Consider the following 57,671-nt stretch of genomic DNA (forward strand, 5'->3'; position numbering starts at 1 on the left):
TGCGATTGGCACTGAAAAACCGGCGCTGGAAAACCAGTCTGCTTAAAACGGTCAGTGTAAAATCACAAGGGGGAGGACTGATGTCCTCCCCTTTTTTTGTCTTTTAACCACTGTGGTATTACTGATTTTCCGCGTGCGCTTTTTCCACTTCTTCCGCCAGAATCTTCACACCGCGCTCGATCTGCTCAGCGTCAGGCACGTAATTCATGCGCATACACTGATGTGTGTGCGGCCACGGATGTTCCAGCCCCGGGAAGAAATAATCGCCCGGCACCATCAGAACGCCGCGCTGCTTAAGGCGCTGATACAGCACTTCGGTCGTGATCGGCAAATCTTTAAACCACAGCCACAGGAAAATTGCGCCTTCCGGTTTATGGATCAGACAACGTTCTTCTGGCAGATAACGGCGCAGCGTGGCAATAGTTTCCTGCACGCGCTGGAAATAAAACGGTTTAATTACCTCGCTGGAAAGACGCAGTAAATCGCCGCGCGCAATCATTTCGTGGGCAATCGCCGGTCCGACACTGCCCGGAGACAGACTGATAATGCCGTTCATGTTACTGATCGCTTTGATGATTTTTTCATCGGCAATCACAATGCCGCAGCGCGAACCGGGCAGGCCGAGTTTCGACAGACTCATGCACAGGATGATATTCGGGTTCCACAGCGGCGTCGCTTCAGTGAACACGATGCCGGGGAAAGGCACGCCATAGGCATTATCGATGAGTAACGGAATATCTTTCTGCTGTGCCAGTGCATCGAGGCGGATCAGCTCTTCATCGGTAATCACGTTGCCGGTCGGGTTCGTCGGGCGGGAAACGCATATCAGGCCGATGTCATCGGTAATGTTCAGATGATCGAAATCGACGTGATACTTGAACTGGCCTTCCGGCAGTAATTCGATGTTAGGCTTGGCCGACACAAACAGATTTTCATCCAGTCCGGCGTCAGCGTAACCGAGGTATTCCGGTGCCAGCGGGAACAATACTTTCGACATGCTGCCGTCGGCGCGACGACCGGCGAACAGATTGAATAAATAGAAGAAGGCACTCTGGCTGCCGTTGGTTAGCGCGATATTTTGTGCATCCAGTTGCCAGCCGAGCTCTTTCTGCAACATCTCTGCCAGCGCGTGGCGCAGAACGTCTTTGCCCTGCGGACCGTCGTAGTTGCACAGCGCTTCAGTCAGCTTGCCGGCGGCCAGCATTTCAGACAGCAGCGTCTGGAAATAATCCTGCATCTCAGGAATTTGAGCCGGATTACCCCCGCCAAGCATCACGGCGCCAGGTGTGCGCAGACCGTCATTCATATCGCCCATCAGGCGTGTTATACCTGAAAAACGGGTAAATTTGTCACCGAAAGCAGAAAACGTCATAGAAAGCTTTGTATGTTATCGAAATGTGTCTTCCACCATAACGCCTGCAGCAAAACAGTGCAATCGGACCACCGGGATTTGACGTGTCATTCCCTTACAGAGTGTGACAACGAATGGCGGGAGAAATCATGAAAGGAATTTATGCTTTATCTTATTAATTTTTTTTACTAATAGAGTTATTAAACCCGCCTGTTTTTTTGATTTTCTCAATGCAATAATCATTTTTTGAAATACATAAACCAGAGTAATGTAATGAAAAAAAGCATAATTATAGTGAATATAGTAATGGCGGGTGGGGGAGATTACGCTTTAGGGAAGAAAATAAAAGACATCGCGCGTAGCACGCAGGCAGATGGGGTGTTATTTACGGTGAGTGTAAAATCAAAAAAATTTAAATCAGAAAGTGAGGAAAGGTTTAACCCGTGCAAAGCAGTTAATTACAATCATCCTGTTATTATTGTGTCGCCCTATAGCATCATGCCCCCCCGCGCTTTATCATCCATTCTGGCTGATTTATTCTATCAGTTGGATATAGTATTCTGCGATACCGTTATTCTGATTGATGAAATGGACATTACTCGTGATTACGGTTCATCTGATCGTGACTACGAAGTTGCTCTCTCTAATTTGGGGTTAAAAAATATTATCTTCCATAGCCTTGGGTTCAGTAAAAAATCTCTTGGCTATTTGCCTATGCCTGATCAAGAGGTCATAAAAATACAAAAATCGGCAAAGCGGGATGTTATTAATCTACTGGATAGTTACAACTTATCCCTGCCGGAAAGTTGTGGTTTATATATTGCGTATTTAAGTTCTGAAACCGTTACTATGGGTTCTCAAATTTTTATAATTAATACACTTATAGAAGAAATGGGTTCACAGAATAACTCGGCCTATGTCCTTGTTTGCAGGGATGTAAATAGAATTTCGGGTTTACTGGAAAATATCAAATCAATTTTTTCGAAACCGCCGTATAATGATTTATTTTCTGAATGTCATTATTCAACAGTGGCTGATGAGATTAAAATCATAAGTCACGGTTATGTGGGGGGGACGGGAAATAAAAAAATCCATATCCTTATTACTACAACGCTTCCTTCCCCGATATTCAAAAGTCTCACCAGTATTAGCAAGACCGGTATGATGTCCGGTGACCAAAGCCTTTCTGACTATTTATCACTGAAACAGCGACTACCTTATTACGATAAACAAATCTGGAAAGAGCCTCTAATCGATGGCCTTAAAGAACGCGCCAGTGAGTTGGGGGGTGAAGAACTGCTTAACAAGTTTCAGTCGATGGTAGCCGGAAGAACGGCTTACGTTTGCACGCTCGCCTTCAAAATTTTGACACCCGATGATGTTCCCACGCCAGCGCTGAATAAGAGCCTTCTTGCGTTTAACAGGGAAGTGTATGCAAGAAAAGCTGACAGGAAAATCAGAGAAATATTAATTAAATACCTCTGACTTTCATCACACGGACAGACCGGCCGCCGGGCTGCACCCGGACGAGAATATTGCCAATAGAATGTCGAGCGGGTTGACGAAAACCAATATCTTACCCTTGCGGCAGAGTAAGGCAATCCGACCAAAGGGGGTTGAAGCGGCATTTCTATTCAGTGTGTTACAAGGAATGCGGGATAAGTTGAAAAAGGAGTGCTTAATTATACTTTGCTTTATTAAGTTCTGCTTACTGAAAGAGTAATAAAACTCACCTGTGTTTTATATTTTCTGAATGGCATAATTATTTTTTAAAATATATACATCAGGCTGATGAAATGAAAAGAAGTATAATTGTAATGAATCTTGTAATGGCAGGAGGAGGGGATTTTGCCCTGGGTAATAAAATAAAAGACATTGCACGCAGCACTCAGGCAGAGGGAATGATAATTACTGTTGATGCAGAATCGAGAAGTGGCAGTATAAAGAAACAAGAGAATTTTAATCCAGGTAAGCCGCTAAATTACACCAATCCCATTATAATTGTGACGCCACATAGCATCATGACACCCGGCCTTTTAGCATTCGTCTTGCAAAAGTTTCTATATCAGTACGATATAAATGCTAAAACAGTGATTCTGATTGATGAAATGGATGCCCTTCGGGATGATCAATCCAATGATTCTGATTATAAATATGCTCTTAAATCTTCAGGTTTCAGGGATGTCATCATTCATTCTCTGGGGTTCAGTAAAAAATCTTTAGGTTATCTTCCCATGCCTGAGCAAGAGGTGGTCAGAATAAAAAAATCGGCAAAGCAGGATATTATTAAAATCCTGGATAGTTACAATTTATCCTTGCCTGAGAGCTGCGCTTTGTATTTTGCTTATTTAAGTTCTGATACTGTGACCACTTGCGCTCAGGTTTTTATTATTAATACATTGACTGAGGACAGAGATCTTCGGAATAATGCAGTGTATGTCTTAGTTTGCAGGAAACAAAAGGCCATTACGCGCTTGCTAGAGAAACTGAAGTCATTATTTTCAAAACCGCCTTATAACGCTCTCTTTTCTGAGTGTTATATTTCATCAATGAAAGATGAAAATACAATCACAAGTCATGGTTGTACTCGTGGAACGGGTAATAAAAAAATACATATCGTTATTACTACAACACTTCCTTCCACGATATTCAAAAATCTCACCAGTATCAGCAAGACCGGTATGATGTCCGGCGATCAAAGTCTTTCCGACTATTTATCACTGAAAGAACGTTTGCCTTATTACGACAAACAAAGCTGGAAAGAGCCTCTTATCGATGGCCTGAAAGCGCGCGCTCAAGAGATGGGGGGGGAAGAACTGCTTAACAAATTTCAGTCGATGGTAGCCGGAAGAACGGCCTACACTGGTGCGATCGCCTTCAAACTTTTGGCACCCGATGATGCCCCCACGCCGACGCTGAAAAATAACCTTCTTGCTTTTAACAGGGAGGTGTTTGCGAGGAAAGCTGACAGAACAATCCGAGATATGTTGATAAAATTACTCTGATTAATAGAAAGCGGTCTGCAGGCCGGCCAGGCGCATCGCCAGAACCGGCCCTTGTCGATACCAATCGCTTATTTCTTCAGAACTTCCGGATTCACGCAGAACTGTTTCACGTCACCTTTCAGGGCGGCGATCAGGTTATCCACTGCACAGGCCGCCATATCGTAGCGGGTTTCATGCGTCGCGGAACCGATATGCGGCAGCGCAACCACATTAGGCAAAGTCAGCAGCGCAGAATCTTTTGGCAGCGGCTCAGTCTCGAACACGTCCATGCCAGCACCATAAATCGTACCGGCTTTCAGAGCTTCAATCAGGGCTGGTTCATCAATAACCGGCCCACGACCTGCGCTGACCAGAATCGCGCTGGATTTCATTTTCGCCAGCTCTTCCTTGCCGATCAGATGGAAGGTTTGTTCAGTCATTGGCAGCAAGATACAGACGAAATCAGACTCTTTCAGCAACTCGTCCAGCTCACATTTACGCGCGCCAAACTTCTCTTCCGCTTCTTTATGCTGGCTGCGTGCGTTATACAAAATCGGCATGTCGAAACCGAAATGCGCACGTTGCGCCAGCGCCAGACCGATGCGGCCCATGCCGACGATACCCATGGTTTTGTGGTGAACATCAATGCCGAACCAGTCTTCGCCAATGTTTTCATTCCATTCACCGGCTTTCACGCGCTCAGCAACATTCACCACACGGCGGGCGGTCGATAACACCAGCGCCATCACGGTATCAGCGACGGTATCGGTCAGCGCCGTCGGCGTGTGCATCATCGGAATTTCGCGGCGGGTCAGTTCTGCCACGTCAAAGTTATCGTATCCGACGGAAATGGTAGATACCGCACGCAGGCGCGGCGCATGGTCGAACAGCTCTTTATCGATTTTTCCGCCAGAACCCAGCAGCCCTTCCGCGTTTTGCAACGCATCAAAAACCTCAGCACGATTTTTGTCAGTGATGCCATCGAATTCGGTAATAGCAAAATGCTCTTCAAGACGTTGATGCAAATCGGCAGGCAGTTTTTTGTACAGAACAATTGACGGCTTATTCATTACAAACTCCAACTCTTTAAATGAGTATTTTCAGATTTTCAGGTTAAGGAAACTTTCCCTTTCGGTTTCATTGCGGCCTTACGTGGCCTGACGACCAGGGTTAATCCCGCAGAAAGCAGCAGCGAGACGGCCATAAAAATAAAGGAGGCTGCCGGACTTCCGGTGCTGCCATTCAGATAGCCGACAAACCAGGAACCAAAGAACGATCCCAGCGCACCCAGACTGTTGATTAAGGCCATGGCACCGCCGGAAACATTCTTCGGCAGCATTTCAGGGATGATGGCAAAGAACGGACCATACGGGGCATACATTGCGGCAGCAGCCACCACCAGTAAACTGTACGAAAGCCAGAAATTGTTTGTGCCAACTGCCCAGGAACCGAAGAACGCCAGAGCGCCAACCAGCAACAGCGGCCAGACAAACAGCTTACGATTTTGCATTTTATCTGATGCCCATGACACCAGGATCATCGCGATGGTTGCAGCCAGATAAGGCGCGGAGGACAACCAGCCTGCTTCGACCATCCCCATCGACTTTCCATCTCGCAAAATCGACGGCAGCCAGAGCACAAAGCCATATACGCCGATGCTCCAGAAGAAATATTGCAGACAGAGAAAAATCACATTTCGCGAGCGGAAAGCTTCGCGGTAACCTCCGACGGCCTGAATATCTTTCTGTTCTTTTTCCAGCTGCGCGGCCAGGGCTTTTTTCTCCTGCTCGCTCAGCCAGCTGACTTCTTCCGGCTTATCTTTGACGCTGAACCACCAGATAACAGCCCAGATCACCGCCGGAATGCCTTCAAAGATAAACATTTCCCGCCAGCCAAACGATTTAATCAGATAGCCGGAAAGCACCGACATCCACAGCACCGTCACCGGATTGCCCAAAATCAAAAATGTATTGGCGCGCGAGCGTTCGGATTTCGTAAACCAGTTACTGATGTACACCAGCATGGCGGGCATCACGGCGGCTTCCACCACGCCGAGCGCAAAGCGGATCACTGCCAGCATCGGGATATTCGTTACCACGCCGGTCAGTGAGGCAAAACCGCCCCACAGCAATAAGCACCAGAAAATCAGTTTCTTAACGCTGCGCCGCTCGGCATAAATCGTGCCGGGGATCTGGAAGAAAAAGTAGCCGAGGAAAAACAGGGCACCGAGCAGGGATGACATGCCTTTGGTGATGTGAAGATCATCATTGATACCGGCTGCCGACGCGAAACTGAAGTTTGAGCGGTCGACGTACGCCAGACTGTAAGTGATGAACACGATTGGCATGATGTACCACCAGCGGCGCGAAGCCAGTCTGGACTTGTTCATAACGGTATCTCCTGATAATGCCTCAGCCTTCCCCGCACCCTGAGGGTGCCGCGAAATCAGCCGCGTAAAACGTCCACGTAATGACGCGTCACGGCGGTCAAATCATCCCCTTCAAGCGGGAATTCGATGCCGCGCGGGACATCCTGAGGCAACATTTTCAATAAAGGTTCCCAACTGCCATCGCTGTTATCGAGCGCCACAGCGTGCCATTTACCGGCACGTTTCTCCGCGGCTTTCACATGCACATAACCGACATGACGTGCCAGACGCTCAGCGGCAATCGCCGGATCCTGTCCGACCCACAGCCAGTTGGCCATGTCGAAAGTCATACTCAATGGCAAATGCAGGGATTCCGCGGCAAACATGAAGGCATTGATGCGCGACAGAATTCCGCATTCCGGGGTCTGATCGTTCTCCACTACCAGCTTCACCGGGCTGGATGCCAGCACCACTTTTAGTGGGGTCAGATCCTGACCCGGTTCAAATTCACCGAGAGAAAACTTAATCGTGCGGGCATTGAGAATGCGCGCCTCTTCAAAATATTGTGGTGCATCAGGATTAAGCTCGCCACCCGTCAAAAACAGCGGGAAGGGCACCGAGTAAACTGCAAACAATCCGTGATGCTGAATCATTTCTGCCAGCGCAGGCAACGTATCCAGCTCCTGCGGGGAGAACAATTCACGGCGGATTTCGACGCCATCGGCCTTTGCGGCGGCAATGACGGAAAGCAGTTCAGCCTGACCACCGAGGTCTTTCACCACGCTGTTGCCGTAGGCGGCGGTGACAATGACGATTTCTCTTTTCATGAACGTTTTTCCTGTGTGGGCGCGCTGCCAATAAGGTGCAGGCAATCATTTCGACATCTCATTTTAGTCAAGCCAATCAGACGTGGTGCCGTTGTTAACGTTTTGTTTCGTTTTATATAACCTAGTTGGAACCGGTTCCAGGCGACAGAACAAAACCCCAAAAATATGATCCCGCTCACGAAGAACGGGCAGGAAAACGGGAAGTAAAAGGGATCAGCGTGCTGCGGTGGAACCGCGCGCAATAAGTTCGCCGGAAAACTCCAGGTCTTTAACCGGCTCAGTATTGCCCTGAATACGGGTCACCAGTTGTCTGAGCGCCGCCACGCCCATGTCGTAAGTCGGCTGCTTCAGCGTTGTAATGCCGACGCCCGCCAGTTCAGCCCAGACCAGTTCGTCAAAACCAGACAGGCCCATATCCGGTCCCCAGACAATTCCCAGCCGTCGCATGGCGCGCGCCACCTGCAATGTCAGTGTACCGTTCACACACATCACCGCTTTGTGCTTGCCGGGGTGGCGTGCGGCGAAATCACGCAGTAAATTGTCCAGTCCTTCAGCGTTATAAAGCTCAATTTCACCCTGTTCGCCCGTCAGTTGCGGAGACTGCTGCATCCGTTGCAGGAAGGTACGCAGGCGGTCGAAACGGGTATTGATGGTGGCGGGTTCGCTGACGAAAAGCAGCGCTTCGAAACCTTGTTGTACGAGATGATCGGTCATCATCTGTGTGGCTTCGACGTTGTTCAGGCCGATGACGTCGCAGGCAAAATTCGCCACTTTACGGTCGATCAGCACCATCGGTAAATTGGCCTGCTGCAGCGTAGAAATCGCCGCCTCGCGCATGCCTACGGCATTCACCACAATGCCATCCACGCGGTAACTGCTGAGCAATTGCAGGTAATGTTTTTCCTGATCCAGCTCGTTGTTGGTGTTGCACACCAGCAGCGTCAGCCCTTCCTGACGGCAGGCGGCTTCGACACCACGCATCACATCGACAGAATAGGGATTGGTAATGTCGGCGAGGATCAGACCGATAAGACGCGTCTGGCCGCTTTTCAGGCTGCGCGCCATCTGGCTCGGCTGATAATCGAGCAGGGAGATCGCCCGTCCGATACGCTCTTTCAGCGAATCGGACAGCAGGTGTTGTTCACCGTTAAGATAACGTGAAACGCTGGTTTTACCCGTTTTGGCGGCGCTGGCGACGTCACGTATCGTGGCCCGGACCGCCGCGCCCGGTTCCTGTTTTTTACTCACAGCCTTTCTCCCGTCATGCTTGTCCCACGGAGACTAGCACAGAGTGCCGAAAGGCTGCATCCGCAAGTCAGCGCAAACCTTCCGCCGTTTGTATTCCGGAAACCGCATCGGACTTCGGTCTGCTGCTCAGCGTAAAGGCCGAAATGATCGTCACGCCAAAGGCAATACCACCGAGGATCAGATAGGTATCGCTGAACCCGATGCGGTCGTACAGGTTACCGGCGAAGGCCGAAAGGAAAATCGCCGCCAGTTGTTTGGCAAAGTTAAACCCGATCAGATAAATGGTCGCCGAGAACCGGACATCAAAAATCTGCGTGATGTATTTGAACACGCCGACCAGCAGGAACGGCACTTCCAGCGCGTGCAGCATTTTCAGCAGGATCACTTCGATAGCGGTGGTGGCGAATGACGAACCCACAATGCGGATCGACATAATCGTGCCCGCCAGCAGCAAAGTATTTTTCGCGCCGATGCGGTTAATAATCCACGGCGAACAGAACATAATCAGTGCGTTACATAACTCGCCGGCGGTGGTGACGTAGCCGAACATTTCCGTGCCCTGCTGCGGAGACGCGAAGAACGTTTTGAAGAACGTCGCGAACTGCTGATCGAACACGTCATAGACGCAGGCCACGCCAATCACGTACAAAATCAGCATCCACAGTTTGCGCTCTTTCAGCAACAAAGCCGCCGTTTTCAGCGAGAATTGCGGCTGATTGGCACCGAGTTTATCCAGCACCTGCGCGTTTTTGTTTTCCTGCGGACGGGCAATCAGCAGCAAAATCATCAAAATGATCGCCGCGCCGGAACCCATCCAGAACACAATGTCCGGATTGATGTTAAACAGCACGCCCGCCGTTGAGGCGCAAATTCCCCAGCCGAAACAACCGAACATTCGCGCCTTGCCGTATTCAAACGAGCTGTTGCGGCTGACCCTCTCGATATACGCCTCAGTAGCGCCCGAACCGCCAGCAAACACGAACCCGATATAGGCGCCGCCGAGAATGGCACCGAGCACGATATTGAGTTTTAACAGGGGGGCGAAGACGTAAATGAAGAACGGCGCAAACAGAAACAGCAGCACGGCGATGACCCACAGAAGATGTTTTTTCAGGCCGAGCTTGTCTGAAATGATGCCGAAAATCGGCTGAAACAGAATGGCAAACAGCGACATGCTGGAAAACACGATACCGGTTTCCGTTTTACTCAGGCCGATCACGTCAGAAAGCCAGATGGGTAAAAACGGATAACAGGTCGCCATAATGAAGAAATAGAGGAAGAAATAGCTGCCAAATATCCAGAAGTTAGTATTGTTTTTATAGAAGCAACGATCGGAAGTTTGTGTAGGGTTCATAGTGATTTCCTTGCCGAAACCATGACAACCGGCACTGTCGTACCGGCGTTTTTTTGTTGTTATCTGATTTCTTCGAAGCCCAGAAGCAGGGCGCTTTCAGGATCCAGCACCGGCAACGCCAGCCCGGCATTCGCCAGCCATTCACCGCTCAGTACCGGCGATTCATGCAGCCATGCCGGTTGTACGCGCATGGTGTGACCGCTGCCGCCACCTTTCAGCAACGCTGGTTCATCCAGCACCGTCACGCGATAACGCGCATCGGGTTTCAGCCCCGGAACCCGGAATACGCCGGGTAACGACCAGGTTGGCATCGCCAGCTGACTTATCAGGAATACCGCGCAACCGGCGCATTCACTGACCACGCCGTTAATCAGCACCGTCTCGTCATGCGTATCCACGCGGTAAACGTTGCCGCTGTGTAATAACGGGCGCAGTTGCTGATGAAGGCGGGTGTATTTCGCAAAACCTGCGCGTTCGGCATCGCCTTCTTTTACCGGATCCAGTTCAATGCCCATATGGCCAAACAGCGCCGTCAGGCCGCGGAATTCAATGCTGTGCTGGCGCGATGTGGCGTGGCACAGCTTGTTACCGATATGCGATCCCATCACTTCCGGCGGGAAGAAATAGCTCATGCCGCGCTGAATTTTCTGCCGCTCCAGCGCGTCGTTATTGTCAGATGTCCAGAAACGGTGGCTGCGTTTGAGCACCTCAAAATCAATACGGCCACCGCCCGACGCGCAGGATTCAAACTCGATGTGCGGGAAGCGTTCACCCAGCACATCCAGCAGGCGATAGAACTGCTGCGTTTGTGCCGTCAGCGCCGCGCGGCCTTCGTGACCTGGCTGAACGATTTCTCGGTTCATGTCCCATTTCACGTAGTCCACATCGTGCTCACCGAGTAACCAGCTCATGCGTTCCACCAGATAATCAAAAACCTGCGGATTATTCAGATCGAGCACGAACTGATGACGCCCGCTCGGTTGCTGATAACCGGGCAATGCCAGCAGCCAGTCAGGACGGGCGCGATATAAATCAGAATCAGGGTTAATCATCTCCGGCTCGACCCAGATACCAAATTCCATGCCGAGTTTTTTAACGTGGTCGATGACCGGCTTCAGGCCGTCAGGGTATTTCTTCTCATCGAGATACCAGTCGCCAAGCGCCGCGCGGTCGTGGTCGCGGCCACGGAACCAGCCGTCGTCGATAATGAAGCGTTCTACGCCTAACGCGGCAGATTCGGTCGCCATTTGCATGATGTAGTCTGGATCGTGATCGAAATAAATCCCTTCCCAGGTATTGAGATGTACCGGACGCGGTTTCTCAGCCGGGAAGCGCAAAATCTGTTCGCGCACAAACCGGTGGAATTGCTGACTCATGCGGTTCAGGCCGCTGGCGGAATAGCTGGCGTAAAGCCACGGTGTTTCCAGCGTTTCGCCTTGCTCAAGACGTTGTTCGCCGGGGAAATACAGCGCTTCGGCCTGCACCAGACGGCGACCGTCGGTTTTGATATCGGCGCGAAGACGGTGGTTGCCGCTCCAGCCCAGATGCATTCCCCAGACTTCGCCCTGTTCTTCGCTGAAACCCGGATGACCGATCATCATCGCCGGAAAATATTCGGAAGACGTTTTACCGCGGCGGTTTTCCTGAACGATACCGCCGTGATCCAGCAATGTGCGGTGTGGCTGGAACTCTTTGATCCAGCGGCCATGAAACGCCATCACTTCGGCGGCGCGTTCCGGCAGCGGCAGCGTCACCGCCAGGCGCGTCACCTGATAGGTGCCGGGTTTGATATTGGTCAGCGCATTACGCGCCTGCAAAACACCACTGCCGTCGAGGCGCAATTCGCTATGAAATTGCAGCCCGGCGATCGGGTCTTCGGTAGTTAGGGTGAGCTGGTTTTGGTCGCACTTTACCTGCGTGGTATTGAATACCGGCGACCAGTCGAGCCCGTCGCGATGGCCTTCCATGCCCGGCGTGCCGAAAGAACCGCGTCCCGAATCGGCGCTGAAATTTACCGGCGCTTCCACATCAATCCGGCCATTGGGCACGGCGCGGCTCAGCGAAATGATGTTATCCGCTGAAAACTGGCTGAGGCGGTTTCCCCAGTAGAGAATTTCGGCGTAAGGCATACAACGAACGATCAGGCTGGTATTTCCGCCGGTTAAATGAACAATCTGGTTTTCCATACAGTCACTGCTCCAAACAAGGATTTGCGCTGATAAGACGCGATCAGGTGGAGTCACTATTGATCCGAAACGTTTCGGATGGGAAATATGGAGGTTCAGAAATGTGATATAGGGTGGAAAAATAATTTAAGGGGGAAATATCAGCGTGGCGGATGGGCGGTGACGCCCGCCTGCAATTCAGGCTGCCAGAGAACCTGCAAATTTTTCAGCGGTTCGTTGCGGATCAGTGCCATGGTCATGGTGGCAATCTGCAATCCGACCGCTTCACGCGTGCCCTGACGGACGGCGGTCACGGCTACATCGGGCACGCTGTCACAAGGCAATCCGTCAAAGATAATCAGGGAAACGCCGCCGCTGAGCAGTAATCCGGCTTCATGCAACGCCAGCGCAGCGCCTTCGCCATGCATATTGCAGTCGCAGACAATCGCCGTGGGTGGCACCGGCAGGGCCAGTAACGCCTGTGTGGTCTGGTAACCGGCGCGGCGACTCGGGGTGATTTTGTGGATGTAATCAGGATTACGCGGCAGTGCGTTTGCCCGTAATCCGTCGAGATAACCCTGATAGCGCTGACCGATAAACGATTGCTGATTATTTTCGCCAAGGAAGGCGATGCGCCGGTGCCCGAGAGCCGTGAGATGATCGACCGCCATCTGCATACCGGCGCGGTTATCGAAATCAAACCAGGCGTAATCCTGCGTCAGACATCCGCTGCGTCCGAGTGCCAGAAAGGGAAAATTCCGCTGCTGCAAATCCAGCAGTCGCGGATCGTTATCCAGCGTATGTGCCACCAGCATGGCATCGACGCGTTTACTTTCGATGAGTCTGCGCCAGGAAAACGTGCCCAGTTCATCCGGTACCAGCAGCAAATCTATTTCATATTTTGCCAGTTCGCGGGTGATACAACCGACCATTTCGATAAATGCGGAATTGCTTAACGGATGAGAAGTGAAAGGGAAAATGAGGCCAACGGCGTCGATTTTGCCCATTTTCAACCGGCGGGCGAGGGTATTGGGCCGGTAGCCACGTAAATCTGCCGCCGCCTGAACGCGCGCTTTGGTGCCCGCTGAAACGTCATCGTACCCGTTCAGCGCACGGCTGACGGTGGTGACAGAGAGACCGAGATCTTTCGCAATGGCTTTCAGAGACATACTCACATCCGTTACACAGGTGGAAAGGCACGTGGCGGGAGAATATCACAAACGCGAAAACGGAGCCGGGTGGCTCCGTTTTTATCAGGGGGATGACGAAATTTACTGCAACGGACTGAGGGTGATCTCGACGCGACGGTTCTGCGCTTTGCCCGCTTCTGTGCTGTTGCTGGCAATCGGATTGTCCGGGCCTGCGCCCGTGGTGTGGACGCGGCTGCCTTCAACACCCTGCGTGATCAGGGCACTGCCCACGCCGTCAGCACGTTGCTGCGAGAGTTTCATGTTGAGCGCACGGGTACCGGTGCTGTCGGTGTAACCGACGACGTTGACGGCAGTTTTCGGATACTCTTTCAGCACCATCGCGACGCCGGTCAGCGTGTTAGCGCCGGCAGGTTTCAGCGTGCTGCTGTTGGTATCGAAGGTCACGTTGTTCGGCATGTTCAGCACGATGTTATCGCCCTGACGGGTCACGCTGACGCCGGTGCCTTTCATTTTGTCGCGCAGTTTAGATTCCTGCACATCCATGTAATAACCTGCACCGCCGCCCAGTGCGGCACCGGCTGCGGCACCGATCAGCGCGCCTTTGCCGCGGTCATGTTTAGAGGAAGACAGCATACCGACGCCTGCGCCGAGCGCGGCCCCAAGACCTGCGCCAATGCCGGATTTCCCTGCTTCTGATTCGCCGGTGTAAGGGTTCGTGGTACAGGCTGACAGGCCCAGGGTGACGCAAAGAACGCCCGCAACCACAACTAATCTTTTGCTCATCTTATTTCCTTCAGGATGTTTATTATTCAGAACTTAACCGTTGCGTTATGACTTCGCGCTTTCTGAGAAGTTGCACAGAAAAAGGTGTCAAAACATAAACAAATGCAACGGGAGGACATCAGTCCTGCGGCGTTCTGGCGCTCTTTATGCGCAATTTCGCGGTGTTAAGCAGTAGGAGAATTCCGGATATCCCTTTTTGTATTTTTACGCGTTTCAGGAACTTATTCAGAAAGGGGGTGGAACCAGCGCAGGATATAGGTCGGTAAGTCAGTGCCGGGGTGAAAGGTACGGGCGGTGATTTCAAACTTTTCCTTATGATAGAACGCGACAGCGCGATGATTCTGCTGATAGACCTCCAGCAGCAGCACCGGGTATTCCTCTTTCGCTGCGCCCATCAGCCTTTGTGCGGTGCCATCGCCGTAATGGGATTCGTCGACAAAAAGCGCACCGATAAACTGCTGATTGAGCACGCCGATAAATCCGCAAATCACATCATTGGCATCGCAGTCTACCCAGACCCGCGCTTTGGGCAGAAAATCCTCCCTGACCATTTGCAGGCTTTCAATCCAGTAAGAATCGGCGATAAAAGGATGGGAAAGTAATGAGCTGCGCAGCCACAGCATCAGAATGGCTTCGGTATCGCCGGGCTGCGCAGCGCGGATCATGACGGCTGATTCGCGGGATGGCAGAAGCAATACGACTGATGATCGTTCACCAGCCCGGCGGCCTGCATAAAGGCATAACAAATCGTGGATCCGATGAATTTAAAACCTTTCTTTTTCAGCGCTTTGGACATGGCATCTGACACCGCCGTTTTTGCCGGAACGCCTTCGGGCCCGAGCGGATTATTGATGACCGGTTGACCGCCAACAAAATTCCAGATGAATTCCGAGAAGCTTTCGCCGCTGGCTTCCATTGCCAGATACGCCTGTGCGTTGACGATAATGGCTTTAATTTTCCCGCGATGACGAATAATACCCGCATCGAGCACCAGACGTTCCACATCATCATCGGTCATTTTCGCGATACGTTTGGGGTCAAAATGATGGAAATTCTGACGATAGTTCTCACGCTTTCTCAGCACGGTTATCCACGAAAGCCCCGCCTGCTGGCCTTCGAGGCACAGCATTTCAAACAGTTCGCGGCCATCCTGAACCGGAACGCCCCATTCTTTATCGTGATATTCGAGGTAAACCGGCTCTTTCGAAACCCAGCTGCATCGGGTGGTCGCCATTCTGTTGTCCTTATAAGAGGCTTAAATGCGTGGCGTCAGTGTGTGGCTTCTCGGATAACTCTGCAACGTCGCAATTTCTAAACCTCTGCCTTGACGCTGGTCGGATCTGAACAATATTTAAAGCCACTTATTACGCAATCCTTACATTCAATCATAGCGTTGCGACACCGATTTTTTAGGGATATCACACTTATGACCGGCAAAAAGACGTCCAGATTACGGCTAACGAAAGGGGCATTTACGGTGGCGCTATGCCTGGGATTACAGGTTCCGGCGCAGGCTTTTGACCAGCTTTATGTGTTCGGTGACAGCCTGAGTGATACCGGCAATATTGGCCGCTGGACCTTCGACAGCAGCTCACATCAGCTTTATGACGAAATCCTGGCGAACAACATCGGCACAACGTTAACGCCGTCCTCAAAAGGCGGCCTGAACTATGCCGAAGGCGGCGGTGTCGCGGTTCCGGGACTGGATTCCGATTACACTACTCAGGATCAGGTCAGAAGCTATCTGGCCTCGACCGGCGGCAAAGCCGACCCGAACGGGCTGTATGTGCACTGGATTGGCGGTAACGATCTGGCCGCGGCGGCACTGAGCCTTAACCCGATCACGGCGGTGGAAATTGCCACCAACAGCGCGACGCAGGCGGCCTCGCAGGTGAATGATTTACTCAAAGCCGGTGCCGGAACAGTGGTGGTGCCAACGGTGCCCAATATCGGTCTGACGCCGGTGCTGATGGAAGGCGTGATACAGGTCGGATTACTGCCGGTGCAGCAACAGGCGCTGGAAGCGGCATATCAGTATCTTAATGGGCAAAATACGCCGGATGCCGATGCCCGCACCGAAGCCATTCATAATGCGCTGGCGGCCGCTGCGGCGGAAGGCTCCGGCATTCCGCTGGTGCAGGACGTGATCGCCAAAGGGCTGGCAGCGGCTTATGACGCGCTGAAAGACGTGGCAGGCGGCCTGACAGACACCTACAACACCACCGAAGATATCGCGCTGGCGAAAACCGGCGGCAATATTGCGCGTGTGGATATCAACGGGCTGTTCAACGAAGTGGTAGCCGATCCGGCGTTATACGGTTTCGCCAACACGGCCGGTACGGCCTGTCCGGTCGGGACATCCGCATCGGAATGTACCTCGAACCTGCCGGGCTTCGACACCAGCAAAGCTTTCCTGTTTTCCGACCATTTCCATCCGACACCTCAGGCGCATGCGCTGATCGCCCAGTATATGCAATCGGTGATCGATGCGCCGCTGGAGGCTTCGGCGCTGAGTCAGGGATCGCTGGCGCTGGCGAGAAATACGCAGGGATTGCTCGACAGCCGTTATCAGCAGCTGCGCACGCAGGATAACGATGCCGGCACCTTTGGCATGTTTGGCGGTTACGCCGGACAAAGTGCAGACAGCAAATTCAGTCCGTCGATGGGACTGGGCGATGGCGATTTAACCTCTAACTCGCTCAATATCGGCATGGATTATCAGATGACCGATCGCTGGATGATGGGGCTGATGATTTCCGGTTCAGACGATAAACAGGATCCGACCGACCATTACAGCTACCGCACACGCGGCTGGATGGCGACGGCGTTCACCGGCATTAAAATCGCCGAAAATGGCTGGATCAACGGCGATGTGCATTATGGTTCGCTCAATTATGACGACATCGAGCGCCGTATCACCCTCGGGCCAACCACCCGTACCGAACGTGGCGATACCGACGGTAAGCAGGTCGGCGGACGCGTCACCGCAGGCTGGGATTTCCCTGTCCTGCCGGTGCTGAAAACCGGGCCGGTGGCGCAATACAGCTGGGATTACAGCAGTGTTGACGGCTACAGCGAGAAAGGTAACAACAGCACCTCGATGCGTTTTGGCGATCAGACTTCCCATTCACAAATCGGCGCACTGGGCTGGCGTGTCAATGCAGAACTTGGCATCGTCAATCCTTATGCACAGGTGACGTATGACCGGCAGTTTGGGGACAAAACCTACACCACCACCGGCGCGATCAAATCCACCCGCACGCGGTTCAGCCGCACCACCGGCGAGCAGGATGACGACTGGGTTGATATGACCGCAGGCTTAAACGTGCAAATCACCCACAGCATTTCGGCATTTGCTGCTATTTCACAAACCACCGGACTGGATTCCGGCGAACAAACGTCCTACAACGCCGGGATCAGTGCACGGTTTTAACGGTAAAAGGGGCGTTAAGCCCCTTTTACTTTCCAAAAATTCGCGCCGAAACTTAAACACTGCCTCTCCGTATGTCTCAGTCGCCTGATTCTGGCTGATTATCTTCCGTTCAGCGGGTATACTGTCGCATTCTCTTTACACCCACTTTCTCGCGTGCGAATCCAACATGCAAAAGTTTGATACCAAGACATTTCAGGGCCTGATCCTGACACTGCAAGACTATTGGGCGCAGCAAGGCTGCACCATTGTTCAACCGCTGGATATGGAAGTCGGCGCGGGCACCTCGCACCCGATGACCAGCCTGCGCGCACTCGGCCCTGAGCCTTTTGCGGCAGCATATGTTCAGCCATCACGCCGTCCGACCGACGGCCGCTACGGCGAAAACCCGAACCGCCTGCAGCACTATTATCAGTTCCAGGTGATGATCAAACCTTCACCGGAAAACATTCAGGAGCTGTACCTCGGCTCGCTGAAAGAGCTGGGTCTTGACCCGCTGATCCACGATATCCGCTTCGTTGAAGACAACTGGGAAAACCCGACGCTCGGCGCCTGGGGTCTTGGCTGGGAAGTGTGGCTGAACGGCATGGAAGTGACGCAGTTCACTTACTTCCAGCAGGTCGGCGGCCTGGAATGTAAACCGGTAACCGGCGAAATCACGTACGGTCTGGAACGTCTGGCGATGTACATCCAGGGCGTGGACAGTGTTTACGATCTGGTCTGGAGCAACGGTCCGCTGGGTAAAACCACCTACGGCGACGTGTTCCATCAGAACGAAGTTGAGCAATCGACGTATAACTTTGAATACGCGGATGTCGATTTCCTGTTCACCTGTTTTGAACAGCACGAGAAAGAAGCGCAAACCCTGCTGGCGCTCGAAAAGCCACTGGCACTGCCGGCGTACGAGCGCATCCTGAAAGCGGCCCATTGCTTCAACCTGCTCGACGCGCGTAAAGCGATTTCTGTGACTGAACGTCAGCGCTACATTCTGCGCATCCGTACCCTGACTAAAGCGGTAGCTGAGGCGTATTACGCTTCCCGCGAAGTGCTGGGCTTCCCGATGTGCAAAAAGAACGAGAAGTGAGATAAGTCCATGACTGAAAAAACATTTCTGGTGGAAATCGGCACGGAAGAACTGCCACCGAAGGCTCTGCGCAGCCTTGCTGAATCTTTTGCAGCTAACCTGACTGCGGAGCTGGATGCGGCAAATCTGCCACACGGCGACGTAAAATGGTTTGCAGCTCCGCGCCGTCTGGCGCTGAAAGTCTCCGGTCTGCATGAATCCCAGGCTGACCGCGAAGTTGAAAAACGCGGTCCGGCTGTGGCGCAGGCATTCGATGCCGAAGGCAAACCAAGCAAAGCCGCTGAAGGCTGGGCTCGTGGTTGCGGTATCACCGTTGATCAGGCCGATCGTCTGGTCACCGACAAAGGGGAATGGCTGGTTTACCGTGCGCACGTCAAAGGCGAAAGCGCGCAACAACTGCTGCCTGCGATGATCGCCACGTCTCTGGCTAAACTGCCAATTCCTAAACTGATGCGCTGGGGCGATTCCGACGTGCAGTTTGTGCGTCCGGTTCACACCGTGACCCTGCTGTTAGGCGATGAGCTGATCCCGGCGAAAATCCTCGGTATCGATTCTGGCCGCACTCTTCGCGGTCACCGCTTTATGGGCGAGCCTGAATTCACCATCGACAACGCTGATCAGTATCCGCAAATTCTGCTGGAACGCGGCAAAGTCATTGCTGATTACGAACAGCGTAAAGCGCTGATCAAACAGGATGCTGAGAAAGCGGCGAAAGAGATTGGCGGCATCGCCGATCTGAGCGAAAGCCTGCTGGAAGAAGTGGCGTCGCTGGTTGAATGGCCGGTGGTTCTGACCGCGAAATTCGAAGAGAAATTCCTGGCGGTTCCGGCTGAAGCGCTGGTTTACACCATGAAAGGCGACCAGAAGTATTTCCCGGTGTACGACGCTGCGGGTAAACTTCTGCCGAACTTCATCTTCGTGGCTAACATCGAATCGAAAGATCCGCAGCAAATCATTTCCGGTAACGAGAAAGTGGTGCGTCCGCGTCTGGCCGATGCCGAATTCTTCTTCAATACCGACCGCAAAAAACGTCTCGAAGATAACCTGCCGCGTCTGGAAACCGTGTTGTTCCAGAAACAGCTGGGTACGCTGCGCGACAAAACCGACCGCATTCAGGCGCTGTCAGGCTGGATCGCTGAGAAAATCGGTGCCAACGTTGAGAACGCCAAACGTGCCGGTCTGCTGTCAAAATGTGATCTGATGACCAACATGGTCTTCGAATTCACTGACACGCAGGGCGTGATGGGCATGCACTATGCGCGTCACGACGGCGAGCAGGAAGAAGTTGCGGTTGCGCTGAATGAACAGTATCAGCCACGCTTTGCAGGCGACGAGTTACCGGCTTCGCTCGTAGCGTGCGCGCTGGCAATCGCTGACAAGATGGACACCCTGGCCGGTATTTTCGGCATCGGTCAACATCCGAAAGGCGACAAAGACCCGTTCGCACTGCGTCGTGCCGCGCTGGGTGTTCTGCGTATCATCGTTGAGAAAAACCTGCCGCTTGATCTGCAAACCCTGACCGAAGAAGCGGTGCGCCTGTACGGTGACAAGCTGACTAACGCCAAAGTTGTCGATGAAGTGGTTGATTTCATGCTCGGTCGTTTCCGTGCGTGGTATCAGGAAGAAGGTCACGCAGTCGATACCATTCAGGCTGTGCTGGCACGTCGTCCGACCAAACCGGCAGATTTCGATGCGCGTGTGAAAGCGGTGAGCTACTTCCGTACGCTGGATGAAGCGGCAACGCTGGCTGCGGCCAACAAACGTGTGTCGAACATTCTGGCGAAATCCACCGATGTTCTGCTGGATCACGTCCACGCGTCCGTGCTGAAAGAACCTGCTGAGCTGAAACTGGCAACGCATCTGGTGGTTCTGCGCGACAAACTGGAACCGCTGTTTGCGGCCGGTGAGTACAAAGAAGCGCTGGTAGAACTGGCTGCGCTGCGCGAAACCGTCGATACGTTCTTTGATACCGTGATGGTAATGGATGAGAACGAAGCGGTGCGTATCAACCGTCTGACCCTGCTGTCTAAACTGCGTGAGCTGTTCCTGCAGGTGGCGGATATTTCGCTGCTTCAGTAAGTTAAGTTTTTGCTCCCTCCTCTGCGAAGGGGAGGGTTGGGGTGAGGTATTACAGCAACATCAAAAAGTTGAAGTATGCGTGGACCCTCGTTTTGTCTTTAATACCCCCTCCCAGCCTCCCCCTTCGCAGGGGGAGGAGCAAGGCAGCTTATCGGATGCCAATTTCTGCGCTTTTTTAAAAAGCGTTATCCCCCCAATTGTTCTATTCTATAACCCGCATGGAATGCACAGCATCGGCAGGGAACTGGCCGGAAGAAGAACATTGAAATCAGGAGTCAGGACTCATGGCTGTAGGGATCAGAAGCGGTGTATTTTCTCGCTGGCTGGCGCCGTTTATCGCACTGCTGGTTGTTTTCCAGCTCACTGCCTGTGGCGATAAAGAACCGGAACAACGCAAAGCCTTTATCGATTATTTGCAAAATACCGTCATGCGCAGCGGGCAAAACCTGCCTTCGCTGAGTGAAGATCAGAAACAACGTTTTGGTAATTACGCGAATGACTACGGCATTATCCTGTCGTTCTCCCGCCAGATGAAGGGTGCCGTTGATGGCAGCCTGGTACCGGTGGTCAGCGCGATTGGTCAGGTGCGTACTCCGCAGGATTACATGACCCAGCGCAGTGCGTTGCAACAGGCGGCCAGCACCTTGAGCATGCTGAATGCACAATTGCGTGATTCAAAAGTGAAAGCTGATACGGCCATGGCTGCACTGAAACAACCGGACGATCTGAAAGCGGTCTACGGCCAGGTATACAACACCGTTGTTACCCAGCCAGCTAACGTGCTGACGCCTCTGGTGCCAGCGCTGCAGAGCTTCACGCAGGATATCGTCTCTGTTGGTGATTACCTGCAACAACAGGGCACTCAGGTCGCTTTTGCCAATGGCGGCGTACAGTTCCCGACGCAGCAGCAGGCAACACAATACAACACCATGATGTCCAATCTGGTCGGCAAACAGCAGACATTGCTTCAGGCGCAGAAAGTCGCCCAGGGCGATTTCAGCAACTAAGCCAGTTAGTGTTGTGATGAACTTAAGCCACGCTCAAATGCGTGGCTTTTTTATTTCCGCCGTTCCTGCTCTTACATTTATAAAAAATGACAATTTTTACCCTGCAAATCCTGCTGATTTCCTCTACTTTTGAAGGCAACTGTCCGTTTATCCCCGTATTTCATATTAAGGATTTTTGATGAAACGTCAGACGATGACTCTGTTGGCTTCTCTGGTGCTGGCTCCGACGCTGGCTTTTGCTGCCGACAGCGCAACCGCAGATTTCACCCCGGCGCAGCAGGAAGCCATTGGTAAAATTGCGGCAGATTACATGTTGCAGCATCCGGAAATTCTGGTGCAGGTCAGCCAGAAATTGCAGGCAAAGCAGGCGGATCAGCAACAACAGCAGACCCTGAGTGCAGTGCTGGCAAACGCCAAAGCGCTGGTGAATGACCCGGCGACCCCAAGCTTCGGCCCGAAAGATGCCAAAGTAGCCTTTGTGGAATTCTTCGATTACCAGTGCCTGTATTGCAGTCACATGGCGCCGCTGGTCGAGCAGACAGTGAAAGCCAATCCGAACGTGCGTTTCGTCTTTAAAGAATGGCCAATCTTCGGTGACCGCTGGAAAGCATCAATTACTGCGGCTGAAACCGGTATGGCGATCTGGAAAGAAAAAGGCGCTCAGGCGTACTTTGATTATCACAACAGCATTTACCGCACCGGCCATGATGAAGGCAAACTGACCGATGCCGATATCGCGGGCGCAGTGAAAGCCGCCAAAGCCACAGCACCGACCGACGCGCAGCGTAAAGCGACGCACGAAGCCATCGCCTCGAACGATGAACTGGCGCGTACGCTGGGCTTCAGCGGCACGCCGGGCTTTGTCGTGATGCCAACCAGCGGCGCGACCGCTGAAAACACCACCGTGCTGCCGGGCGCCGTGTCTGCGGAAGAATTGCAGGCCGCTATCGTGAAGGCGCAGGGCGGGAAATAATTTCCTCTTCCGGGACACGATAAAAAACGGCGGACTGTCTGACAGTTCGCCGTTTTGATTTCCGCTCCCGCCTGTAATTTTATTTCAACATCGCCTCCGTAAACTCATTTTTCCATTCCCGTGACACATCTGAATGCTTTTTAAGCGAAATACGCAAGCCTGCCTAAAAATACTTTGTGATGAATATCACGTTTTAATGATAAAGAATCGTTAACAAATAGTGATTTACGTCACGTTTTTGTCATCGTCAGGCTCAAAAAATCGTCAGTGTAGCTGGGTTACAGGGGTTTTTTGTGATCGTGATCACCAAAAGTAAGGGGGTGGTGGCCGTATACGTGTGATCTCCGTCACGGGCTGCCGGGTGGCTACGCGAGGCCTATAATCACGTGGTAGAGTCCGCCTCGCAGACAGCAATTCGACGGACGGATTTTTAAAGCAGTGGCAGAAAAACCGAAATAACCGTCACCGATAATTAACTGATATCACGCGCTCTATTGTCAGCGCGTATCAATAGGGGTGCGTTTTATGTTTTCACCAGACGTTAAGATCAAAGTTCAAAACTTTGGTCGCTTCCTGAGTAACATGGTAATGCCCAACATCGGCGCGTTTATCGCCTGGGGTATCATTACCGCTCTGTTCATTCCTACCGGCTGGATCCCTAATGAAACATTAGCGAAGCTGGTTGGCCCGATGATCACCTATCTTCTGCCATTGCTCATCGGTTATACCGGTGGTCGTCTGGTCGGTGGTGACCGCGGTGGTGTGGTCGGCGCCATCACCGTCATGGGGGTTATCGTTGGTGCGGATATGCCAATGTTCCTCGGCGCAATGATTGCAGGTCCGCTGGGCGGCTGGTGCATCAAGCGTTTCGACCGCTGGGTTGACGGTAAAATCAAAAGCGGCTTCGAGATGCTGGTTAACAACTTCTCGGCCGGTATTATCGGTATGCTGCTGGCGATTCTGGCCTTCCTGGCGATTGGTCCGCTGGTAGAAGCGCTGTCTAAATTGCTGGCTGCAGGCGTGCACATCATGGTTATTCATAACCTGTTGCCGCTGGCCTCTATCTTTGTTGAACCGGCGAAAATCCTGTTCCTCAACAACGCCATCAACCACGGTATCTTCTCTCCGCTGGGTATCCAGCAGGCGACGGAAACCGGTAAATCTATCTTCTTCCTGATCGAAGCGAACCCGGGTCCGGGTATGGGCGTCCTGATGGCGTACATGTTCTTCGGTCGTGGCAGCGCTAAGCAATCTGCTGGCGGCGCGGCAATCATCCACTTCCTGGGGGGTATCCACGAAATTTACTTCCCATACGTTCTGATGAACCCGCGTCTGCTGCTGGCGGTCATTCTGGGCGGTATGACTGGCGTGTTCACCCTGACTCTGCTGAACGGCGGTCTGGTGTCTCCGGCTTCTCCGGGTTCCATCCTGGCAGTGCTGGCGATGACGCCAAAAGGTGCGTACTTCGCTAACATCGCGGCTATCGTGGCAGCGTTTGCGGTGTCCTTCGTTATCTCTGCTTTCCTGCTGAAAACGACCAAAGCGAAAGACGGCGACGATCTGGACGAAGCAACCCGCCGTATGCAGGACATGAAAGCACAGTCTAAAGGCGGCAAACCTGCTGTTGCAGGCGTGGCTGGCGACCTGTCTACCGTACGTAAAATCATCGTTGCCTGTGACGCCGGTATGGGTTCCAGCGCGATGGGTGCCGGTGTTCTGCGCAAAAAAGTGCAGGATGCAGGGCTGACCAACATCAGTGTTACCAACAGCGCCATCAATAATCTGCCTGATGATGTGGATCTGGTGATTACGCACCGTGACCTGACTGAACGCGCCATGCGTCAGGTGCCACATGCGCAGCACATTTCGCTGACCAACTTCCTCGACAGCGGCCTGTACACTGACCTGACTTCCCGTCTGGTGGAAGTGAACAAAGCCAGCCAGTACAAAGAGAAAGTGACGACAACGCTCGGCGACAGCATCGTGGCGGACAATGAAAACGAAAACCTGTTCCGTATCAGCGAAAGCAATATCTTCCTCGGTCTGAGCGCTGGCACGAAAGAAGAAGCGATTCGTTTCGCGGGTGAGCAACTGGTGAAAGGCGGGTATGTTCAGGCAGAATATGTCGAAGCAATGCTGGCACGTGAGCAACTGACCTCGACGTATCTGGGTGAATCCATCGCTGTGCCACACGGCACCATCGAAGCGAAAGATCGCGTACTGAAAACCGGTATCGTGTTCTGTCAGTATCCTGCGGGTATCCGCTGGGGTGATGATGAGGATGACCGCGCACGTCTGGTCGTCGGTATCGCAGCACGCAATAATGAACACATCAACGTGATCACCAAACTGACCACGGCGTTGGACGAAGACGGTGTTATCGAGCGTCTGGCGAACACCACCAGCGTTGAAGAAGTTCTGACTATTCTTCGCGGCTGATACTGAGCATTTAATCGAAAAGTAATTACTAAGCGGGTCTTGCGAGACCCGCTTGTTGATTCGGAGCCCGGTGCTCCTCACGATTTGAAGGAATAAATATGAAAGCATTACATTTTGGTGCAGGTAACATTGGTCGCGGTTTTATCGGGAAATTACTGGCTGATGCCGGAATTGAACTGACGTTTGCCGATGTCAGCCCTGCCTTGCTGGATGCGCTGAACAGCCGCAAAGGTTACGACGTGCACGTTGTCGGTGAACAGGCCACCGTTGAGCCTGTCAGTAATGTGAATGCCGTGAACAGCGCCGGTCAGGATGCCATTAACCTGATCGCCGAGGTTGATCTGGTGACCACTGCCGTCGGCCCGACTGTGCTGGAAAAAATCGCGCCAAACGTCGCAAAAGGTCTGGTGCTGCGTCATCAGCAAGGCAACGAAAAGCCCCTGAATATTATCGCCTGTGAAAACATGGTGCGCGGTACCAGCCAGTTCAAACAGCACGTATTCAACGCGCTGCCGGAAGATGAAAAAGCCTGGGTTGAAGCGCACATCGGTTTTGTCGATTCCGCCGTAGACCGTATCGTTCCGCCAGCCGCTGCGGGTACTACCGATCCACTGGAAGTCACCGTTGAAACCTTCAGCGAATGGATTGTGGACAAAACCCAGTTCAAAGGCGAATTGCCGCAAATCGCCGGTATGGAACTGACCGATAACCTGATGGCGTTCGTCGAGCGTAAACTCTTCACCCTGAACACCGGTCATGCGATCACCGCGTATCTCGGTCAGCAGGCAGGCCACGCGACAATTCGTGATGCGATCCTTGATGAGAAAGTGCGTCTGGTGGTCCGTGGTGCGATGGAAGAAAGTGGTGAAGTGCTGATCCGCCGTTACGGTTTTGACCCGGAAAAACATTTCGCCTACATCGAAAAAATTCTGACCCGTTTTGAAAACCCGTACCTGCACGATGATGTTGAGCGCGTTGGCCGTCAGCCACTGCGTAAACTGAGCGCAGGCGACCGGTTGATCAAACCGTTGCTGGGCACGCAGGAATACCGTCTGCCGAATGACAATCTGATCAGAGGGATTGCGGCCGCGATGCATTATCGCAGCGAGCAAGATCCGCAAGCTAAAGAACTGGTAGAATTGCTGGAGAAAGTCGGGCCAAAAGCCGCCCTCGCCCAGATTTCAGGTTTGCCAGAAGATGGCGAAGTTGTGGCGAAAGCGGTCGCTCTCTACGAATCGATGCACTAATACTGCGTTTATTTTGATTTCGCCAACATCAGGCAAAGAAAGCCCTGTCGGGCAGGATGTATCTGCCCGACATGCGTGCATCATGGATGACGCCAGGGGCGCTGTCAGCATCGGCACTTTACTGCAAGTAAGCCCTATGGAAAAAGCTCAGGCGTTTGAAAACCGTGTACTCGAAAAGCTCAATGCGGGTAAAACCGTGCGCAGCTTTTTGATGACCGCTGTGGAATTGCTGGCCGAAGCGCTGGATATTCTGGTGGTGCAGGTTTTCCGTAAAGACGATTACGCGGTGAAATATGCCGTTGAACCGTTACTAACCGGCACCGGTCCGCTCGGTGATTTGTCGGTGCGTCTCAAACTGATTTATGCGCTGGGTGTGATCAGTCGTCATGAATATGAAGATGCCGAATTACTGATGGCGTTGCGTGAAGAGCTGAATTACGACGGCGAAGAGTATCGTTTTACTGATGATGAAATTCTCGGCCCGTTTGGTGAACTGCATTGCGTGACAGAACTGCCACCGGTACCGACTTTCCTGAAACCGGGAGAAGCCGACGAATCGCTGATCGCCATGCAACGCCAGCGTTACCAGCAAATCGTCCGCTCCACGATGGTTCTTTCCGTGACGGGGCTGATCGCCCATATCAGTAATCAGCAACCTTCCCGATTATCCCCGGTGCAAAAATAAATCCCTTAAATCATTGCATGGCGCACTTCGCCAATCAGCAACCACAGCGCGGTTAATGCCATCATACCGCCCATGATGGTGTTGAACATTTTCAGCTTCCATTCCACACGTAACGCCTGACGTAACCTGTCACCCATCACCACCCACACCAGAATGCACGGCAGATTGATCAGCGCAAAGCCGATGCAAATCAGCAGCGTGTGATGCAGCATATTGCCATCCGGTGGCGTGAAAAGGATCGCCACGTTGGTCGCCATCAGCCAGGCTTTCGGATTCACTGCCTGAAATAATGCGCCATTAATCATATTCATCGGCTGCTGTTTCTCGCCTTCTTTCGGCGAGCCGGAACGGTAAATTTTCCACGACAGCCAGAACAGATACGCGCAGCCGATTGCCGCCATCGGCAGGCGCACGACCGTCATCCAGCTGAGTAAAATCGCCAGCATGGAGGTCATCAGGGCGCACTGCACTACGCAGCCAAGCGTGATCCCCAGCATCATCGGCACGCTGCGGCGCAGCCCGAAATTCACTCCGGAAGCCGCCAGCAACAGATTGTTCGGGCCGGGCGTAATTGACATCACGGTGACGTAACTGACAAAAGCGGTATCTATCATTTTTTGTTTTCCTGCATCCCCTGTTTTCCAGATCATCAGAGTAAACAGTGAACAGGAAAGGTAACAGAACCAGAAATACGCTATTGTCATGGTTACAGATTGCGTAACAAAAAACTGTACCCATCTCTTTTTACGGAACTGACACCATGACTGACACTGCGGATTTCAGCGATACCCGATATAACCAGCTGGCGGAACAACTGGCAGATGCCATTCGTCGGGGCACACTCGCGCCCGGCAGCCGTTTGCCATCGGTGCGGCGCAGTGCGCAAACCTGGTCAGTCAGCATCAATACCGTGGTGGCGGCTTACCGGCGGCTGGAAGATCGCGGCTTTATCGAGGCGCGTCCGCAGTCCGGATTTTATGTCCGTGCGGCACTGCCAGCGCTAACCCATCAGCCGCATGAACAGCCGCAGACGCCCGCCGCAGAACCGGCAGATGAAGTGCTGGATTTGATCGACAAAGTCTTCGCCTCACAAATCGACCCGACTTACACCAATCTCTCACTGGCCTGTCCGCAGTCGAATGATTTTTACCCGACCGGAAAGCTCGGGCGGATCATGTCGTCTTTGCTGCGCCGCCAGCCGAACCTCATCGGACAATACGCGTTGCCGCCGGGCAGCCCGGCGTTACGTCAGCAAATCGCCCGCCGTGCGCTGACGCTCGGCATGATTTTAGAGCCCGCCGATATCACCATTACACACGGTTGCATGGAAGCGTTACAGCTTGCGCTGCGCGTCACGACCAAACCGGGTGACAGCGTCGGGCTGGAAACGCCGACTTATTTTTATCTTCTGCCAATGCTGGCGAGTCTCGGACTGAAAGCGGTGGAGATCCCCACCGATCCGCAAACCGGTTTATCGCTGGATGTGCTGGAAATGCTGCTCACTGAAAAGCGCCTGAATGCGGTGATTGCCATGCCGACGGCGCAAAATCCGCTCGGCTTCACTATGCCGCTGGCAGCGAAGAAAAGGCTGGCACGACTGATGAACGATCATCATGTACCGCTGATTGAAGACGGGCTTTACGCCGAAATTCAGTTCGGTGCGACGTTGTCTCCGGCGGTAAAATCTTTCGATCGCGATGGCTGGATCCTGTTTTGCACCAGCTTTACCAAAACGCTGGCCCCTGATTTTCGCATCGGCTGGGTAGAAGGCGGACGCTTCGCCGATAAGCTGCATAAACTGAAAGCGGTGTCATCGATGGCAGAATCCGCGTTGCTTTCACAAACGCTGACGGTGTTTCTGGAATCGGGCGGTTATGACCATCATCTGCGGGCTTTGCGAAAACGCTACGCAGCGCAGGTCGAGCAGGCACGTGCGTTGATTGCCCGCCATTTCCCGCAGGGAACGCGTGCCACACAACCGGCGGGCGGATTTGTGATTTGGGTCGATTTCCCGCCGGGTGTTGATTGCGTCACGTTGTTCCATCAGTTGCTGAAAGATAAAATCTGCATGACGCCGGGACAGTTATATTCGCCGAGCGGTCGCTACAGTAACGGCCTGCGGTTGTCGTGCTGTTATGTTTTCGATACCCGCTATATTTCCGCGATGATCCGTATCGGCGAGCGCGCGTGTGAGATGTGTGGTTTGCCGCCCGGGCTGGCAGAAACGCAGGAGCAAGCTGAAGAATCGCGCACTTCCTGATACACTGACGTTTATTATTCCCAATTTACAGTTTTGCCCGCTGCGGCATGAACGGACCTGAAACCATGAAAGAAGTCGAAAAAGCCGAGATCAAACGCCTCAGCGATATGCTGGACGCACTGAATCACAAGGATGCGGTCGTTATTCAGGCAGGTAATGCTGAGTTAATCGCTAAGCACGAAGAAGAAAAAGAAAAGCTGGCTGCCGAGATCGCGCGTCTGAAAGATGTGCGTGTGAAAAAACTCAGCACCGAAGCGCAGAAACTGGAAAAGCTGTTCAGTCGTGAAATCACCAAGAAAGAACAGGCTGATATGGGCACGCTGAAGAAAACCGTACGAGGTATCGTGGTGGTTCACCCGATGACTGCCCTGGGCCGCGAAATGGGCCTGAAAGCGGTGACCGGTTTCGCGAAAAAAGAATTCTGATGAAACTTTTCCTCCCCCTTCGCAGGGGGAGGAGCAAAGAAAAACCCCGCCAGCTACACCCGATGTGTTTTACTTCCCAAACAATCTTCGTCCAAAATCCTCAATCTTGCGATTCACCAGTCGCATCTGCATGGTTTTACTCCAGCTCGCCGAAATCCCCGCCGCAGACATCAGACGCCGGTACTGTTCTTCATCAAATGGCATGTGAAACGCGATAGAAATGGCTTCGGCAACGGAGACTTCACTGTTGCGGGTCAGCAATTCCAGCGGGCGATCGCCACTGGTTTTGCCGGTGCCCACGACGCGATATAACCAGCCGCAGCGGCCACTTTGCTGTAACAGTGGTGAGAGGTTCTGGCAGTCGAGAAAATGGTTCAGCTTGTAGCAGGGCGCGCGCGGCTGCGTCACCTGAATCAGCGTTTCGCCCCAGCGGAAAATATCGCCGATAAACACGTTATCCTCTGTCATGCCGAGCGTTGAAAGGTTTTCGCCAAAAGCGGGCGGATGGAAACGATCTTCTTCTTCGGGAAACTGCTGGCGCAGCCAGGCGTAATGCTCGCGGGGGAAATGGCACAGCGCGCGGTCAGCGCCGCCGTGGTATGACTTCTCGGCCTGCTGATCGCCTTCCAGCCCGAAAGGCGTTACGGCGATGCCGCCATCGACCTGACGTTTGGCAATCGCACTGGGTGAAAAATCGGGATATTGCTCGATGGTACCGATGTACACGTCGGGATAATGCATAAGCTCTCCGCTGCTGAAATGTCACTCACACCAGCATAACCTGCATTCGGCAGCGGGAGTAGAAGGAATACCTGCGCACACGCGGGGCACGCAGGTTTACCCTCAGATCAGAACGTTTCCCAGTTTTCCTGACCGGTTTTGCTTTGCACCGGCGGTGCGAGAGTCGGGCGGCGCAGCGCGGACGATGCCGGGGTGTTAAGCATCTTACCGTTCTCGGCCAGACGGAATACCGATACCGCCTGCGTCAGCGTAGCTGCCTGATCTTCAAGCGAATCTGCGGCGGCAGAGGACTGCTCAACCAGCGCGGCATTTTGCTGGGTGGTGCTGTCCATTTCAACAATCGCCTGTGATATTTGCGCGATACCCCGGCTCTGCTCGTCAGACGCCGAGGCAATTTCACCCATAATATCGCGGACATGCGAAACAGATTTCACAATGTCCTGCATCGTGCGGCCGGTATTTTCCACCAGTCTGGCGCCGGTACTGACGCGTTCAACCGATTCGGCAATCAGCCCTTCAATCTCTTTTGCTGCCTGCGCACTGCGTTGCGCGAGTGTACGAACTTCAGAAGCCACCACGGAGAATCCGCGACCCTGTTCACCGGCACGTGCGGCTTCCACCGCAGCGTTGAGTGCCAGAATGTTGGTCTGGAAAGCGATACCGTTGATGACTGAGGTGATTTCAGCAATGCGCTTCGAGCTGCCGGAAATCTGCTGCATAGTATCCACCACTTCGCCGACCTGTTTGCCGCCAAGTGTTGCCGTGCCTGAGGCTTCACTGGCCAGTTTACTGGCGTGATGGGCGTTATCGGCATTTTGTTTCACCGTCGCGCTCAGCTCTTCCATGCTGGCGGCAGTTTCTTCTACCGCCGCGGCCTGCTGTTCGGTGCGTGAGGAAAGATCGGTATTTCCGGCGGCGATTTCTGCTGCGGCGTGGGACACCTGCGAAACGCCGGAGCGGATTTCATAAATCATGGTGCTGAGATTCTGACTCATCGCGGCAACGGCGTTCATCAGCATCCCCAGCTCGTCACGGCGGGTTGTCGGATGCGCGGCGGTCAGATCACCCTGCGCAATAGCTTCGGCGGTTTTAAGTGTATCGCGCAGCGGTTGGGCAATCTGGCGGGTAATGCGCCAGGCAATGATAATCCCGGCCAGCATCACAATCAGGGTTATCACCATCATGATCATCTGAGCGTGGCTGATATCCAGGTGCGTATTATCCAGCTCGTTTTTGAAGATTTTCGCGACCAGCGCATTCATTTCCGCAGCTTTTACTGACAACAACTGTGAGTTTTTCTGCTCTTCTTCATAGGCAGGCATATACGCCACAACGTGGCTTTTATAGGTAGCCAGTGCGCTCATCAGTGGTGCGAGAGTGGCCTGCTGATTCGGCAACAGCAGCGCATTCAGTTTTTTGGCATTCGCCTGCGTGTCATCAATCGACTGCAACAGCTTAGCTTCGGATTCTTTGTTAATGCTCAGCAACAGACCGCGCACGTTATAACGCACGCTGATGAGTTTCTGAATCACTTCGGCCAGAGAAAGACGAATGGACGGATCGGCGTCTTCCACGCGCAACTGATCCTGTAAACGCGTCACCACGGCTTCAGTTTCGGAAAGGTTCCAGCTCGCGCGAACGGCATCCTTCTTATCGACAGCCAGCTTAAAGGCGTCCTGAGCCTGCTGATATTCGTGGATTTTAACCGGCACCTGATTGAGTTCGGCCTGACTGGCGGCATCCCACTCCAGCTTGCCTTTTGACTGGGCAATCAGCTGAGAAAGTGCGTTGATTTTGTCCTGATTTTGTTTGAGATAAGCGGGATCGTAATTGAGCTGATACAGCGTACGGCTGAGACGGGCTTCGTTTAACAACGCGTTCATCTGGTTGCTGAAATCGACTTTTTCAGCGCGCTGGCCGATGTCGTTAAATTTGACCATCCCTGCCGCAGTGATGGTGACCGCGATCAGAAGGACCAGCCCGAAGCCCAGACCCAGTTTAGTGCCGACTTTGAGATTATTCATCCACTGCGAAAGACCTGTTCCGTTGCTCATGTTCATTCTCCGTCGAACATCCCTTTAAAATTAATAAGTGATTTTGTGACGCCTTTGTGAACAACCTATCGGTGGACTTAAGAGAAACTTTATAGGGAACGGCGCGTATTTTTGATTAATGCGAGCGGGATCGGATAAGGGCAGAGGGGATATGAATGTTTGGCATTTAAACAGTGATCGAACCCTGGAAAATCACTTCATAGAAAGTCTAAAAAAGGACATAAAAAAGGCGGGTCAGTGACCCGCCATTAGCGAAAACATCTTGCCCGTTAATAAGGGCGGTAAAGCGAAATTACTTCGCTTCAGCCAGACGTTTTGCTGCTTCGTCCCAGTTAACAACATCCCAGAAGGCTTTGATGTAATCAGGGCGTTTGTTCTGATATTTCAGGTAGTAAGCGTGTTCCCAGACGTCCAGACCCAGCAGCGGGTAACCGGATGCGCCGGAAACAGCTTCGCCCATCAGCGGGCTGTCCTGGTTAGCAGTAGAAACAACGGCCAGTTTGCCGTCTTTCAGCACCAGCCACGCCCAGCCTGAACCGAAACGAGTGGTCGCTGCTTTCTCGAAAGTTTCTTTGAAAGCGTCAACGCTGCCGAAATCGCGTTCGATAGCAGATTTCAGTTCGCCCTGCAGGGTGGTGCCGGTTTTCAGGCCTTTCCAGAACAGGCTGTGGTTAGCGTGACCACCTGCGTTGTTACGCAGTGCAACTTTCTTGTCCGCAGGCACTTTGTCCAGGTTTGCGATCAGCTCTTCAACAGGAAGTTTTGCCAGTTCTGGCAGGCTTTCCAGTGCAGCGTTCGCGTTGTTCACGTAAGCCTGGTGGTGTTTGGTGTGATGGATTTCCATCGTTTCTTTGTCGAAATGCGGTTCGAGTGCGTCGTATGCGTAAGGCAGTGATGGCAGTGAATAACTCATGTTCATCGTCTCCATAGTGTAGGGCGGCACCGTCATTGTGAGCACCGCGTAATCAGTGGGATCATTATAGTTAATTAAATGATATTGAAAATGATTATCTATGCTCCACACTTTATGCGGGTACTCGTAAGCGCCTGTTATACGGGGCTTAGAACCAGATAACCGCAAACAATCCTAAATTGTCTAAAGGCACGTGAAGCTTAGCGTGTTACCGCAGTCTTTGCGGATGGGTATACACCGTTGCCCGTCCCGGTTTGCTGAAACCGACCAGCGTCAGGTTGCATTTTTCGGCGACGTCTACCGCCAGCGTGGTGGCGGCGGAGACGGCAAACAGAATTTCGACGCCACACATCGCGGCTTTCTGCACCATTTCATAGCTGGCGCGGCTCGACACCAGCGCGGCACCGGATTTCCATTCACTTTGTTTTTCACGCAGGCCAAGCATTTTATCGAGTGCCACGTGACGTCCCACGTCCTCGCAGCCACCCAGTAATTCGCCCTGCGAGGTTATCCACGCGGCGGCATGCGTACAGCCGGTCAACTGACCGATTTCCTGTACGGATTTCAGCTGATTCAGCGCGTTATCCAGATTCGCCAGCTCAAAGGTTTGGGTAAATGGCAGCGGTGCGAGCGGACGGAACAAATCTCCCAGTTGCTCAATGCCGCAGACGCCGCAACCGGTGCGGCCTGCCATGGCGCGACGGCGCTCTTTCAGCCCGGCAAAACGGCGGCTCGATAATTCGATGTTAACTTCAATACCGTTACAGTTTGGTGTCACGTCCAGCCCGAAAATATCTGTAGCCGATTCAATAATTCCTTCCGACAGCGAGAATCCCAGCGCAAAGGCCCCGAGATCTTTCGGCGACGCCATCATCACCACATGTGAAATCCCGTTATAGACCAGCGCAACGGGCACTTCTTCTGCAATCCAGTCGTCTTCCAGTTCGCCAGGATGTGTGCGCTGCATCACCGGTTTTTGGCTGGCTCCGATGATCTGAGTCACTTTTTTATCATCTTTTTCGCCCAGTTCTTTTACTTGATGGACATCCATTGGCAATAACCTTATAAACATTCCGGCTACATAAGCCGTACAAACTGTCAGGACTTTGGGTCTTAATTTTACCGCTTCCGCATCTGCAACGGAAAGCGGCAATTTAAAAGCAATGTGTTAACAAATGATGGGAAGGAGTCTTTCATGCAAGTCAGCAGAAGACAATTATTCAAAATATGTGCGGGCGGTATGGCCGGCACTACCGCGGCATTATTGGGGTTTGCCCCGACAATAGCGCTGGCGGAAACCCGCCAATATAAGCTGCTTCGCTCACGTGAAACCCGCAACAACTGTACTTATTGCTCAGTGGGTTGCGGCATGCTGATTTACAGCCAGGGCGATGGCGCGAAAAACGTCACTGAAAATATCTTTCACGTAGAGGGTGACGCCGATCACCCGGTCAGTCGTGGCTCATTGTGCCCGAAAGGCGCCGGCGTGCTGGATTACATCCACAGCGAAGGCCGTCTGAGATATCCGGAGTATCGTGCTCCCGGCTCCGATAAATGGCAGCGCATCTCCTGGGATGAGGCGATTTCCCGTATCGCCCGCCTGATGAAAGATGACCGCGACGCCAACTTCGTCGAGAAAAATGAAAACAACGTTACGGTTAACCGCTGGCTGACCACCGGCATGTTGTGTTCGTCCGCGGCCAGCAACGAAACCGGCCTGCTGGACCAGAAATTCACCCGCGCGCTGGGGATGGTCGCCATCGACTGTCAGGCCCGTCTTTGTCATGGCCCGACCGTCGCGGCATTAGCGCCGAGCTTTGGTCGTGGCGCGATGACCAACAACTGGGTTGATATCAAGAACGCCAACGTCATTTTAATTATGGGCGGAAACGCGGCAGAAGCGCATCCGGTCGGATTCAAATGGGTGATAGAGGCGAAAACCAAAAATAACGCCAAAGTTATCGTCGTCGATCCGCGCTTTAACCGCAGCGCCGCTGTAGCCGACATCTATGCGCCAATCCGCGCCGGTTCAGACACCGCCTTCCTTCTTGGCATGATCAACTACCTGATTACGCATAATAAAATTCAGACCGAATACGTCAGGGAATACACCAACGCCAGCCTGCTGGTGCGGGATGATTATGCCTTCAGCGATGGCCTGTTCAGCGGCTTCGATGCGACTAAAAAATCCTACAACAAAGACAGCTGGCACTATCAGCTGGATGAAAAAGGCTTGGCGAAACAGGACAAAACCTTGCAGGACCCGCGCTGTGTCTGGAATCTGCTGAAAGAGCACGTTTCCCGTTACACGCCGGAACTGGTGGAGCGTCTGTGCGGCACCTCGAAAGAAGATTTCCTGCTGATCAGCTCCATTCTGGCAGAAACCTGCGCGCGCGATAAAACATCGACCATTTTGTACGCTCTGGGCTGGACACATCATACCGGCGGCGCGCAAATCATCCGTTGTGCGGCGATGATCCAGCTGTTGCTGGGCAATATCGGCATGCCCGGCGGCGGCGTGAATGCGCTGCGCGGCCACTCCAATATTCAGGGTTATACCGATCTTGGTTTGCTGTCGCTGAATCTGCCGGGCTATATGCCTTTGCCGTCAGAAAAACAGACCAACCTGACCGATTATCTGCAACAGATTACGCCGACACCGCTGGTGGACGGGCAGGTCAATTTCTGGAAAAACACGCCGAATTTCTTCGTCAGTATGATGAAAAGCTTCTGGGGCGATCATGCCACGGCGGAGAACGACTGGGGCTTTGACTGGCTGCCGAAATGGGACAAAAGCTACGACGTGCTGCAACAGGCTGAGCTGATGACCGAAGGCAAACTGAACGGTTATATCGTTCAGGGCTTCAACCCGCTGGCGGCATTCCCGGATAAAAACAAATCCTCGCGCGCGCTCTCAAAACTGAAATACATGGTGGTGATTGACCCGCTGGTGACCGAGTCCTCGAACTTCTGGCAGAACCACGGCGCGATGAACGACGTGCAGACCGCCGATATTCAGACTGAAGTGTTCCGTCTGCCGTCTTCCTGTTTTGCGGAAGAAAACGGTTCGATTGTGAATTCCGGCCGCTGGCTGCAATGGCACTTCCAGGCGTCTGAGCCACCGGGTGAAGCGTTGCACGACGGCAAAATTATCGCGCGTCTGTTTATGAAACTGCGCGAGCTGTATCAGAAAGAAGGCGGTGCCAATCCGCTGCCGGTGATGAATATGGCGTGGGATTATCAGGATCCGCTCGACCCGCTGCCGGAAGAAATCGCCCGCGAAGCCAACGGCAAAGCGCTGGCCGATATCCATGACGATCAGGGCAATTTGCTGGCGAAAAAAGGTCAGCAGATTTCGACCTTTGCCCATCTGAAAAACGACGGCAGCACCGCCAGTTTCTGCTGGATTTACGCCGGTAGCTGGACAGAAGCCGGTAACCAGATGGCGCGCCGCGATAACGCCGATCCATCGGGGCTGGGCTGCACGTCCGGCTGGGCATGGTGCTGGCCGCTCAACCGCCGCATTCTGTATAACCGCGCCTCCGTTGACCCGCAGGGTAAACCGTGGGATCCAAAACGCGAAATCATCCGCTGGGATGGCGCGAAATGGACCGGTTATGACGTGCCGGATTACAGCGCGGCGGCGCCGGGCACCGGCGTGGGTCCGTTTATCATGCAGCAGGAAGGCGTCGGGCGTTTATTTGCCACCGACAAAATGGCCGACGGCCCGTTCCCGGAGCATTACGAGCCGATTGAATCGCCGATTGGCACTAACCCGCTGCATCCGGCTGTGATTTCCAATCCGGTCGCACGTATTTTTGCCAGCGATTTACCGAATATGGGCACTGCCAAAGACTTCCCGTATGTGGCGACCACCTATTCGATCACCGAATTGTTCCGCCACTGGACCAAACACGCGTTGCTGAATGCCATCGCGCAGCCTGAACAGTTTATCGAAATCGGCGAAGGTCTGGCCGCCTCGAAGGGCATTGCGCAGGGCGATGAGGTGAAAGTTTCCTCGAAGCGCGGATTCATTGTGGCGAAAGCCGTGGTGACCAAACGCATCCGGCCGCTGACCATCGACGGCAAGCACGTCGATACCATTGGCATCCCGTGCCACTGGGGCTTTGAAGGCGCGACGCGTAAGGGCTATTTAGCCAACACGCTGACGCCGTCAGTCGGCGACGCTAACTCGCAAACGCCGGAGTTCAAGGCGTTCCTGGTTAACGTGGAAAAGGTCTAACGGAGGCGAATTATGGCAATGCAATCACAGGACATACTTCGTAAGTCCGCAACTAATGGGTTCACGCCTGCACCGCGTGCCCGTGACCATCAGCAGGAAGTGGCGAAACTCATCGACGTCACCACCTGCATCGGCTGTAAAGGCTGTCAGGTCGCCTGTTCCGAATGGAACGACCTGCGCGATGAAGTGGGTATCAATACCGGCGTGTACGACAACCCGATGGATCTCAGTGCGAAATCCTGGACGGTGATGCGTTTCTCGGAAGTGGAACAAAACGGCAAGCTGGAATGGCTGATCCGCAAGGACGGCTGCATGCACTGCGCCGATCCGGGCTGCCTGAAAGCCTGTCCGGCAGAAGGTGCGATTTTGCAGTACGCCAACGGCATTGTCGATTTCCAGTCAGAACATTGCATCGGCTGCGGTTACTGCATCGCCGGTTGTCCGTTCAACGTTCCGCGCATCAACAAACAAGATAACCGTGCCTACAAATGCACGCTGTGCGTTGACCGCGTGAGCGTCGGGCAGGAACCGGCCTGCGTGAAAACCTGCCCGACCGGCGCGATTCATTTCGGCACCAAAACCGCGATGCAGGATTTAGCCGCAGAACGCGTCAGCGAGCTGAAAGGTCGCGGGTTTGAGTACGCGGGTTTGTACGATCCGCAGGGCGTCGGCGGTACGCACGTGATGTACGTGCTGCATCACGCCGACAACCCGCAGCTGTATCACGGCCTGCCGAAAGATCCGGCGATCAGTCCGGCAGTCACATTATGGAAAGGTGTCTGGAAACCGCTGGCTGCAGTCGGCTTCGCGGTGACCTTCGCGGCGGCGGCCTTCCACTTCCTTGGCGTGGGCCCGAATTATGTCAAAGAGGAAGAGCATGCAGAAGAAGGCGAAAAACATGACGATGAGGAGAAACGGCCATGAAAAAAGAGAAGTTAATCCAGCGCTATAGCCTGGTGGAACGCCTCAATCACTGGATCGTGGCGTTTTGTTTTGTGACGCTGGCGCTCAGCGGCATTGGCTTTTTCTTCCCGTCGTTTAACTGGCTGATGAACGTTTACGGCACGCCGCAACTGGCGCGTATTCTGCATCCATTCTTCGGCGTGGTGATGTTCGTCTCTTTTCTCGGCATGTTCTTCCGTTACTGGAAGCACAACCTGCCGGAAAAAGACGACATCGTGTGGGCGAAGAATATTGGCAAAGTGCTGACCAACCATGAAGTCGGCGACACCGGACGCTATAACTTCGGCCAGAAATGTGTGTTCTGGGCGGCGATCAGCTGTCTGGTGCTGCTGATGGCCAGCGGCGTGATTATCTGGCGTCCGTGGTTTGCAGATTACTTCCCCATCCCGCTGATCCGTCTGGCGTTGCTGGTGCATTCGCTGGCCGGAATCGGACTGATTCTGGTGATCATCATGCACGTCTACGCGGCGACCTGGGCGAAAGGTTCGATTGACGCGATGACCGGCGGCAAAGTGCCGGTGTCATGGGCGAAGTATCATCATCCGCGCTGGTATCGTCAGGTGCGTGATGAAGAGAAGAAAAAAGAACAAGACGAGAGGAAAGCCGGATGAGCATCCAGATTGTTCCACAGGACGAACTGGCAGACGGTAAAAACGCGGCGGGAAACATCCCGCCGGTGCTGTTCGCCAACCTGAAAACGCTCTATCAGCGCCGTGCCGATCGTTTGCGCGCACTGGCAGAAAACAGCCCGCTCGACGGGTATCTCAATTTTGCTGCGGCGATATGCGATGCCCAGCAGCGCGTGCTGAAAGATTTTCCGCTCAGTATCGATCTGAGCGAAGAATTAGAGAAAGCCGCCGGTAAACCCCCGCTCGATTGCAGTCTGTTTCCGCGCACGCCGCACTGGCTGACTCTGCTGGATGCATTGATTGCTGTTCTGAAACCGGACGCTTCTGAGCCGGTGCGTGCGGTGCTGGAGCGCCTTGAACACTCCCCGAATCTTCAGCGCGAAATGATGGCGACAGAGCTGCTTTGCCAGGATTTCAAACACGTTCCGGCTGACAAAGCCCCGTTTATCTGGGCGGCGCTGTCCCTTTACTGGGCGCAGATGGCGGCGCAACTGCGTGGCGTCGGACGTGCGGATTACGGTGAAAATCGCGAGTTCTGCCCGGTCTGCGGCAGTATCCCTGTGTCTGCGGTGATCAATGCCGGCGGACTGCGCTATCTGCACTGCAATCTGTGTGAAAGCGAATGGCATGTGGTGCGGGCGAAATGCAGCAACTGCGATGAGATGGAGCACCTCAACTTGTGGTCCATCGACGACGAACAGGCGACGGTGAAAGCCGAAGCCTGCGATGACTGCGGTGCGTATCTGAAACTGATTTATCAGGATAAAGACCCGCAGGCTGACGCCGTGGCGGACGATCTCGCCACGCTGCTGCTTGATGACCGTATGGAAGACAAAGGTTTTTCCGGCAGCGGTATCAACCCGTTCCTGTTTCCCGCTGAGTAACCTGTAAATCTGGCAGCCGTGACTGGTAAACCCCGGCATGGCTGCTAGCTTTAAAAGAGGTTCCGGTGAAAACGAGGAGGGTCTGATGAAGTTGATCGGCAGCTATACCAGCCCGTATGTGCGTAAGATTTCGGTGATGTTGCTGGAAAAGGGCATCCCGTTTGATTTCATTAACGACACGCCACACGAACCGGGCTGCAAAATCACCCAGTTCAATCCCCTCGGAAAAGTTCCCGCGCTGATCGCCGACGATGGTGAAATTTTCTATGATTCCCCGATCATTGTGCAGTTCATCGAGCTGATGAACGTCGCGCCCACATTGTTGCCGTGGCAGCCGCTGGAAGCACTGCGTGTTAAGCAAATCGAAGCGCTGGCCGATGGCGTGACGGACGCCGCCGTGGCGTTAGTGCTGGAAGGTCGCCGCGATGCCGATAAGCGTAACGAAGCCTGGATTTTGCGTCAGCGGGAAAAGCTGCTGCGCGGGCTGGATGCACTGGAAAAACATGCCGCCAGCCGCACGCTGCTCAATTCTGAAAGCCTGAATGTGGCCGATATCGCCGTCGCCTGCTGTCTGGGATATCTCAACTTCCGGCGTATCGCGCCGGGCTGGTGTGTCGAACATCCTGAGCTGATAAAACTGGTCGAGCGCCTGTTCCAGCGCGAGAGTTTTGCGCGCACGACGCCACCCGGAAGCGGTAATGCCAGCGTGGCAGCAAAAAAGGTGTGAAGCCGCTCGAAGAGTTCTCTTTACAACCCGCCGGTTAGATTATCACTGCCTAAACTTTATGCAGCGCTCTGCTACAACCTGCAGCATAAAGGAGTTCCATCATGGCTTATGATAAAAATCCTCATGCCGTCAAACCGGAAGAATACGGTTTCCCGCTCAAACTCAAAAAACAATACGACAACTTCATTGGCGGCGAATGGGTCGCGCCGGTAAAAAATGAGTATTACGACAATCTGACGCCGGTGACCGGCGAAGTGCTGTGTAAAGTAGCCAGTTCCAGTACCGATGACGTCGATCTTGCGCTGGACGCCGCCCATCAGGCCAAAGACGCATGGGGCAAAATGCCGGTGCAGCAACGGGCAAACCTGCTGCTGAAAGTCGCCGATCGTATGGAACAAAACATCGAACTGCTGGCAAATGCCGAAACATGGGATAACGGTAAACCTATCCGCGAAACCAGCGGTGCGGATGTGCCTTTAGCCATCGACCACTTCCGCTATTTCGCCTCCTGCGTGCGTGCGCAGGAAGGCGGGATCAGCGAAATCGACAGCGAAACTGTCGCCTATCATTTCCACGAACCGCTGGGCGTGGTGGCGCAGATCATCCCGTGGAACTTCCCGCTGCTGATGGCTTGCTGGAAAATGGCACCGGCACTGGCGGCAGGCAACTGCATCGTGCTCAAACCCGCCAAACTGACCCCGCTTTCTGTGTTGTTGCTGATGGAACTGGTGCAGGACATTCTGCCTGCGGGCGTTATCAACGTGGTCAATGGCGCGGGCGGGGAAATCGGCGAATATCTGGCGACGTCCAAACGCATCGCCAAAGTCGCCTTCACTGGTTCGACCGAAGTCGGCCAGCAGATCGCCGGTTACGCTGCACAAAACCTGATCCCGGCCACGCTTGAACTGGGGGGTAAATCCCCGAATATCTTCTTCGCGGATGTGATGGATAAAGAAGACGAGTTCTTCGACAAAGCGCTGGAAGGCTTTGCGCTGTTTGCTTTCAATCAGGGTGAAGTCTGTACTTGTCCGAGCCGCGCGCTGGTGCAGGAATCCATTTACGAACGCTTTATGGAACGTGCTATCAAACGCGTTGAGGCGATCAAAACTGGTAATCCGTTAGATATGGAAACCCAGATGGGGGCGCAGGTGTCTGCCGGTCAGATGAAAACCATTCTGGATTACATCGAAATCGGTAAGAAAGAGGGCGCGGAAGTGCTGACCGGTGGCGCGAAGAAAAAACTCGAAGGCTCGCTGAATGAAGGTTATTACCTGCAGCCGACGATTTTGCTGGGTAAAAACAACATGCGCGTTTTCCAGGAAGAAATCTTCGGGCCGGTGCTGGCGGTAACCACCTTCAAAGATATGGATGAGGCGCTGCAAATCGCCAACGATACATCCTACGGATTAGGGGCGGGCGTCTGGAGCCGCGACGGCAACGTGGCCTATCACATGGGGCGCAACATTCAGGCCGGCCGTGTCTGGACCAACTGCTACCACGCCTATCCGGCGCATGCGGCATTCGGCGGCTACAAACAGTCTGGTATCGGGCGCGAAACCCATAAGATGATGCTGGATCACTATCAGCAAACGAAATGTCTGCTCGTTTCTTATTCGAGTAAACCGATGGGGTTATTCTGATGCTGAGTTGCCATTAATACCCCACCCCAGCCCTCCCCTTCGCAGGGGAGGGAGCAGGTCGGCGTTTTACTCCTCCCCCTGCGAAGAGGGAGGCGGGGAGGGGGTTTTGCAGGCGACTCAGATCGAAATCACACTACGCTGTTCGGCGGCAGCACAACCTGACGGCTGCGAAGAAACACCACTACCAGCGCCAGCCAGGCGAGGCCGCTTATCAGGTTGAACATGTTAAACATTCCCGCACCGCCTTCGACATAAGCCACTTTTGCCAGCTCAATCCCGACCGTGAAAATCATCATGCTGATGACGCCCATGGCGGCAGAAACCGTGCCTTTACTCATGTCGCTGGAGAACAGCGTCAGGCGGTACAAACCGGCATTCGCCACACCAATTCCGAACGCATACAGGCTCAGACCGGCAGTCATCCACAGATAGGCGTGCGCAGAAAACATCGTGGCTGCCGCAGCGATCAGCAAACCGACAACCATCGGTCCCGCGCCCAGCTTAATCAGGTATTCGACAGTGCGTTTGCCGGTCAGACGCGCCAGCGTCACGTTACCGATAATCAGCGCGCCGAAAATCGGCACCTGCAACAGGCCATAATCATAGGCAGCTAAGCCTTCGCCGCTGATTAAAATCACCGGCGACTGCGCAATCCATGTCAGCAGCGGCAGGCTGGCAAAACCGATCGCCAGCGCACCACACACGAACTGACGGTTTTTCAGCACGTGTTTGTAATCGCGCAACAGGCTGGGCATGGAGAACGGTTCGCCCAAACGGGAAGCTGTTTCCGGCATAGATTTCCACAAACCCCACAGCGCGATGGCGGCGAGCACGGCAAAAATCACAAACATCGACTGCCACGGCGCAACGTGGATCAGCGCCGCACCGGCCAGCGGGCCGAGCAACGGCGCAATGAGCGCGACGTTAGCCATCATGGCGGTGATTTTGATACACACCGATTCTTCGAAGGATTCCTGTATTGCGGCATAACCGACAGCGCCGATAAAGCACAGGCTGATGCCTTGCAGGAAACGCATCACCATAAACTGCTCGATGTTTTGTACGAACAAAATCGCCAGGCAGGTGATGATGAAAAAGGTCACGCCGGTCAGCATCACCGGACGACGCCCGCGGCGATCTGACAGCGGTCCGAGCAGCCATTGCAGGAACATACCGCCAGCGAGATAAGCGGTCATGGATGTTGGCACCCATTCTTCCCCGGCATTGAAATTAGCCACGACGGCCAGCATGCCCGGTTGGATCATATCGTTGCCGATATAGGTCGCGAACTCGAAAAGCACCAGACACAGAGGGAACAAAAGCGCCTGCCGACCCAGTATGGACGCAGTATTTGGAGAATTATGCATTTTTAGTTATTCACAGACGTAAGGCTAATCGGTTGAAAAATTAGCAGAAAATAAGAGACTGTCCGGGCGGGTTTCGCAAGCGAGGCAGTAATGCGGACTATTTTGCCGATTATTTGAGCGCAACGCAATCTTCTGATCCATGTTCAGCACAATCTGAGATCAGTGCTTTTGCCTTGTTAGCCGCTCAAAAGCTCGCTAGGCTGCAAAGCGAACATCGAAAACAGGGGATTTGCAGGTAATGAGCCAAAAAATAAGCTGGATAGATAATCTGCGCGCGCTCGCCTGCATAATGGTGGTAATGATCCACGCCAGCACGTCGCTGGTGGTCAATTTCGCTGCGATGCACTCCGCTGAATGGACGGTGGCAAACCTGCTCAATTCGGCCTCGCGCGTCTGTGTACCGCTGTTTTTTATGATTTCCGGCGTACTATTTTTTGGTGAGAAAAGCGCGCAAAAACGGCATTTCCTGCGCATCACTTTATGCCTGCTTTTTTACAGCACCGTCTCGCTGCTCTATATACTCACGATGACAAAAATCGGTTTTTGGCCGTCTTTGCGTCTCATTCTGGAAAAACCGGTGTTTTATCACCTTTGGTTTTTCTATGCGATTATCGTGATCTACCTGCTTTCCCCGCTGATTAACGTTAAATCTGTTTCAGGAAAGTACCTGTTGATCGCCGGAATGCTGCTCGGTGTGCTGGCAAATCCCCAACTGCCGGTAGTGACGTGGCAGAAAATCCATCTTCTGCCGCTGGATTTGTATATCAGTGGCGATACCTTCTATTACGTCTTGTATGCCCTGATGGGGCGCGCCGTCAGCCAGCTTAATACCGAAAAAAAACCGGTCACAGTGACGGCAAGCGTCATATTCCTTCTCAGCACGCTGGCGATTGCTACGGGCACTTACCGGCAGATGCAGATTAACCAGAATTTCGCCGACACGTTCTACGTCTACAGCGGTCCGCTGGTGTTTATTTCTGCGATGTCGCTGTTTGTGGTTTTCAAAAACGTGCTGGCGAAAGGTATTCTGCCGGGATTTGCGCTGATCTCCCGCCATTCTCTGGCTATCTACGGCTTTCATGCGCTGATCATCATCGGTCTGCGCAGCCAGCATCTCGACTTCCCGCAATATCCGCTTCTGAATATCGCGTATCTCTTCGCCTGCGGGCTCGGTGGCGGTTTATTACTGGCGTTGGGGCTGGGAAAAATAGACCGGCGGAACTGGGTGAGTTAAAGCCTGCCCTCCCACCTTTCCTGCGCCCGTCTGAACTGTCTTGCGGACGAGAATCCGGCGGCCAGCGCAGCTTTTTCTATGCCCGCGCCCTGTTGCAGGCGTTGTTGTGCGATGGCGATGCGCAGTTGCTCGTGGTAATCACGCACGCTGATCCCCAGATGCTGGCGGAACAAGCGGGTGAGATGGCGGCTGCTGATGTGTGCTCTGACAGCGACGTCCTCTACCTGCCAGGCGGATTCCGGTTCGGCGGCCATCAGGTTTTGCGCGCGGTGTACGGCGTGATGCAGGTGGTTGCGATAACGCAGCCACGGTGAAAGTTGCGGGTCATCACCGCCACGGCGGAAATACACCACCATTTCGCGGGCGACATCCAGCGCGGCCTGCGGCCCCAGATGGGTGGCGATCAGATGCAGCGCCAGATCGATACCGGCGCTGATGCCCGCGCTGGTCAGCACCGAGCGGTCTTCGACAAATATCCGGTTATCCTTCACCTGCGCGGCGGGTACCTGCTGGCGTAAACGGTCGATCACATCGTGATGTGTGGTGCACTGATAGCCGTCGAGCAGCCCGGCTTTCCCGGCCAGCAGGCTGCCGGAACAGATACACACCAGCGTTAAATCCCCTGCCTCAATGGCGCTTTTCTGCTGATGCAGCCAGTCGCAGGCTATTTGCGCGACCGGCGAGGCAAAGTTTTCAGTGGATTCCGCCACGCCCGGCATGATCAGAATACTGCCTGCGGGCAGACCTGGCGGCAGTGGCTGCAAATGGCTGACCGTCAGGCCAGTAGACATCACGACTTCCGCCTGTGGTCCGATGTAATGCAGGTGGAATTGCCCGCTCAGGCGCAACGCTTCTGCCGGACCGGTCAGATCCAAAGACATCACGCCGGGGAGCGTCACAAAGTAGACATTTCGCTGCATAGTGCTTTATCCGTCCGCAGGGGAAAACGCTATCTTCACACAGCGCGGTCAAGTTCCGCCAGCGCACCGGTTACGTCGGTGATGGTGGCAAAGCGATCGGCGAGAACCAGTTCGGTACGCAGTTTAATCTCCTGCGCGCTCAGCGTGACGCCGCTGGCGTGGGTCATCGGGAAGGTCAGCGTCGCTTCAGTCACAAAGGTGACCGAATAACCCAGATCGGACGCCACGCGCGCCGTCGTTTCGCAACACTGTTCGGTGCGCATTCCGGCGATGATCAGATGCGTGATGCCATTTTCGCGCAGCCAGCCATCGAGGCCGGATTCTGTCAGGGAATTGTGGACGTGTTTATGCACGACGTGTTGCGGCTGATGACTGAGAAAAGACATCGGCGTGACCAGGCCGGAATCCAGCGAAAATACGCCATCAGGATTGACGTGAAACACGTCGATGACCGGCACATTGCGGGTCTGACAGCCGTCGATCAGACGGGTTAATGCCGTGCTGAAAGCCGGTAAATCATCCTTCTGCCAGAAATCTTTATGTTCGAAGGAACGCTGAACGTCGATGTTTAACAGGGCACTGCGTGTCATTTTCGGACTCCATCTGATGAGTGTAGAATCAGTGTGCGCCTGAAAGAGAGAAGGGAGAATGCCAAAAACGGACATGATGCTGACAGCGGCGGACGACCTTCGCCATCCGCCGGAAGTTCAGCGTGTTAATCACAGCATTTTGATCAAAGTTTCTGGCCGGCGCGCCAGTGGTGATAATCGATATGGTCGGCCTGGAAATTGGTAGTTTCGGCATCACCGGTCAGACGGTACGCCAGCTGGAAAGCGAAATCGAATGCCAGCCCTAATCCTTTACCGCTCAGCAGGTTGCCGTCTTCTACAAAGGACTGATTGACGTAAATGCCGTCTTTCACGTCCTGGTATAAATCGCCGGAACACACGTAGCGACGGCCTTTCAGCAGGCCGTTTCCGCCCAGCACGCGTGCCGCAGCGGAGCACAGCGGGCAGATCAGTTTACCGGCTTCATCGTGGCGACGGACAAATTCTACCACCTCTTTGCTGGCCGCCAGCGCCACTGAGCCTTCCGGGCCACCGGGCATGACGACGGCATCGAATAAACGGTCGCCCTGCGCAGACAGCAGTTCGTTGGCCTGCATCTGAATGCCGTGATAGGTGCGCAGCGTCAGGTTTTTCTGACAGGCCAGCGTGGTGACCTGAATCTCCAGCCGCTCGAGAATATCGAGCACAATCACTGCTTCGCCTTCTTCAAATCCGTCTGCCAGCAGCAATGCGACCTGCTTTTTCGCGTTGTCCTTTACCATAATGCAAATGTCCTCTGAGGATAAAAATCAGAGGACATCATAAAATGAAACGTTGTTTTGATATTGTGAGTGTTGTTGCAGACTGAACTAGAAAACCAGCTGCACTTTCGACGCTCTGGATTTATCCATCGCGTAGTCCAGAGCTTCCACCAGACTTTCCTGCGGGAATTCCGCCGACAGTAACGGCATCGGATCGACGGTTTTATTCGCCAGCCATTCAACTGCGGTATTGAATTCTTCGGTGAAGCGGAAGCTGCCGACCCAGTTAATTTCTTTGGCAATCAGCATCATCAGCGGGAATTCATTCACCACCGGTCCCATGCCGACCTGCACCAGCGTGCCACGTGCGCGGGTGACTTCCAGACAGCGTCGGATGGAAGACGGATGGCCGGAGGCGTCAAAGGCCACATCGAAGAAACCTTTCTCTGCCTGATATTCGCTGAAATCGCCCTGTGCGGCATCCAGCGCTTTGCTTGCGCCCACGGTCAGTGCCAGCGTGCGGCAGCGTTCGCTCGGGTCAGTCACCACGATTTGCGCTGCGCCTTTGGCTTTCGCCGCCAGCACAATCAGGCAACCGATCGGGCCGACGCCGGACACAAACACATTTTTGCCATGAATATCACCCGCCTGGTTCACGGCATGAATGGCGACAGCCAGCGGTTCGGCGAACACCATCAGACGGTCGCTGACCTGATTGTCGTAAGGAATACACTGGGCGCTGTCGACGATTTTGTATTGCGTGAACGCGCCATTGATGTGCGGGAAGTACATTGCGCTGCCGAAGAATTTCATGGTAGTGCACTGATTTTCATCGCCGGACAGGCAATATTTGCAGGCCTTGCACGGCTTACTCGGATTCAGCGCCACTTTCTGACCGGGCTGCAAATCCGGGTTATCCGATTTCTCCACCACTCCGACCACTTCGTGACCGAGCACCATTGCCTCACGCACTTTGAAATCGCCCACCGCGCCGTGTTCGTAGTAATGCAGATCGGAACCGCAAATGCCGCCGCGGGTAATTTTGACCAGCGTGCCCTGGCCGGTGTAGTCGATAGTCTGGTTGATCACCGAAACGTCTTTTTTCCCGGTCACGACGCAGGATTGTGTGGCAATAGTCATGGAATTCTCGCTCTTTAAAGGGCCTGATTGTGCCCAGTAAAGAGGGTTTGCCGGTCAGAAAATGTGATCGTCATCACCTTGTGCCGTGTTACGAAAACCTGTTACCCATAACTTGAACGGACTCAACCTTTCCCGGCGGATTTATCACGGTTTCGCGCCGGAATACTCAGGATCAGATGCGTAATTACGCCGCCCGCCAGCCCCCAGAATGCCGAACCGATGCCCAGCAGCGTGACGCCGGATGCGGTGATCAGAAAAGTGATAATTGCCGCGTCGCGCTGATGTTCGTTTTCCAGTGCGCGGTACAAACTGCCCGCAATGGTGCCGAGTAACGCCAGTCCGGCGATGGTGTGAATCAGTGCTTCCGGCAGCGCGGTAAAGACCATGCCGATAGAGCCGCCAAACACGCCGGCAATCAGATAGAAAACCCCTGCCGCGACAGCAGCCATATAACGTTTTTTCGGATCAGGATGGATATCCTCGCCCATACAGATTGCGGCGGTAATGGCGGCGATACAGATAGTAAATCCGCCGAACGGTGCCAGAATTAACGCGGTGAGCGCGGTCCACGAAATCAGCGGAGAAACGGGCAGGTGATAGCCGTGCGCTTTCAGCGTGGCGATCCCCGGTGCGTTTTGTGAAGCCATGGTCACGACAAAAAACGGAATGCCGATGCCGATAATCGAGGAAAGCGTGAAATGCGGCATCACAAATGCCGGAGCCGCGAAGGTCAGCGTCTGGCCGTGCAGCGCAATCTCACCCTGCAATCCGGCGACGATCAGCCCGGCGGCCAGCGCAAGCACCACCGCATAGCGGGGCAGCGCGCGTTTCACCAGCAGATAAACCAGACACATGCTGCCCGCGAGGGCGAAATTGCTTTGCAGCGAGGTAAACGCGTTCAGCCCGAAACGCAGCAGAATGCCGCCCAGCATCGCTGCTGACAGTGCCTGCGGAATGTAATGCATCAGCCGGGCGAATAAGCCGGTCACGCCGCACAGCAGGATAAGCCCGGTGGCAAAAATAAACACCCCAATCGCCTCGTTAAGCGAGGTACCGGGCAGGCTGGTGACCAGCAACGCCGCGCCGGGCGTTGACCAGGCGGTGACTACCGGCGTGCGGTAATACAGCGAAAGACCTATGCTGGTGACGCCCATCCCCAGGCCGAGCATACTCAGCCAGCCGCCGATTTGCGCCACACTGGCCCCCGCTGCTTCCGCTGCCTGAAAGATAATCGCCGCAGAGCTGGTATAACCGACTAAAACCGCGACAAATCCTGCGATTACCGCCGAAAAGGTTAAATCCTGCAAACTGAAACGCGAGGCCATGGTGAAAATCCTTCTGGTTAGCGGACGCTGGCGGTATGCTGTTGTGCGTTATAGCGCACATCGAATGCGCTCAAGATATCACTGTGCGTTATAACGCACAATGGCGATGAACGATCATCGTCGCAGAGGAGATACTATGCAGGAACTCACCCGCCACATTGGCAGCCAGCTGAAAGCCGTGCGCAGCGAACGCGGCTGGAGTCTCACCCAGGCGGCTGAAAAAACCGGCGTCAGTAAGGCGATGCTCGGGCAAATTGAGCGTGGCGAATCCAGCCCGACAGTGGCGACATTGTGGAAAATCGCCAGCGGCCTGAATGTGTCATTTTCGGAATTTCTTGAAACGCCGCCAGAACAGTCAGCCGCGTTGCATCGCCACGGCCTACTGACCACGTTCAACAGTAAAACCTCAGGAATGCGCGTTGTGCCGTTATTTCCCTACGACACCACGTTGCGTATGGACATGTTTGTTATCGATCTCGAACCGGGCGGGTGCAGCGAATCCACGCCTCACGAAGCCGGTGTTATCGAGCATGTGATTGTGATTGAAGGTGAACTGACGCTGACCGTTGATGACGTAACGCGCGTGCTGGGTGCCGGCGAGGCGCTGCGTTTTGCCGCCGATTGCCCGCATGCCTACCGCAACGAAAGCGGCCATTCCGTGCGTTTCCACGACCTGATACATTATCCGCATTCGCGTCCGTAACGTTTTCATTGCCTGAGGAGAATGAACCGATGAGCCAGCCGCAAGATGTTGTGATCCGTCCGTTAACGCCTGCTGACCGCGATGGTTGGGAAATTCTGTGGCGTGCTTATCTGGATTTTTACCAGTCGGGGCTGGATCCGGCGCAGTTTGATTACACTTTCACGCGTCTGTCGCAGCCTGACTACGCCAGCATGTTTGGCTATGTGGCGGAATACGAGGGGAAACTGGTCGGGCTGGTGAACTGTATCAATCACGATCACGGCTGGCACATGCAGCAGGTGGTTTATTTGCAGGATTTATACGTTGATGACAGCGCGCGCAAACTGGGGATCGGGCAGAAACTGATTGAAGCGGTTTACGCTTACGCCGACCAGCACGACAAAGCTAACGTCTACTGGACGACGAAAACCAGCAACCATACGGCCCGCAAATTGTATGACCGTATTGGTACGCTGACCGAATTTATTAAATATCAGCGTTAAGCGGTTTACGCATATTCATTTTGGTCGTGACGTAACCCAGGCTGGCGTACAGCGCCTGCGCACCGGGATTGCTGGCAAAGACATTCAGTTCGATTGCCACACAGCCCTGTTCCTGCAGGCGTTCTTCCATCAGTCTGAACGCTGCCGCCGCATGACCCTGACGACGGAATTGCGGAAACACCGTCAGCTCGTAGACGAACGCGCTGCGTACGCCATAACGTTCCACGTTAGAAAACCATAAATAGCCTGCTGTTTCGCCGTTCTCTTCGGTTTTAATCTCGAAAAGATACTGATCCGGCGTATCAATACCTTGTGGCAGTGCACTTTGCGTAGAACTGCGCGCCCGTTCCAGCGCGGTATCCGCCCGCCACAGACCGGCTGTTACGTTCTCTTCGGCATAATCTTTTGCCAGCTGTTCAGCAAAGTTCGGGTAAAACGCGGCACTCATCGGCGCTAAAATAGTCATCATTTCCTTCTGATTTATTTGTTGTTTTCCGGCTTCTTGTAAGGCGTTACGTAGCATTCGCTGATGGTCGTGGAATGGCTTTCGGCCTGCGTGATGATGTAGCCCTTATCGGTCAGCGCCACGGAACTGTAAGGCGTTTCGTTATGCTTGTCGGAAATCACCTCTTCGAATGACTGAATGATTTTCGCTTTCTCATTGGCTCGCGCCGGATCGTCGAGGCCGTCAACCTGAATCATGGCCTGCTTGAACTGGTTGTTGAAGGCGGTTTTCCCCGCGCGGCTTTCGATAATTGCCTTGATATTCACCGTGATGTCATTTCCCAGCAAAAACAGCGTATTACTCTGATAAATCAGCACGTTTTTCCGCTTCGATACCACAAAGCCATTTTCAATGACTTTCATTTTGCTGTTGTTGGCATACGTCACGTCATCCAGGCAAATGGTTTTATCCCCGACCTTAAACTGGCTGAATCGCGCTTTAATTTCTTTCGGCGTGGAAGCCGCTTGCGAACACAGTGGCGCAAGCAACAAAAGAGGTAAGAGCCATGACTTCATAGGAGTTTCCTGGAAAGGTGCTGAATCAGCCGACATAACAGCAGTATAGGGAGACGTGAGCAGGATGCGAACGTTTATCTTTGGCGACCGGCTTTTTACCGTTTTGGCTAAAGCATCTCCGCCTGTTGCCGATAATTCAGACGATAACGGAATTCCCGCTTCTGCCGGGCCAGCATCAGGGACAGATCATCCGCGTTATTTCATCGTGAGTTTTCACAGTACGTTTTCTGTTCCGGGGTAATTTATGAGTCAGATGCAGGCGCTTTCACCGGCGGCCAGAGTTGAGGCTGCAACAAAGAAAAATGCTCCTAAGAAGCCGATGCGTACCCGTACGCTGATGCTGATTGTCGGGCTGATGACTATCAGCCTGGGTTATATTATTACGGTCGGATTGCTTAGCTTGCAGTCTGCCAATCAGCAGCGCGACATTGCCCGCCGTTATCTGCAACAAACCGCCAGCACCGACGGCTATCTGGCCCGTCAGAAACTCGATACCGCACTGCACGCTGCCCGCGACCTGGTTCAGAGCATGATAAGCCTGCGTGAAGCCGGACATGCTGACCGCAAGCTGGCCGATACCCTTTTACAAAATGCCCTGAAAAGTCACCCGGATTTTCTCTCTATGTCGCTGGCCTGGGAGCCGGACGCTTTTGATGGCAAAGATGAAGACCTCGCCGCGAAGGAAGGGCAGGATCCGGATGGGCGCTATGTCCGTTATGTTGACCGGGATACCAGCGGTAACGTCATTTTGCATAACCTCACGGATTACGAAACGCCGAGCAGCGGTGATTATTATCTGCTGCCGCGCAAGCTGCAAAAAGAGGTGATCCTTGAGCCTTATAGCTACCCGTATAACGGCGTGGATACGCTCCTGACGTCAATTGCTGTGCCGATTATGGTGGATGGCAAATTCCTCGGTTCGGTCACGGCGGATTTCTCCCTGCAAACCCTGCAGACGCTGGTGAATAGCATCAAACCTTATCATGGCACCGGCTATGCGATGCTGTTTTCACAGTCGGGCAATTACATTTCTTCGCCGAAAAAAGACCAGATTACTCATAAGCTGGAAAATGATCCGTCATTGCTTAAAAGCATTCAGAGCGGGCAGGTGATCAGCCGTGAACAGCAGGATCCGGTGCTGGGCGAAAAGGCGTTTTCCGAGTTTGTGCCGATTCAGATCGGTAACACCGGCACCCCGTGGATGCTGGGTATCGTGGCCCCCGTGAAAGCGGTGATGAAAGAAAGCACCCGACAGCTATATTACGCGCTGGCGCTGATGGTACTGAGCATCATCGTGGTCTTTGCGGTGCTAAGCGTTATCTTTACACGCAAGGTGTTACGCCCCGTGGGCGGCGAACCTTCCGATGCGGCAAAGATTGCACTGACGGTAGCGGATGGCGATCTGACACATCCGATTGTCACGCAGAAAAATGATCAGTCGAGCATCTTCTTTGCGCTGCAAACCATGCAATCTCAGCTGCGTCATGTAGTTAATGACATCATTTCCACCAGCCATGCCGTCGGCAGCGGTGCATCCCAAATCGCGGCGGGCAATATCGATCTGGCCTCGCGAACTGAACAACAGGCAGCGGCGCTGGAAGAGACTGCGGCCAGCATGGAACAGCTGACGGCAACAGTAAAACAAAATGCCGATAACGCCCATGTGGCGACAGAACTGACCGCGAATGCCACGAAAATTGCCGGGAAGGGCGACAGTATCATGACGGATGTTGTCGGCATCATGGGAGAAATTGACGACAGTTCGCGGCGTATTTCTGAAATTACCTCCGTGATTAATGGCATCGCGTTTCAGACCAATATTCTGGCGCTCAACGCCGCTGTTGAAGCCGCGCGTGCAGGTGAGCAAGGGCGCGGATTTGCGGTAGTGGCCTCGGAAGTGCGCAGTCTGGCGCAGCGCAGCGCCGATGCGGTGAAAGAGATTTCAGCCCTGATTGAAGAATCGACACGTCGTGTGGATCACGGTGTCGGGCTGGTGAAAAATGCCGGCGAAACGATGAAAGAAATCATGAAAGCGGTCACGGATGTGCGCGATATCATGAGCGAAATCGTCTCGGCGTCTGATGAACAATCACGCGGTATCAGTCAGGTAACCCAGGCGGTTCATGAAATGGATGGCGTCACGCAACAGAACTCCGCGCTGGTTCAGGAAGCATCAGCTGCTTCGGCTTCTCTGGAAGATCAGGCGCGTCGCCTGAATGAAATAGTTCAGGTGTTCCGGCTGAAATAATAGCGACGCAGATGCCATTAATACCCCACCCCAACCCTCCACTTCGCAGGGGAGGGAGCAGATCGCGTTTTTGCTCCTCCCTGCGAAGGGCGAGGCTGGGAGGGGGTTTTACACCGGGCAGGAGAACTGAAATATCGGTTTTTTTAACGACACACCCTCCTTTCTGCGCTATGTTTTTCTTCCTTTTGCTTTATTTTTTCAGGAGATTTCCATGAGCCAGTCTTCGCTGATTTTGTATTCTGATGCTAATTTTTTCAGTCCTTACGTGATGTCTGCTTTTGTGGCGCTGACTGAAAAGGGCATCCCGTTTGAACTGGAAACGGTCAGCCTGGCGGATGCGGAGAACCTGAAAGAAACGTATTCAGCGCTGTCCATGACCCGTCGCGTTCCGACGCTGATCAACGGCACGTTTGTGTTATCCGAATCTTCGGCGATTGATGAGTACGTTGAAGAGCTTTTTCCTGCGCCGACGTTTCCGGCTATCTATCCGGCCGATCCGGAAAACCGTGCCAAAGCGCGTGAAGTGCAGGCGTGGCTGCGCAGTGACCTGATGCCAATCCGCGAGGAACGCTCAACGGAAGTGGTGTTTGCCGGCGCAAAATGTCCGCCGCTTTCTGCTAACGGGCAGCAGGCTGCGGAAAAGTTGTATGCCGCCGCCGAACGTTTGCTGGGCGGCAAAGAACATCTGTTTGGTGAATGGAGCATTGCGGATGTGGATCTGGCGCTGATGCTGAACCGTTTGCGGCTCAACGGGGATGCGATGCCGGAGAAACTGGCGGCGTACGCACAAGCGCAGTGGCAACGTCCTGCGGTTCTGGAATGGCTGGCGCTGTCGGCTAAATAACTGAAAAATGGCGCGGCCAGTGCAGCCGCGCGTTGATCATTCAGCCTAATGTCTTGGTCAGGAAATACCGGGTATGGGTAGACGGCGCATCCTCAGGCGTGCGGGTATCGCGGATATAATCTTCCAGCGCCATCTTCATCTCGTAACCCATCCGCTCATAGAATGGACGGGCCTGAAAACTAAAGGTATCCACCAGCGAATAGCGGCAACCCCGCGTTTTAGCTTCTGCTTCCGCTTCTGCAATCAGTTGCGTTCCGACATCTTTTCCGCGTAAGGACTCATCGACCCACAACATTTGGATATACATCCAGTTGCCGACCGTTTCCGCCACAATCCCCGCCTGTTTGCTGCCGTTCTCGTCTTCCACAAAAATACCTAACTCGCGAAATTTCGACTGTGGAACAAAATTCCGGTTGAAGGTGCGCAGAGCTGTTTTGATCTCTTCAAGATCATGTTCGGTCGGAGCATAGGTGAGACGGGTCTTCATGACAGGATTCCTTTTAGTTAGCGTTTAGTCATAGCGAGTCGTACTGCAAAGGCAAGAAAAATGGTGCCGGTTAATCGATCAAGGGTTCTGACCACCGCGGGACGGCGCAACCAGCGCGACAGCGGGCGCGTGGCGGAAATCATGGTGATGGACCATAGCGTACCGATCACGGCGTGCATGGCGGCGAGCCCAAAAATATACGGCCCGACCGGATAGCCAGTGGCGACAAACTGCGGCAGGAAAGAAACATAAAACACACCGACTTTCGGGTTCAGCACATTGCCAAACAATCCCCTTATAAAAGGAGAATTGCCGATGCGTAACACTTTCCCGCTGGTCTCAGACGCGGCCATGTTCATTTCGCTGCGCGGTTTGAGCAGCATTTGCAGACCGAGCCAGGCCAGATAAGCCGCGCCGGTCCACTTAAGCAGGGTAAATGCCATTTCCGACGCCGCCAGAACCGCGCCTAAACCGAGCGCCACCATCGCGCCCCAGATAAGACAGCCGGTACTGATGCCAAATGCTGACAATAATGCTTTTTTGCTGCCCTGACTGGCCGCCGTGCGCAGAACCAGTGCGGTATCAAGGCCCGGTGTCAGCGTTAAAATTCCGGCAGCAAGCGCGTAAGACAGGAGAGATTCAGTAACGGTCATGGCTTTTCCTGATGAGCGAAAAAACCAGAATAGTGAACAGGATGGGAGAGTTGCAATCGCGAATTTAAACGAAATTCGGCATAAAAATACTGGCAAATAAAAAAGCCTGTGGAAGTCGGGCTTCCACAGGCTTTTCAGAGAGTTTTACGCGGGAGATTATTTATAGATTTCAGCGTCAGCGTGCAGTTTGTTGTTACCGGTCACAGAGATGATGCGGTAAGAAGATGCGCCTGCGTCTTTAGCCTGCTGAGATAATTTCGCTTCCAGACCGCTAAGGGTAGTGGAGTTAGCTGCAGAAATGACGCCGATTTTCTTCATGTCGCCGGAAGGCTGAGTAATCTGTTGTGCCGCGAAGCTGCCAAAAGAAATCAGAGAAAGGGTTGCAGCTACAGCAAAAATTTTGACGTTTTTCATGATGATTTATCCATTCAGGTTATGAGAGTGAAAGGTGGCTGCCTTTCGATGAATGTATAATAGGCGCGAGAGGTGGAGATGAAAAACGGATTGATTTGAGTATCTCGTTCAAAAAATTTGGTCTACTTTTTACGCAATTTTACGTGCGAATGCGGGCAGCTGACGAAACCGTATTGGTGCTGACAGAGCCTGAAATTGCCTTAGATTTCTCTGCAATTCTCTCCCTTCCTGCTGATTTTGGGCGGTTTTGTAGAATCGGTGCTAGACTTTAGTTGCAGTTCAAGAAGAGGGGCGTTCGTGTAAAAAACACGTTCTGCTCGCAGAGCATAAAACGTTCTGCTTTTGTTTGGCTAACTTGGTTGAACAATATTCACGGTAACGGAAAATTATTCGGAGGAGTCGAAAATGGGAATTTTATCCTGGATTATCTTTGGTCTGATTGCAGGTATTCTGGCGAAATGGATCATGCCTGGCAAAGATGGCGGCGGATTTATTCTGACCGTAGTCCTGGGTGTTGTGGGTGCCGTTGTGGGTGGTTATATCAGTACTTTCTTCGGCTTTGGACGCGTGGACGGATTCAACTTCGGCAGCTTCGTTGTCGCGGTGATTGGTGCGATCGTCGTACTGTTTATCTACCGTAAAGTCAGAAGCTAAGGTGTCGACCTTAGGTTGAGATGTGAAAAGCCGCGCATGTCGCGGCTTTTTTGTGTCTGTTAATCACTCCACCGGCGACGTCGGCAACCGTACGATGTCCTGATTATCATTGCCCATCCAGTAAACGCCTTCCTTCGCCCAGAACGGCCCTTCTATAAAGTCGAGCAGGTCGGAATACTCTTCGTAAAACTGTTTGCCATCGCGATTGTAGACTCGC

General features: G+C 53.5%; 52 protein-coding genes and 1 pseudogene (2 of these 53 cut by a window edge). 25 read left to right on the forward strand and 28 right to left on the reverse strand.

Going from position 1 to position 57,671, the window contains the following annotated elements:
* On the forward strand, positions 1-46 hold the end of the coding sequence (gene ibpB / locus J1778_RS06355) for a small heat shock chaperone IbpB (RefSeq protein WP_217172452.1). Its footprint begins 389 nt before the window's first position; 46 of the gene's 435 nt are visible here — the last part of the coding sequence; the start codon falls outside the window, past its left edge; its stop codon occupies positions 44-46.
* A 72-nt stretch (positions 47-118) separates the two neighbouring features.
* Here ibpB and J1778_RS06360 read toward each other — a convergent pair whose 3' ends face one another.
* Positions 119-1,372, reverse strand: coding sequence for a valine--pyruvate transaminase (locus J1778_RS06360; RefSeq protein ID WP_217172453.1), 1,254 nt, complete (start codon positions 1,370-1,372; stop codon positions 119-121).
* A gap of 252 nt (positions 1,373-1,624) precedes the next feature.
* Here J1778_RS06360 and J1778_RS06365 point away from each other — a divergent pair, with 252 nt between their 5' ends.
* The gene (locus tag J1778_RS06365; protein ID WP_217172454.1) at positions 1,625-2,836 is read left to right on the forward strand and encodes a hypothetical protein; all 1,212 of its coding nucleotides are present in this window, start codon (positions 1,625-1,627) and stop codon (positions 2,834-2,836) included.
* A 311-nt stretch (positions 2,837-3,147) separates the two neighbouring features.
* Positions 3,148-4,356, forward strand: a complete 1,209-nt coding sequence (locus J1778_RS06370) for a hypothetical protein (protein ID WP_217172455.1) — start codon at positions 3,148-3,150, stop codon at positions 4,354-4,356.
* A gap of 68 nt (positions 4,357-4,424) precedes the next feature.
* Here the strand turns inward: J1778_RS06370 and ghrB are convergent, their stop codons facing one another.
* The 10 genes from ghrB to J1778_RS06420 form a co-directional block, all read right to left on the reverse strand.
* Positions 4,425-5,405 carry a glyoxylate/hydroxypyruvate reductase GhrB gene (gene ghrB, locus J1778_RS06375; protein ID WP_217172456.1) on the reverse strand — a complete coding sequence of 327 codons (981 nt, stop codon included), beginning with the start codon at positions 5,403-5,405 and terminating at the stop codon, positions 4,425-4,427.
* A 38-nt stretch (positions 5,406-5,443) separates the two neighbouring features.
* The gene (locus tag J1778_RS06380; RefSeq protein ID WP_217172457.1) at positions 5,444-6,724 is read right to left on the reverse strand and encodes an MFS transporter; all 1,281 of its coding nucleotides are present in this window, start codon (positions 6,722-6,724) and stop codon (positions 5,444-5,446) included.
* 56 nt (positions 6,725-6,780) lie between these two features.
* Positions 6,781-7,530, reverse strand: a complete 750-nt coding sequence (locus tag J1778_RS06385; RefSeq protein WP_217172458.1) for a sugar phosphate isomerase/epimerase family protein — start codon at positions 7,528-7,530, stop codon at positions 6,781-6,783.
* A 213-nt stretch (positions 7,531-7,743) separates the two neighbouring features.
* Complete coding sequence (locus tag J1778_RS06390) at positions 7,744-8,778, reverse strand: LacI family DNA-binding transcriptional regulator (protein ID WP_217172459.1); 1,035 nt, start codon at positions 8,776-8,778, stop codon at positions 7,744-7,746.
* A gap of 67 nt (positions 8,779-8,845) precedes the next feature.
* Positions 8,846-10,132: an MFS transporter gene (locus J1778_RS06395; protein ID WP_217172460.1), complete on the reverse strand. Its 1,287-nt coding sequence runs from the start codon at positions 10,130-10,132 to the stop codon at positions 8,846-8,848.
* Positions 10,133-10,191: 59 nt separating this feature from the next.
* Positions 10,192-12,318: an alpha-galactosidase gene (locus tag J1778_RS06400; protein WP_217172461.1), complete on the reverse strand. Its 2,127-nt coding sequence runs from the start codon at positions 12,316-12,318 to the stop codon at positions 10,192-10,194.
* 140 nt (positions 12,319-12,458) lie between these two features.
* Entirely contained in the window at positions 12,459-13,466 is a 1,008-nt protein-coding gene (locus J1778_RS06405) for a LacI family DNA-binding transcriptional regulator (RefSeq protein ID WP_217172462.1), read from the reverse strand.
* Between the two features lie 102 nt (positions 13,467-13,568).
* Positions 13,569-14,231 carry an OmpA family lipoprotein gene (locus J1778_RS06410; protein WP_129637767.1) on the reverse strand — a complete coding sequence of 221 codons (663 nt, stop codon included), beginning with the start codon at positions 14,229-14,231 and terminating at the stop codon, positions 13,569-13,571.
* A 221-nt stretch (positions 14,232-14,452) separates the two neighbouring features.
* Positions 14,453-14,896 carry an N-acetyltransferase gene (locus J1778_RS06415; protein WP_217172463.1) on the reverse strand — a complete coding sequence of 148 codons (444 nt, stop codon included), beginning with the start codon at positions 14,894-14,896 and terminating at the stop codon, positions 14,453-14,455.
* Complete coding sequence (locus J1778_RS06420; RefSeq protein ID WP_217172464.1) at positions 14,893-15,465, reverse strand: DNA-3-methyladenine glycosylase I; 573 nt, start codon at positions 15,463-15,465, stop codon at positions 14,893-14,895. The genes J1778_RS06415 and J1778_RS06420 overlap by 4 nt, the downstream gene beginning before the upstream one ends.
* Before the next feature lie 192 nt (positions 15,466-15,657).
* Between J1778_RS06420 and J1778_RS06425 the strand changes: the two genes are divergently transcribed.
* From J1778_RS06425 to J1778_RS06460, 8 genes are all read left to right on the forward strand, one after another.
* Positions 15,658-17,664: an autotransporter outer membrane beta-barrel domain-containing protein gene (locus tag J1778_RS06425; protein ID WP_217172465.1), complete on the forward strand. Its 2,007-nt coding sequence runs from the start codon at positions 15,658-15,660 to the stop codon at positions 17,662-17,664.
* 166 nt (positions 17,665-17,830) lie between these two features.
* Complete coding sequence (gene glyQ / locus J1778_RS06430) at positions 17,831-18,745, forward strand: glycine--tRNA ligase subunit alpha (RefSeq protein ID WP_014333298.1); 915 nt, start codon at positions 17,831-17,833, stop codon at positions 18,743-18,745.
* Positions 18,746-18,754: 9 nt separating this feature from the next.
* Positions 18,755-20,824, forward strand: a complete 2,070-nt coding sequence (gene glyS, locus J1778_RS06435; protein ID WP_217172466.1) for a glycine--tRNA ligase subunit beta — start codon at positions 18,755-18,757, stop codon at positions 20,822-20,824.
* A gap of 284 nt (positions 20,825-21,108) precedes the next feature.
* The gene (locus tag J1778_RS06440; protein WP_159281821.1) at positions 21,109-21,831 is read left to right on the forward strand and encodes a DUF3053 domain-containing protein; all 723 of its coding nucleotides are present in this window, start codon (positions 21,109-21,111) and stop codon (positions 21,829-21,831) included.
* 178 nt (positions 21,832-22,009) lie between these two features.
* Positions 22,010-22,804 (forward strand): DsbA family protein, encoded by a 795-nt coding sequence (locus J1778_RS06445; protein WP_217172467.1) that lies wholly within the window; start codon positions 22,010-22,012, stop codon positions 22,802-22,804.
* A 525-nt stretch (positions 22,805-23,329) separates the two neighbouring features.
* A complete protein-coding gene (locus tag J1778_RS06450; protein ID WP_217172468.1) occupies positions 23,330-25,243 on the forward strand; it encodes a PTS mannitol transporter subunit IICBA in 1,914 nt (637 codons plus the stop codon).
* Positions 25,244-25,341: 98 nt separating this feature from the next.
* Positions 25,342-26,490, forward strand: coding sequence for a mannitol-1-phosphate 5-dehydrogenase (locus J1778_RS06455; protein WP_217172469.1), 1,149 nt, complete (start codon positions 25,342-25,344; stop codon positions 26,488-26,490).
* 136 nt (positions 26,491-26,626) lie between these two features.
* Positions 26,627-27,175, forward strand: coding sequence for an MltR family transcriptional regulator (locus tag J1778_RS06460; RefSeq protein WP_217172470.1), 549 nt, complete (start codon positions 26,627-26,629; stop codon positions 27,173-27,175).
* Between the two features lie 5 nt (positions 27,176-27,180).
* Here J1778_RS06460 and J1778_RS06465 read toward each other — a convergent pair whose 3' ends face one another.
* Positions 27,181-27,789, reverse strand: coding sequence for a LysE family translocator (locus tag J1778_RS06465; protein WP_217172471.1), 609 nt, complete (start codon positions 27,787-27,789; stop codon positions 27,181-27,183).
* Between the two features lie 146 nt (positions 27,790-27,935).
* Between J1778_RS06465 and J1778_RS06470 the strand changes: the two genes are divergently transcribed.
* Together J1778_RS06470 and J1778_RS06475 are read left to right on the forward strand one after the other, a co-directional pair.
* Positions 27,936-29,435: an aminotransferase-like domain-containing protein gene (locus J1778_RS06470; protein WP_217172472.1), complete on the forward strand. Its 1,500-nt coding sequence runs from the start codon at positions 27,936-27,938 to the stop codon at positions 29,433-29,435.
* Between the two features lie 65 nt (positions 29,436-29,500).
* On the forward strand, positions 29,501-29,860 hold the full coding sequence (locus J1778_RS06475) for a YibL family ribosome-associated protein (protein WP_217172473.1): 360 nt from the start codon (positions 29,501-29,503) through the stop codon (positions 29,858-29,860).
* 69 nt (positions 29,861-29,929) lie between these two features.
* Here J1778_RS06475 and yiiM read toward each other — a convergent pair whose 3' ends face one another.
* The 4 genes from yiiM to fdhD all read right to left on the reverse strand — a co-directional run bounded on the left by yiiM (position 29,930) and on the right by fdhD (position 34,619).
* On the reverse strand, positions 29,930-30,601 hold the full coding sequence (gene yiiM / locus J1778_RS06480; RefSeq protein WP_217172474.1) for a 6-hydroxyaminopurine reductase: 672 nt from the start codon (positions 30,599-30,601) through the stop codon (positions 29,930-29,932).
* Positions 30,602-30,708: 107 nt separating this feature from the next.
* A complete protein-coding gene (locus J1778_RS06485) occupies positions 30,709-32,655 on the reverse strand; it encodes a methyl-accepting chemotaxis protein (protein WP_217172475.1) in 1,947 nt (648 codons plus the stop codon).
* A gap of 292 nt (positions 32,656-32,947) precedes the next feature.
* Complete coding sequence (gene sodA, locus J1778_RS06490) at positions 32,948-33,568, reverse strand: superoxide dismutase [Mn] (RefSeq protein WP_217172476.1); 621 nt, start codon at positions 33,566-33,568, stop codon at positions 32,948-32,950.
* Positions 33,569-33,776: 208 nt separating this feature from the next.
* Entirely contained in the window at positions 33,777-34,619 is an 843-nt protein-coding gene (gene fdhD, locus J1778_RS06495) for a formate dehydrogenase accessory sulfurtransferase FdhD (protein WP_217172477.1), read from the reverse strand.
* A 144-nt stretch (positions 34,620-34,763) separates the two neighbouring features.
* On the opposite strand from fdhD, the gene fdnG reads away from it, so the two are divergent.
* From fdnG to exaC, 6 genes are all read left to right on the forward strand, one after another.
* Positions 34,764-37,811 carry a formate dehydrogenase-N subunit alpha gene (gene fdnG / locus J1778_RS06500; protein ID WP_217172478.1) on the forward strand — a complete coding sequence of 1,016 codons (3,048 nt, stop codon included), beginning with the start codon at positions 34,764-34,766 and terminating at the stop codon, positions 37,809-37,811.
* A gap of 12 nt (positions 37,812-37,823) precedes the next feature.
* Complete coding sequence (gene fdxH, locus J1778_RS06505; protein ID WP_217172479.1) at positions 37,824-38,735, forward strand: formate dehydrogenase subunit beta; 912 nt, start codon at positions 37,824-37,826, stop codon at positions 38,733-38,735.
* The gene (fdoI, locus tag J1778_RS06510) at positions 38,732-39,385 is read left to right on the forward strand and encodes a formate dehydrogenase cytochrome b556 subunit (protein ID WP_217172480.1); all 654 of its coding nucleotides are present in this window, start codon (positions 38,732-38,734) and stop codon (positions 39,383-39,385) included. Before fdxH ends, fdoI begins: the two co-directional genes overlap by 4 nt.
* Positions 39,382-40,287, forward strand: a complete 906-nt coding sequence (gene fdhE / locus J1778_RS06515; protein WP_217172481.1) for a formate dehydrogenase accessory protein FdhE — start codon at positions 39,382-39,384, stop codon at positions 40,285-40,287. Before fdoI ends, fdhE begins: the two co-directional genes overlap by 4 nt.
* 85 nt (positions 40,288-40,372) lie before the next feature.
* Complete coding sequence (locus tag J1778_RS06520) at positions 40,373-41,014, forward strand: glutathione S-transferase (RefSeq protein WP_217172482.1); 642 nt, start codon at positions 40,373-40,375, stop codon at positions 41,012-41,014.
* A gap of 101 nt (positions 41,015-41,115) precedes the next feature.
* A complete protein-coding gene (exaC, locus tag J1778_RS06525) occupies positions 41,116-42,654 on the forward strand; it encodes an acetaldehyde dehydrogenase ExaC (RefSeq protein WP_217172483.1) in 1,539 nt (512 codons plus the stop codon).
* Between the two features lie 128 nt (positions 42,655-42,782).
* Here the strand turns inward: exaC and J1778_RS06530 are convergent, their stop codons facing one another.
* A complete protein-coding gene (locus tag J1778_RS06530; protein WP_217172484.1) occupies positions 42,783-44,021 on the reverse strand; it encodes an MFS transporter in 1,239 nt (412 codons plus the stop codon).
* Positions 44,022-44,259: 238 nt separating this feature from the next.
* Here J1778_RS06530 and J1778_RS06535 point away from each other — a divergent pair, with 238 nt between their 5' ends.
* Positions 44,260-45,255, forward strand: a complete 996-nt coding sequence (locus J1778_RS06535; RefSeq protein ID WP_217172485.1) for an acyltransferase — start codon at positions 44,260-44,262, stop codon at positions 45,253-45,255.
* On the opposite strand, the gene J1778_RS06540 is transcribed toward J1778_RS06535, so the two are convergent.
* From J1778_RS06540 to J1778_RS06560, 5 genes and pseudogenes are all read right to left on the reverse strand, one after another.
* On the reverse strand, positions 45,252-46,175 hold the full coding sequence (locus tag J1778_RS06540) for a GlxA family transcriptional regulator (RefSeq protein ID WP_217172486.1): 924 nt from the start codon (positions 46,173-46,175) through the stop codon (positions 45,252-45,254). The genes J1778_RS06535 and J1778_RS06540 overlap by 4 nt on opposite strands.
* Before the next feature lie 47 nt (positions 46,176-46,222).
* Positions 46,223-46,765 (reverse strand): annotated as a pseudogene (locus tag J1778_RS06545) (isochorismatase family protein); the annotation flags it as partial.
* 143 nt (positions 46,766-46,908) lie between these two features.
* On the reverse strand, positions 46,909-47,505 hold the full coding sequence (locus J1778_RS06550) for a DJ-1/PfpI family protein (protein ID WP_217172488.1): 597 nt from the start codon (positions 47,503-47,505) through the stop codon (positions 46,909-46,911).
* Between the two features lie 87 nt (positions 47,506-47,592).
* On the reverse strand, positions 47,593-48,624 hold the full coding sequence (idnD, locus tag J1778_RS06555; RefSeq protein ID WP_217172489.1) for an L-idonate 5-dehydrogenase: 1,032 nt from the start codon (positions 48,622-48,624) through the stop codon (positions 47,593-47,595).
* Positions 48,625-48,746: 122 nt separating this feature from the next.
* On the reverse strand, positions 48,747-49,949 hold the full coding sequence (locus J1778_RS06560) for a benzoate/H(+) symporter BenE family transporter (protein ID WP_217172490.1): 1,203 nt from the start codon (positions 49,947-49,949) through the stop codon (positions 48,747-48,749).
* 136 nt (positions 49,950-50,085) lie between these two features.
* On the opposite strand from J1778_RS06560, the gene J1778_RS06565 reads away from it, so the two are divergent.
* Together J1778_RS06565 and J1778_RS06570 are read left to right on the forward strand one after the other, a co-directional pair.
* Entirely contained in the window at positions 50,086-50,652 is a 567-nt protein-coding gene (locus J1778_RS06565) for a helix-turn-helix domain-containing protein (RefSeq protein WP_217172491.1), read from the forward strand.
* A gap of 29 nt (positions 50,653-50,681) precedes the next feature.
* A complete protein-coding gene (locus J1778_RS06570) occupies positions 50,682-51,134 on the forward strand; it encodes a GNAT family N-acetyltransferase (protein ID WP_217172492.1) in 453 nt (150 codons plus the stop codon).
* Here J1778_RS06570 and J1778_RS06575 read toward each other — a convergent pair.
* Entirely contained in the window at positions 51,118-51,603 is a 486-nt protein-coding gene (locus J1778_RS06575; protein ID WP_238484591.1) for a GNAT family N-acetyltransferase, read from the reverse strand. The genes J1778_RS06570 and J1778_RS06575 overlap by 17 nt on opposite strands.
* A gap of 11 nt (positions 51,604-51,614) precedes the next feature.
* Positions 51,615-52,154 carry a hypothetical protein gene (locus J1778_RS06580; RefSeq protein WP_217172493.1) on the reverse strand — a complete coding sequence of 180 codons (540 nt, stop codon included), beginning with the start codon at positions 52,152-52,154 and terminating at the stop codon, positions 51,615-51,617.
* Positions 52,155-52,407: 253 nt separating this feature from the next.
* Here J1778_RS06580 and J1778_RS06585 point away from each other — a divergent pair, with 253 nt between their 5' ends.
* Both J1778_RS06585 and yfcF read left to right on the forward strand, forming a co-directional pair.
* Positions 52,408-54,402 (forward strand): methyl-accepting chemotaxis protein, encoded by a 1,995-nt coding sequence (locus J1778_RS06585; RefSeq protein ID WP_420804067.1) that lies wholly within the window; start codon positions 52,408-52,410, stop codon positions 54,400-54,402.
* A gap of 211 nt (positions 54,403-54,613) precedes the next feature.
* Positions 54,614-55,246: a glutathione transferase gene (gene yfcF / locus J1778_RS06590; protein WP_217172494.1), complete on the forward strand. Its 633-nt coding sequence runs from the start codon at positions 54,614-54,616 to the stop codon at positions 55,244-55,246.
* A 40-nt stretch (positions 55,247-55,286) separates the two neighbouring features.
* Here the strand turns inward: yfcF and J1778_RS06595 are convergent, their stop codons facing one another.
* The 3 genes from J1778_RS06595 to bhsA all read right to left on the reverse strand — a co-directional run bounded on the left by J1778_RS06595 (position 55,287) and on the right by bhsA (position 56,800).
* Complete coding sequence (locus J1778_RS06595; RefSeq protein WP_217172495.1) at positions 55,287-55,733, reverse strand: GNAT family N-acetyltransferase; 447 nt, start codon at positions 55,731-55,733, stop codon at positions 55,287-55,289.
* Positions 55,734-55,750: 17 nt separating this feature from the next.
* Positions 55,751-56,386, reverse strand: coding sequence for a LysE family translocator (locus J1778_RS06600; RefSeq protein WP_217172496.1), 636 nt, complete (start codon positions 56,384-56,386; stop codon positions 55,751-55,753).
* A gap of 156 nt (positions 56,387-56,542) precedes the next feature.
* Entirely contained in the window at positions 56,543-56,800 is a 258-nt protein-coding gene (bhsA, locus tag J1778_RS06605; RefSeq protein ID WP_217172497.1) for a multiple stress resistance protein BhsA, read from the reverse strand.
* Positions 56,801-57,205: 405 nt separating this feature from the next.
* Here bhsA and J1778_RS06610 point away from each other — a divergent pair, with 405 nt between their 5' ends.
* Positions 57,206-57,454: a GlsB/YeaQ/YmgE family stress response membrane protein gene (locus J1778_RS06610; protein ID WP_013573417.1), complete on the forward strand. Its 249-nt coding sequence runs from the start codon at positions 57,206-57,208 to the stop codon at positions 57,452-57,454.
* A 63-nt stretch (positions 57,455-57,517) separates the two neighbouring features.
* Here the strand turns inward: J1778_RS06610 and J1778_RS06615 are convergent, their stop codons facing one another.
* Positions 57,518-57,671, reverse strand: partial view of a hypothetical protein gene (locus tag J1778_RS06615; protein WP_217172498.1) — the final stretch only. 227 nt of this gene lie beyond the right edge of the window; only the last 154 of its 381 coding nucleotides appear in the window; its start codon lies off the right edge, out of view; it ends in the stop codon at positions 57,518-57,520.

Origin of the sequence: Rahnella bonaserana (assembly GCF_019049675.1) — a bacterium.
GTDB classification, from domain to species: domain Bacteria; phylum Pseudomonadota; class Gammaproteobacteria; order Enterobacterales; family Enterobacteriaceae; genus Rahnella; species Rahnella bonaserana.

What these genes read in the sequence shown, in the direction of transcription:
- J1778_RS06360 (WP_217172453.1), bottom strand. Translation starts at nt 1,372, where the DNA reads ATGACGTTTTCTGCTTTCGGTGACAAATTTACCCGTTTTTCAGGTATA.
- J1778_RS06365 (WP_217172454.1), top strand. Translation starts at nt 1,625, where the DNA reads ATGAAAAAAAGCATAATTATAGTGAATATAGTAATGGCGGGTGGGGGA.
- J1778_RS06370 (WP_217172455.1), top strand. Translation starts at nt 3,148, where the DNA reads ATGAAAAGAAGTATAATTGTAATGAATCTTGTAATGGCAGGAGGAGGG.
- ghrB (WP_217172456.1), bottom strand. Translation starts at nt 5,405, where the DNA reads ATGAATAAGCCGTCAATTGTTCTGTACAAAAAACTGCCTGCCGATTTG.
- J1778_RS06380 (WP_217172457.1), bottom strand. Translation starts at nt 6,724, where the DNA reads ATGAACAAGTCCAGACTGGCTTCGCGCCGCTGGTGGTACATCATGCCA.
- J1778_RS06385 (WP_217172458.1), bottom strand. Translation starts at nt 7,530, where the DNA reads ATGAAAAGAGAAATCGTCATTGTCACCGCCGCCTACGGCAACAGCGTG.
- J1778_RS06395 (WP_217172460.1), bottom strand. Translation starts at nt 10,132, where the DNA reads ATGAACCCTACACAAACTTCCGATCGTTGCTTCTATAAAAACAATACT.
- J1778_RS06400 (WP_217172461.1), bottom strand. Translation starts at nt 12,318, where the DNA reads ATGGAAAACCAGATTGTTCATTTAACCGGCGGAAATACCAGCCTGATC.
- J1778_RS06405 (WP_217172462.1), bottom strand. Translation starts at nt 13,466, where the DNA reads ATGTCTCTGAAAGCCATTGCGAAAGATCTCGGTCTCTCTGTCACCACC.
- J1778_RS06410 (WP_129637767.1), bottom strand. Translation starts at nt 14,231, where the DNA reads ATGAGCAAAAGATTAGTTGTGGTTGCGGGCGTTCTTTGCGTCACCCTG.
- J1778_RS06415 (WP_217172463.1), bottom strand. Translation starts at nt 14,896, where the DNA reads ATGATCCGCGCTGCGCAGCCCGGCGATACCGAAGCCATTCTGATGCTG.
- J1778_RS06420 (WP_217172464.1), bottom strand. Translation starts at nt 15,465, where the DNA reads ATGGCGACCACCCGATGCAGCTGGGTTTCGAAAGAGCCGGTTTACCTC.
- J1778_RS06425 (WP_217172465.1), top strand. Translation starts at nt 15,658, where the DNA reads ATGACCGGCAAAAAGACGTCCAGATTACGGCTAACGAAAGGGGCATTT.
- glyQ (WP_014333298.1), top strand. Translation starts at nt 17,831, where the DNA reads ATGCAAAAGTTTGATACCAAGACATTTCAGGGCCTGATCCTGACACTG.
- glyS (WP_217172466.1), top strand. Translation starts at nt 18,755, where the DNA reads ATGACTGAAAAAACATTTCTGGTGGAAATCGGCACGGAAGAACTGCCA.
- J1778_RS06440 (WP_159281821.1), top strand. Translation starts at nt 21,109, where the DNA reads ATGGCTGTAGGGATCAGAAGCGGTGTATTTTCTCGCTGGCTGGCGCCG.
- J1778_RS06445 (WP_217172467.1), top strand. Translation starts at nt 22,010, where the DNA reads ATGAAACGTCAGACGATGACTCTGTTGGCTTCTCTGGTGCTGGCTCCG.
- J1778_RS06450 (WP_217172468.1), top strand. Translation starts at nt 23,330, where the DNA reads ATGTTTTCACCAGACGTTAAGATCAAAGTTCAAAACTTTGGTCGCTTC.
- J1778_RS06455 (WP_217172469.1), top strand. Translation starts at nt 25,342, where the DNA reads ATGAAAGCATTACATTTTGGTGCAGGTAACATTGGTCGCGGTTTTATC.
- J1778_RS06460 (WP_217172470.1), top strand. Translation starts at nt 26,627, where the DNA reads ATGGAAAAAGCTCAGGCGTTTGAAAACCGTGTACTCGAAAAGCTCAAT.
- J1778_RS06465 (WP_217172471.1), bottom strand. Translation starts at nt 27,789, where the DNA reads ATGATAGATACCGCTTTTGTCAGTTACGTCACCGTGATGTCAATTACG.
- J1778_RS06470 (WP_217172472.1), top strand. Translation starts at nt 27,936, where the DNA reads ATGACTGACACTGCGGATTTCAGCGATACCCGATATAACCAGCTGGCG.
- J1778_RS06475 (WP_217172473.1), top strand. Translation starts at nt 29,501, where the DNA reads ATGAAAGAAGTCGAAAAAGCCGAGATCAAACGCCTCAGCGATATGCTG.
- yiiM (WP_217172474.1), bottom strand. Translation starts at nt 30,601, where the DNA reads ATGCATTATCCCGACGTGTACATCGGTACCATCGAGCAATATCCCGAT.
- J1778_RS06485 (WP_217172475.1), bottom strand. Translation starts at nt 32,655, where the DNA reads ATGAGCAACGGAACAGGTCTTTCGCAGTGGATGAATAATCTCAAAGTC.
- sodA (WP_217172476.1), bottom strand. Translation starts at nt 33,568, where the DNA reads ATGAGTTATTCACTGCCATCACTGCCTTACGCATACGACGCACTCGAA.
- fdhD (WP_217172477.1), bottom strand. Translation starts at nt 34,619, where the DNA reads ATGGATGTCCATCAAGTAAAAGAACTGGGCGAAAAAGATGATAAAAAA.
- fdnG (WP_217172478.1), top strand. Translation starts at nt 34,764, where the DNA reads ATGCAAGTCAGCAGAAGACAATTATTCAAAATATGTGCGGGCGGTATG.
- fdxH (WP_217172479.1), top strand. Translation starts at nt 37,824, where the DNA reads ATGGCAATGCAATCACAGGACATACTTCGTAAGTCCGCAACTAATGGG.
- fdoI (WP_217172480.1), top strand. Translation starts at nt 38,732, where the DNA reads ATGAAAAAAGAGAAGTTAATCCAGCGCTATAGCCTGGTGGAACGCCTC.
- fdhE (WP_217172481.1), top strand. Translation starts at nt 39,382, where the DNA reads ATGAGCATCCAGATTGTTCCACAGGACGAACTGGCAGACGGTAAAAAC.
- J1778_RS06520 (WP_217172482.1), top strand. Translation starts at nt 40,373, where the DNA reads ATGAAGTTGATCGGCAGCTATACCAGCCCGTATGTGCGTAAGATTTCG.
- exaC (WP_217172483.1), top strand. Translation starts at nt 41,116, where the DNA reads ATGGCTTATGATAAAAATCCTCATGCCGTCAAACCGGAAGAATACGGT.
- J1778_RS06530 (WP_217172484.1), bottom strand. Translation starts at nt 44,021, where the DNA reads ATGCATAATTCTCCAAATACTGCGTCCATACTGGGTCGGCAGGCGCTT.
- J1778_RS06535 (WP_217172485.1), top strand. Translation starts at nt 44,260, where the DNA reads ATGAGCCAAAAAATAAGCTGGATAGATAATCTGCGCGCGCTCGCCTGC.
- J1778_RS06540 (WP_217172486.1), bottom strand. Translation starts at nt 46,175, where the DNA reads ATGCAGCGAAATGTCTACTTTGTGACGCTCCCCGGCGTGATGTCTTTG.
- J1778_RS06550 (WP_217172488.1), bottom strand. Translation starts at nt 47,505, where the DNA reads ATGGTAAAGGACAACGCGAAAAAGCAGGTCGCATTGCTGCTGGCAGAC.
- idnD (WP_217172489.1), bottom strand. Translation starts at nt 48,624, where the DNA reads ATGACTATTGCCACACAATCCTGCGTCGTGACCGGGAAAAAAGACGTT.
- J1778_RS06560 (WP_217172490.1), bottom strand. Translation starts at nt 49,949, where the DNA reads ATGGCCTCGCGTTTCAGTTTGCAGGATTTAACCTTTTCGGCGGTAATC.
- J1778_RS06565 (WP_217172491.1), top strand. Translation starts at nt 50,086, where the DNA reads ATGCAGGAACTCACCCGCCACATTGGCAGCCAGCTGAAAGCCGTGCGC.
- J1778_RS06570 (WP_217172492.1), top strand. Translation starts at nt 50,682, where the DNA reads ATGAGCCAGCCGCAAGATGTTGTGATCCGTCCGTTAACGCCTGCTGAC.
- J1778_RS06575 (WP_238484591.1), bottom strand. Translation starts at nt 51,603, where the DNA reads ATGATGACTATTTTAGCGCCGATGAGTGCCGCGTTTTACCCGAACTTT.
- J1778_RS06580 (WP_217172493.1), bottom strand. Translation starts at nt 52,154, where the DNA reads ATGAAGTCATGGCTCTTACCTCTTTTGTTGCTTGCGCCACTGTGTTCG.
- J1778_RS06585 (WP_420804067.1), top strand. Translation starts at nt 52,408, where the DNA reads ATGCAGGCGCTTTCACCGGCGGCCAGAGTTGAGGCTGCAACAAAGAAA.
- yfcF (WP_217172494.1), top strand. Translation starts at nt 54,614, where the DNA reads ATGAGCCAGTCTTCGCTGATTTTGTATTCTGATGCTAATTTTTTCAGT.
- J1778_RS06595 (WP_217172495.1), bottom strand. Translation starts at nt 55,733, where the DNA reads ATGAAGACCCGTCTCACCTATGCTCCGACCGAACATGATCTTGAAGAG.
- J1778_RS06600 (WP_217172496.1), bottom strand. Translation starts at nt 56,386, where the DNA reads ATGACCGTTACTGAATCTCTCCTGTCTTACGCGCTTGCTGCCGGAATT.
- bhsA (WP_217172497.1), bottom strand. Translation starts at nt 56,800, where the DNA reads ATGAAAAACGTCAAAATTTTTGCTGTAGCTGCAACCCTTTCTCTGATT.
- J1778_RS06610 (WP_013573417.1), top strand. Translation starts at nt 57,206, where the DNA reads ATGGGAATTTTATCCTGGATTATCTTTGGTCTGATTGCAGGTATTCTG.